55 protein-coding genes and 3 pseudogenes (1 of these 58 running past the window's edge) are annotated in these 53,789 nt (G+C 71.5%); 24 read left to right on the top strand and 34 right to left on the bottom strand.

What is annotated here, in order from left to right; genetic code table 11:
* Both ACIPYQ_RS39495 and ACIPYQ_RS39490 read right to left on the bottom strand, forming a co-directional pair.
* Nucleotides 1-505: the beginning of an SMI1/KNR4 family protein gene (locus ACIPYQ_RS39495; RefSeq protein WP_401259328.1), read on the bottom strand. It extends 695 nt beyond the left edge of the window; the window shows 505 of its 1,200 coding nt (coding positions 1-505); its start codon is at nucleotides 503-505; its stop codon lies beyond the left edge, outside the window.
* A gap of 424 nt (nucleotides 506-929) precedes the next feature.
* On the bottom strand, nucleotides 930-1,082 hold the full coding sequence (locus ACIPYQ_RS39490; protein WP_401259326.1) for a hypothetical protein: 153 nt from the start codon (nucleotides 1,080-1,082) through the stop codon (nucleotides 930-932).
* A gap of 315 nt (nucleotides 1,083-1,397) precedes the next feature.
* Here ACIPYQ_RS39490 and ACIPYQ_RS39485 point away from each other — a divergent pair, with 315 nt between their 5' ends.
* Entirely contained in the window at nucleotides 1,398-2,141 is a 744-nt protein-coding gene (locus ACIPYQ_RS39485; RefSeq protein ID WP_401259324.1) for a hypothetical protein, read from the top strand.
* A gap of 484 nt (nucleotides 2,142-2,625) precedes the next feature.
* Here ACIPYQ_RS39485 and ACIPYQ_RS39480 read toward each other — a convergent pair whose 3' ends face one another.
* The 4 genes from ACIPYQ_RS39480 to ACIPYQ_RS39465 all read right to left on the bottom strand — a co-directional run bounded on the left by ACIPYQ_RS39480 (nucleotide 2,626) and on the right by ACIPYQ_RS39465 (nucleotide 5,642).
* Nucleotides 2,626-3,042 carry a hypothetical protein gene (locus ACIPYQ_RS39480; RefSeq protein WP_401259322.1) on the bottom strand — a complete coding sequence of 139 codons (417 nt, stop codon included), beginning with the start codon at nucleotides 3,040-3,042 and terminating at the stop codon, nucleotides 2,626-2,628.
* 93 nt (nucleotides 3,043-3,135) lie between these two features.
* Complete coding sequence (locus tag ACIPYQ_RS39475) at nucleotides 3,136-3,459, bottom strand: hypothetical protein (RefSeq protein WP_401259320.1); 324 nt, start codon at nucleotides 3,457-3,459, stop codon at nucleotides 3,136-3,138.
* A gap of 303 nt (nucleotides 3,460-3,762) precedes the next feature.
* A complete protein-coding gene (locus ACIPYQ_RS39470) occupies nucleotides 3,763-4,548 on the bottom strand; it encodes an ATP-grasp domain-containing protein (protein WP_401259318.1) in 786 nt (261 codons plus the stop codon).
* Between the two features lie 521 nt (nucleotides 4,549-5,069).
* Nucleotides 5,070-5,642 (bottom strand): snapalysin family zinc-dependent metalloprotease, encoded by a 573-nt coding sequence (locus ACIPYQ_RS39465; RefSeq protein WP_351291252.1) that lies wholly within the window; start codon nucleotides 5,640-5,642, stop codon nucleotides 5,070-5,072.
* Nucleotides 5,643-6,217: 575 nt separating this feature from the next.
* On the opposite strand from ACIPYQ_RS39465, the gene ACIPYQ_RS39460 reads away from it, so the two are divergent.
* Nucleotides 6,218-7,060 (top strand): MerR family transcriptional regulator, encoded by an 843-nt coding sequence (locus ACIPYQ_RS39460; protein WP_401259316.1) that lies wholly within the window; start codon nucleotides 6,218-6,220, stop codon nucleotides 7,058-7,060.
* Nucleotides 7,061-7,672: 612 nt separating this feature from the next.
* On the opposite strand, the gene ACIPYQ_RS39455 is transcribed toward ACIPYQ_RS39460, so the two are convergent.
* Entirely contained in the window at nucleotides 7,673-7,939 is a 267-nt protein-coding gene (locus tag ACIPYQ_RS39455) for a metal-sensitive transcriptional regulator (RefSeq protein ID WP_383578045.1), read from the bottom strand.
* A gap of 371 nt (nucleotides 7,940-8,310) precedes the next feature.
* On the opposite strand from ACIPYQ_RS39455, the gene ACIPYQ_RS39450 reads away from it, so the two are divergent.
* The 3 genes from ACIPYQ_RS39450 (at nucleotide 8,311) to ACIPYQ_RS39440 (ending at nucleotide 11,475) form a co-directional block, all read left to right on the top strand.
* The gene (locus ACIPYQ_RS39450; RefSeq protein WP_401259314.1) at nucleotides 8,311-9,699 is read left to right on the top strand and encodes a rhodanese-like domain-containing protein; all 1,389 of its coding nucleotides are present in this window, start codon (nucleotides 8,311-8,313) and stop codon (nucleotides 9,697-9,699) included.
* Between the two features lie 127 nt (nucleotides 9,700-9,826).
* Nucleotides 9,827-10,414, top strand: a complete 588-nt coding sequence (locus ACIPYQ_RS39445) for a rhodanese-like domain-containing protein (protein ID WP_401259312.1) — start codon at nucleotides 9,827-9,829, stop codon at nucleotides 10,412-10,414.
* Nucleotides 10,411-11,475, top strand: coding sequence for a sulfite exporter TauE/SafE family protein (locus ACIPYQ_RS39440; protein ID WP_401259310.1), 1,065 nt, complete (start codon nucleotides 10,411-10,413; stop codon nucleotides 11,473-11,475). Before ACIPYQ_RS39445 ends, ACIPYQ_RS39440 begins: the two co-directional genes overlap by 4 nt.
* On the opposite strand, the gene ACIPYQ_RS39435 is transcribed toward ACIPYQ_RS39440, so the two are convergent.
* Together ACIPYQ_RS39435 and ACIPYQ_RS39430 are read right to left on the bottom strand one after the other, a co-directional pair.
* Nucleotides 11,365-11,775: a RidA family protein gene (locus ACIPYQ_RS39435; RefSeq protein WP_401259308.1), complete on the bottom strand. Its 411-nt coding sequence runs from the start codon at nucleotides 11,773-11,775 to the stop codon at nucleotides 11,365-11,367. The genes ACIPYQ_RS39440 and ACIPYQ_RS39435 overlap by 111 nt on opposite strands.
* Nucleotides 11,772-11,987, bottom strand: a pseudogene (locus ACIPYQ_RS39430) (hypothetical protein); the annotation flags it as partial. The gene ACIPYQ_RS39435 and the pseudogene ACIPYQ_RS39430, both read right to left, overlap by 4 nt.
* Before the next feature lie 182 nt (nucleotides 11,988-12,169).
* Here ACIPYQ_RS39430 and ACIPYQ_RS39425 point away from each other — a divergent pair.
* Nucleotides 12,170-12,385, top strand: a complete 216-nt coding sequence (locus tag ACIPYQ_RS39425) for a hypothetical protein (RefSeq protein ID WP_401259306.1) — start codon at nucleotides 12,170-12,172, stop codon at nucleotides 12,383-12,385.
* 142 nt (nucleotides 12,386-12,527) lie between these two features.
* Here ACIPYQ_RS39425 and ACIPYQ_RS39420 read toward each other — a convergent pair whose 3' ends face one another.
* The 3 genes from ACIPYQ_RS39420 to ACIPYQ_RS39410 form a co-directional block, all read right to left on the bottom strand.
* A complete protein-coding gene (locus ACIPYQ_RS39420; protein WP_401259304.1) occupies nucleotides 12,528-13,073 on the bottom strand; it encodes a hypothetical protein in 546 nt (181 codons plus the stop codon).
* A gap of 689 nt (nucleotides 13,074-13,762) precedes the next feature.
* Nucleotides 13,763-14,344 (bottom strand): hypothetical protein, encoded by a 582-nt coding sequence (locus ACIPYQ_RS39415; RefSeq protein WP_401259303.1) that lies wholly within the window; start codon nucleotides 14,342-14,344, stop codon nucleotides 13,763-13,765.
* 396 nt (nucleotides 14,345-14,740) lie between these two features.
* A complete protein-coding gene (locus ACIPYQ_RS39410) occupies nucleotides 14,741-15,208 on the bottom strand; it encodes a hypothetical protein (protein WP_401259301.1) in 468 nt (155 codons plus the stop codon).
* Nucleotides 15,209-15,424: 216 nt separating this feature from the next.
* Between ACIPYQ_RS39410 and ACIPYQ_RS39405 the strand changes: the two genes are divergently transcribed.
* Nucleotides 15,425-15,553 carry a hypothetical protein gene (locus ACIPYQ_RS39405; RefSeq protein ID WP_401259300.1) on the top strand — a complete coding sequence of 43 codons (129 nt, stop codon included), beginning with the start codon at nucleotides 15,425-15,427 and terminating at the stop codon, nucleotides 15,551-15,553.
* A gap of 242 nt (nucleotides 15,554-15,795) precedes the next feature.
* On the opposite strand, the gene ACIPYQ_RS39400 is transcribed toward ACIPYQ_RS39405, so the two are convergent.
* From ACIPYQ_RS39400 to ACIPYQ_RS39385, 4 genes are all read right to left on the bottom strand, one after another.
* Complete coding sequence (locus ACIPYQ_RS39400; RefSeq protein ID WP_401259299.1) at nucleotides 15,796-16,839, bottom strand: methyltransferase; 1,044 nt, start codon at nucleotides 16,837-16,839, stop codon at nucleotides 15,796-15,798.
* 61 nt (nucleotides 16,840-16,900) lie between these two features.
* Complete coding sequence (locus ACIPYQ_RS39395; RefSeq protein WP_401259297.1) at nucleotides 16,901-17,629, bottom strand: helix-turn-helix transcriptional regulator; 729 nt, start codon at nucleotides 17,627-17,629, stop codon at nucleotides 16,901-16,903.
* Nucleotides 17,563-18,516, bottom strand: a complete 954-nt coding sequence (locus ACIPYQ_RS39390; RefSeq protein WP_401259361.1) for a chorismate mutase — start codon at nucleotides 18,514-18,516, stop codon at nucleotides 17,563-17,565. The genes ACIPYQ_RS39395 and ACIPYQ_RS39390 overlap by 67 nt, the downstream gene beginning before the upstream one ends.
* A gap of 500 nt (nucleotides 18,517-19,016) precedes the next feature.
* A complete protein-coding gene (locus ACIPYQ_RS39385; RefSeq protein ID WP_401259296.1) occupies nucleotides 19,017-19,457 on the bottom strand; it encodes a hypothetical protein in 441 nt (146 codons plus the stop codon).
* Between the two features lie 1,007 nt (nucleotides 19,458-20,464).
* Here ACIPYQ_RS39385 and ACIPYQ_RS39380 point away from each other — a divergent pair.
* Nucleotides 20,465-22,054, top strand: a complete 1,590-nt coding sequence (locus tag ACIPYQ_RS39380) for an alpha/beta hydrolase (protein ID WP_401259295.1) — start codon at nucleotides 20,465-20,467, stop codon at nucleotides 22,052-22,054.
* 117 nt (nucleotides 22,055-22,171) lie between these two features.
* Here the strand turns inward: ACIPYQ_RS39380 and ACIPYQ_RS39375 are convergent, their stop codons facing one another.
* Nucleotides 22,172-23,413 (bottom strand): FAD-dependent oxidoreductase, encoded by a 1,242-nt coding sequence (locus tag ACIPYQ_RS39375; protein WP_401259293.1) that lies wholly within the window; start codon nucleotides 23,411-23,413, stop codon nucleotides 22,172-22,174.
* 99 nt (nucleotides 23,414-23,512) lie between these two features.
* Here ACIPYQ_RS39375 and ACIPYQ_RS39370 point away from each other — a divergent pair, with 99 nt between their 5' ends.
* Together ACIPYQ_RS39370 and ACIPYQ_RS39365 are read left to right on the top strand one after the other, a co-directional pair.
* A complete protein-coding gene (locus ACIPYQ_RS39370) occupies nucleotides 23,513-24,517 on the top strand; it encodes a helix-turn-helix transcriptional regulator (RefSeq protein ID WP_401259292.1) in 1,005 nt (334 codons plus the stop codon).
* Between the two features lie 335 nt (nucleotides 24,518-24,852).
* A complete protein-coding gene (locus ACIPYQ_RS39365; RefSeq protein WP_401259291.1) occupies nucleotides 24,853-25,209 on the top strand; it encodes a hypothetical protein in 357 nt (118 codons plus the stop codon).
* A 173-nt stretch (nucleotides 25,210-25,382) separates the two neighbouring features.
* On the opposite strand, the gene ACIPYQ_RS39360 is transcribed toward ACIPYQ_RS39365, so the two are convergent.
* Both ACIPYQ_RS39360 and ACIPYQ_RS39355 read right to left on the bottom strand, forming a co-directional pair.
* Complete coding sequence (locus ACIPYQ_RS39360) at nucleotides 25,383-26,678, bottom strand: SMI1/KNR4 family protein (protein ID WP_401259289.1); 1,296 nt, start codon at nucleotides 26,676-26,678, stop codon at nucleotides 25,383-25,385.
* Between the two features lie 364 nt (nucleotides 26,679-27,042).
* The gene (locus tag ACIPYQ_RS39355; RefSeq protein ID WP_401259288.1) at nucleotides 27,043-27,510 is read right to left on the bottom strand and encodes a VOC family protein; all 468 of its coding nucleotides are present in this window, start codon (nucleotides 27,508-27,510) and stop codon (nucleotides 27,043-27,045) included.
* A gap of 97 nt (nucleotides 27,511-27,607) precedes the next feature.
* Between ACIPYQ_RS39355 and ACIPYQ_RS39350 the strand changes: the two genes are divergently transcribed.
* Nucleotides 27,608-28,189, top strand: a complete 582-nt coding sequence (locus ACIPYQ_RS39350) for a TetR/AcrR family transcriptional regulator (RefSeq protein ID WP_401259360.1) — start codon at nucleotides 27,608-27,610, stop codon at nucleotides 28,187-28,189.
* 186 nt (nucleotides 28,190-28,375) lie between these two features.
* Here ACIPYQ_RS39350 and ACIPYQ_RS39345 read toward each other — a convergent pair whose 3' ends face one another.
* From ACIPYQ_RS39345 to ACIPYQ_RS39335, 3 genes are all read right to left on the bottom strand, one after another.
* Nucleotides 28,376-28,900: a GNAT family N-acetyltransferase gene (locus tag ACIPYQ_RS39345; protein ID WP_401259286.1), complete on the bottom strand. Its 525-nt coding sequence runs from the start codon at nucleotides 28,898-28,900 to the stop codon at nucleotides 28,376-28,378.
* A gap of 70 nt (nucleotides 28,901-28,970) precedes the next feature.
* Nucleotides 28,971-29,117, bottom strand: coding sequence for a hypothetical protein (locus ACIPYQ_RS39340; protein ID WP_401259285.1), 147 nt, complete (start codon nucleotides 29,115-29,117; stop codon nucleotides 28,971-28,973).
* Entirely contained in the window at nucleotides 29,114-29,758 is a 645-nt protein-coding gene (locus ACIPYQ_RS39335; RefSeq protein ID WP_401259284.1) for a TetR/AcrR family transcriptional regulator, read from the bottom strand. The genes ACIPYQ_RS39340 and ACIPYQ_RS39335 overlap by 4 nt, the downstream gene beginning before the upstream one ends.
* A 118-nt stretch (nucleotides 29,759-29,876) precedes the next feature.
* Here ACIPYQ_RS39335 and ACIPYQ_RS39330 point away from each other — a divergent pair, with 118 nt between their 5' ends.
* The 4 genes from ACIPYQ_RS39330 to ACIPYQ_RS39315 all read left to right on the top strand — a co-directional run bounded on the left by ACIPYQ_RS39330 (nucleotide 29,877) and on the right by ACIPYQ_RS39315 (nucleotide 33,621).
* The gene (locus ACIPYQ_RS39330; protein WP_401259282.1) at nucleotides 29,877-31,571 is read left to right on the top strand and encodes an ABC-F family ATP-binding cassette domain-containing protein; all 1,695 of its coding nucleotides are present in this window, start codon (nucleotides 29,877-29,879) and stop codon (nucleotides 31,569-31,571) included.
* Between the two features lie 59 nt (nucleotides 31,572-31,630).
* A complete protein-coding gene (locus ACIPYQ_RS39325) occupies nucleotides 31,631-32,548 on the top strand; it encodes a virginiamycin B lyase (RefSeq protein ID WP_401259281.1) in 918 nt (305 codons plus the stop codon).
* Nucleotides 32,549-32,692: 144 nt separating this feature from the next.
* Nucleotides 32,693-33,070 (top strand): PadR family transcriptional regulator, encoded by a 378-nt coding sequence (locus ACIPYQ_RS39320; RefSeq protein WP_401259280.1) that lies wholly within the window; start codon nucleotides 32,693-32,695, stop codon nucleotides 33,068-33,070.
* Entirely contained in the window at nucleotides 33,067-33,621 is a 555-nt protein-coding gene (locus ACIPYQ_RS39315) for a hypothetical protein (RefSeq protein ID WP_401259279.1), read from the top strand. Before ACIPYQ_RS39320 ends, ACIPYQ_RS39315 begins: the two co-directional genes overlap by 4 nt.
* Before the next feature lie 235 nt (nucleotides 33,622-33,856).
* Here the strand turns inward: ACIPYQ_RS39315 and ACIPYQ_RS39310 are convergent, their stop codons facing one another.
* Nucleotides 33,857-34,216, bottom strand: a complete 360-nt coding sequence (locus tag ACIPYQ_RS39310) for an SH3 domain-containing protein (RefSeq protein ID WP_401259277.1) — start codon at nucleotides 34,214-34,216, stop codon at nucleotides 33,857-33,859.
* A 571-nt stretch (nucleotides 34,217-34,787) separates the two neighbouring features.
* Here ACIPYQ_RS39310 and ACIPYQ_RS39305 point away from each other — a divergent pair.
* Complete coding sequence (locus ACIPYQ_RS39305) at nucleotides 34,788-35,234, top strand: hypothetical protein (protein ID WP_401259275.1); 447 nt, start codon at nucleotides 34,788-34,790, stop codon at nucleotides 35,232-35,234.
* A gap of 227 nt (nucleotides 35,235-35,461) precedes the next feature.
* Nucleotides 35,462-36,187, top strand: a complete 726-nt coding sequence (locus ACIPYQ_RS39300; RefSeq protein ID WP_401259273.1) for an alpha/beta fold hydrolase — start codon at nucleotides 35,462-35,464, stop codon at nucleotides 36,185-36,187.
* Between the two features lie 21 nt (nucleotides 36,188-36,208).
* Here ACIPYQ_RS39300 and ACIPYQ_RS39295 read toward each other — a convergent pair whose 3' ends face one another.
* From ACIPYQ_RS39295 to ACIPYQ_RS39275, 5 genes and pseudogenes are all read right to left on the bottom strand, one after another.
* Entirely contained in the window at nucleotides 36,209-37,057 is an 849-nt protein-coding gene (locus tag ACIPYQ_RS39295) for an alpha/beta hydrolase (RefSeq protein WP_401259358.1), read from the bottom strand.
* A gap of 26 nt (nucleotides 37,058-37,083) precedes the next feature.
* Nucleotides 37,084-37,830 carry an SAM-dependent methyltransferase gene (locus tag ACIPYQ_RS39290; RefSeq protein ID WP_401259356.1) on the bottom strand — a complete coding sequence of 249 codons (747 nt, stop codon included), beginning with the start codon at nucleotides 37,828-37,830 and terminating at the stop codon, nucleotides 37,084-37,086.
* Nucleotides 37,831-37,848: 18 nt separating this feature from the next.
* Nucleotides 37,849-39,039 (bottom strand): annotated as a pseudogene (locus tag ACIPYQ_RS39285) (glycosyltransferase); the annotation flags it as partial.
* Between the two features lie 26 nt (nucleotides 39,040-39,065).
* On the bottom strand, nucleotides 39,066-40,067 hold the full coding sequence (locus ACIPYQ_RS39280) for a GNAT family N-acetyltransferase (protein ID WP_401259271.1): 1,002 nt from the start codon (nucleotides 40,065-40,067) through the stop codon (nucleotides 39,066-39,068).
* Nucleotides 40,068-40,175: 108 nt separating this feature from the next.
* Nucleotides 40,176-40,817, bottom strand: a complete 642-nt coding sequence (locus tag ACIPYQ_RS39275) for a hemerythrin domain-containing protein (RefSeq protein ID WP_401259269.1) — start codon at nucleotides 40,815-40,817, stop codon at nucleotides 40,176-40,178.
* Between the two features lie 165 nt (nucleotides 40,818-40,982).
* Between ACIPYQ_RS39275 and ACIPYQ_RS39270 the strand changes: the two genes are divergently transcribed.
* Nucleotides 40,983-41,876 (top strand): LysR substrate-binding domain-containing protein, encoded by an 894-nt coding sequence (locus tag ACIPYQ_RS39270; RefSeq protein ID WP_401259267.1) that lies wholly within the window; start codon nucleotides 40,983-40,985, stop codon nucleotides 41,874-41,876.
* Nucleotides 41,877-41,933: 57 nt separating this feature from the next.
* Here ACIPYQ_RS39270 and ACIPYQ_RS39265 read toward each other — a convergent pair whose 3' ends face one another.
* Nucleotides 41,934-42,551, bottom strand: coding sequence for a helix-turn-helix domain-containing protein (locus tag ACIPYQ_RS39265; RefSeq protein WP_361766738.1), 618 nt, complete (start codon nucleotides 42,549-42,551; stop codon nucleotides 41,934-41,936).
* A gap of 154 nt (nucleotides 42,552-42,705) precedes the next feature.
* Here ACIPYQ_RS39265 and ACIPYQ_RS39260 point away from each other — a divergent pair, with 154 nt between their 5' ends.
* The 3 genes from ACIPYQ_RS39260 (at nucleotide 42,706) to tpg (ending at nucleotide 46,939) form a co-directional block, all read left to right on the top strand.
* Nucleotides 42,706-44,157 (top strand): amidase, encoded by a 1,452-nt coding sequence (locus ACIPYQ_RS39260; protein ID WP_401259266.1) that lies wholly within the window; start codon nucleotides 42,706-42,708, stop codon nucleotides 44,155-44,157.
* Nucleotides 44,158-44,295: 138 nt separating this feature from the next.
* On the top strand, nucleotides 44,296-46,380 hold the full coding sequence (gene tap / locus ACIPYQ_RS39255) for a telomere-associated protein Tap (protein ID WP_401259264.1): 2,085 nt from the start codon (nucleotides 44,296-44,298) through the stop codon (nucleotides 46,378-46,380).
* A 4-nt stretch (nucleotides 46,381-46,384) separates the two neighbouring features.
* On the top strand, nucleotides 46,385-46,939 hold the full coding sequence (gene tpg / locus ACIPYQ_RS39250; protein WP_401259263.1) for a telomere-protecting terminal protein Tpg: 555 nt from the start codon (nucleotides 46,385-46,387) through the stop codon (nucleotides 46,937-46,939).
* 129 nt (nucleotides 46,940-47,068) lie between these two features.
* Here the strand turns inward: tpg and ACIPYQ_RS39245 are convergent, their stop codons facing one another.
* A complete protein-coding gene (locus ACIPYQ_RS39245; protein ID WP_401259261.1) occupies nucleotides 47,069-47,689 on the bottom strand; it encodes a hypothetical protein in 621 nt (206 codons plus the stop codon).
* Nucleotides 47,690-47,943: 254 nt separating this feature from the next.
* Nucleotides 47,944-48,504 carry a TetR/AcrR family transcriptional regulator gene (locus tag ACIPYQ_RS39240; RefSeq protein WP_401259259.1) on the bottom strand — a complete coding sequence of 187 codons (561 nt, stop codon included), beginning with the start codon at nucleotides 48,502-48,504 and terminating at the stop codon, nucleotides 47,944-47,946.
* Between the two features lie 94 nt (nucleotides 48,505-48,598).
* Between ACIPYQ_RS39240 and ACIPYQ_RS39235 the strand changes: the two genes are divergently transcribed.
* The gene (locus ACIPYQ_RS39235) at nucleotides 48,599-49,201 is read left to right on the top strand and encodes a DUF2867 domain-containing protein (protein ID WP_401259257.1); all 603 of its coding nucleotides are present in this window, start codon (nucleotides 48,599-48,601) and stop codon (nucleotides 49,199-49,201) included.
* A 30-nt stretch (nucleotides 49,202-49,231) separates the two neighbouring features.
* Here ACIPYQ_RS39235 and ACIPYQ_RS39230 read toward each other — a convergent pair whose 3' ends face one another.
* Nucleotides 49,232-49,555, bottom strand: a complete 324-nt coding sequence (locus ACIPYQ_RS39230; RefSeq protein WP_401259255.1) for a hypothetical protein — start codon at nucleotides 49,553-49,555, stop codon at nucleotides 49,232-49,234.
* Between the two features lie 123 nt (nucleotides 49,556-49,678).
* Nucleotides 49,679-52,027, bottom strand: a complete 2,349-nt coding sequence (locus ACIPYQ_RS39225) for an ADP-ribosyltransferase domain-containing protein (protein ID WP_401259253.1) — start codon at nucleotides 52,025-52,027, stop codon at nucleotides 49,679-49,681.
* 445 nt (nucleotides 52,028-52,472) lie between these two features.
* On the opposite strand from ACIPYQ_RS39225, the gene ACIPYQ_RS39220 reads away from it, so the two are divergent.
* Nucleotides 52,473-52,772 (top strand): hypothetical protein, encoded by a 300-nt coding sequence (locus tag ACIPYQ_RS39220; RefSeq protein ID WP_362240481.1) that lies wholly within the window; start codon nucleotides 52,473-52,475, stop codon nucleotides 52,770-52,772.
* Nucleotides 52,773-52,813: 41 nt separating this feature from the next.
* Here the strand turns inward: ACIPYQ_RS39220 and ACIPYQ_RS39215 are convergent, their stop codons facing one another.
* The gene (locus ACIPYQ_RS39215) at nucleotides 52,814-53,437 is read right to left on the bottom strand and encodes an ABC transporter permease (protein WP_401259252.1); all 624 of its coding nucleotides are present in this window, start codon (nucleotides 53,435-53,437) and stop codon (nucleotides 52,814-52,816) included.
* Nucleotides 53,438-53,501: 64 nt separating this feature from the next.
* On the opposite strand from ACIPYQ_RS39215, the pseudogene ACIPYQ_RS39210 reads away from it, so the two are divergent.
* A pseudogene (locus ACIPYQ_RS39210) lies at nucleotides 53,502-53,789 on the top strand (glycerate kinase); the annotation flags it as partial.

Here is a 53,789-nt window from a genome sequence, read left to right as displayed (position 1 = left end):
GAGAGGGGAGCTCCCAGGTGTCACGGACGGTGTGTCGCAGGTAGTCGGTGAGCGTCAGGTCGTACCGGTGCCACCGGAGCAGGCCGCTGCCCGGCACCGCCCCCGAGTGCTGCACCACCACGGTCCACTTGTCGGGGTCGACGGAGGACGAGGTGTCCCAGAACAGTACGTCGCTGCCCCGCGTGCAGCCCCAGGCCAGCAGGCCGCCGGGCTCGGGGTGGAACACAGGCCGCTCGGCCTCGGGCAGCTTCCGCGCCTCGATCCGCGCCTCGCGGTGCGTCTCGCGCAGCCACTCGCCGTAGTCGAAGCGGCCCCGCTGGACGCAGGGCACGTGGATCCACACGTACTCACCGAAGTCCAGCGGCCCGTACCGGTCGGCGAGCCGCTTGTAGTCAGCCGGCAGCCGCAGTCCGAGCCGCTCCTCGACGGCCGCCCAGTCGATGGGTACAGAGGAGAACGGGCGCTCAGCGGAGGGGGTGGTAAACGCGCTTATGTCCGATGTCAATTGACGTCCTTCCAGCGTGCGCCACATGCTCGCCAGATTCTCCCTTCTCCGCAGGCCAGCCGGAAATCGGGTGGCGGCGGGTACACCTCGCGGGTCGGACCGGCGTGCCCAGGACTTGTCCGGCCGATCATGTGACTACTCCGTGCCCAAGTCTGGGCGTTGTGGCAGGTGGCGGGATCACCGGCGGGTGATCGATGGGATTGCGTTTCGATGACTTCACCGTCCTCCGCACACAGCTCCACCGCATCCGATGCACCGTCATCTTCCGTGCGGGCACCGGGTGGAGTGGAACGGGAGTGGAGGCCACCGTGGTGCGCATCCTGGTGCGCACCGCGGGGAGTGGAGAGTGCACGACATCCTCGGTGCGCGCAGACAAGTCTCCAGGGTCGGAGTGTCGTGAGCGGGATTCCACACAAGGGCCGCGCTATTGGTGCAGTCCGGGCCAGACGTCGGCGATGCGGCGGACTCCGGGATCGCGGGCTTGGCCGGTGCGCCAGTCGCATTCAAGGTATCGGCCGCCGCCGAAGAAGCGCGGGTTGCCATTGGCGCCGAGCAGGGCGGCATCCAGGGGCAGCATGTCCTTGGGCAGTCCCTTCCAGACCTCCCGAATCGTGCGGTCCGGACGGTGCGCTGCGGCGACCCACGGGCCGTCTCGGCCAAGCCACAGCGGCGGCCCTCTCCGCCTCCCCGGTGACCGGACGGCGGCCGGTCCTGTCCAGCGGGTCGACGACGACAGATTCACCCGCCGGGGGGACGTCCGCCGCTCACGGCGCCGTGAGTGACGGTGTGTGTCCGGTACCGCCGCTGTGCACGTTGTCGGGACGAGCGGTTAGGGTCGCCCCACTGGCCGCCGGGCATTCGGCCCACCGGTGACAACAGGGGGTACGGGACGATGCGTGCGGGCACGTTGCGGTTCCATGGTCGTGCGGCAGAACTCGCCGGGCTGGACCTGGAGATGTCCAAGGAGGCCGAGGCGGTACTGGACCACTTCGGGTCCGTGCACGGCCACGTTGTGCCCGCGTCGGTGCGCGAGTGGTTCGCACTGGCACAGGGCGCCGCCGTGCTGAGGAAGTTCAGCAACGACGACATGGTGTACGACGCCGAACGGCTGGGCCGGGCAGAGGTCTACTACTGGCCCGAGGACAACGGCGACTGGCCCGATGACGTGGAAGAACAGGAAGAACGGTCCTTCGACCCGGTCGGCTCCCTGGGTCTGCTGCCGTTCATGGTCGAGAACCAGGGCGTGTGGGTGATGGCCGTCCGCCTCGACGGCTCCGAGGACCCACCGGTGGTGATCTCCTTCGACGACGTGACGCCGTCCGCCGTATGGCAGCCGCAGGCCGACCGTTTTTCGGACTTCGTCCACGCCCGGATCTGGGACGCGCCGGTCCACCTTCACGGCAAGCAGCTCACTCTGGCCGGCGGAGGGGAGCCGTCGGCTCTGTTGGAGGTGCTCCGGCAGGACTTCACCCCCGGGCCGCCGACGGTCGATGGCACCCAGCGCCATTCCCGGGACGGCGACCGCCAGCGGGTGCTGCTGGAACGCTGGCGCGGCCAATGGCACGCCACCCTGTGGGCGGCCGACGAGGCCGGGCTGGCCGCGCTGACGGCAGCCGTGGATCCCACAACGGACTGAGTACGTGGGACCGCACGGCCGGCCCGGGCCGGCGGGCCCGTCCCCCTGTTCTCCCAGGGCAGCGAAGCCGCCACTCACGGCGAGAGGAGCATCAACGCACCGACCGACGACGCCCGCAACATGGTCAACAGGATCTCCCGGACACGACAGGACCTCCGCTGATTGGCCCCAGCCACGAGCCGGCCGACCCGGGCTGTACGGCGCGGGCCCGGTCGCCATGAGACAGGTGGACGGGGTCGCCTCTCGCCACCGCATCGTGGTGCCCATGTCACCGGTACACCGTTTGTGCCTGCGCCGGCCGTCGGGGCGTGGGGAGTAGTGCCGGCTAAGGGCGCGACCGGGCGGGTAGCCGTCGGATTGGGGATGTCCCAGCGGGCTGTGCAGCGGCGGGTGACACGGGGCAGGCAAGTAGCAGGCGGACCGGCGCCTGTCAGAGCAGGCGTGACAAGCTCGCCGTCCTCGCCACGCCCGGACTCGACTGAGCTCAGGTTGTGTCGCGTTTCCCGGCCGATGGCGAGGGTGGTTGCTCGTCGCGGCTCTCCGGGGTGAAGGCGTCGCGGCGGGCGAGGGTCACCGACAGAGGCAGGCCCAGCCGCTCGGCCGCGCGTCGCCGGACACGCACCTGCGCTTGGGTCCGGGGCCGGAACGAGGGGAGCCGCGAGCAGCCGCAGCCCGGGCGATGATCGTAGGTCAGTCCCTCTGCGAGCACGGCCGCAACGACGGACCATGCCTTAGTGTCGCGTCGTCGGGGCGCGGCGAAGTCGTAGCCGGCGAAGGCGAGCTGCTCACGACAGCTGGTACAGATACGCTTCCGGATCGGCCACGTGCTGCCCTTGAAGGCGAGGCGGCATGCGACGCACACGTAGTGCCGGAAGGCGCCGTTGAACGCGTGGTGGCACATGGCTCGACAGCGTACGCGTCGTCCGTGGGCGGTCCCTCACCCTGCAGCCGCAGCCGCCCCGCCCCTCCTTGTACGGAAACGGAGGGCGGGCGGCTACCAGCTCTGCCGCGTCGGGGCGGGGTAGCGGGGTGCGCGCCGCTTGCGGGCTTCGAGCGCGAGAAACGCGGCTCCCGAGGCGAGGGTCGCGAGGAACGACACCAACATGGCCAGCGGCAGCAGGACGCTGGCGGGTTCACCCAGTCCCAGCCACAGCGCCGCCGCACCCATCGCCAGGGCCACCAGCAACAAAACCCTCGCCGTGAGCGACAGCTTGCCGCTCACCGCGACGAAGGCGTACCCGACGAGCAGACCCGGCGCGACGGCCACTATCAAGCCCAGGGACAACAGGAACAAGAAAGCGAGCAAGGCGATGATCATGTCGTGCCGACCTCCGGATCTCATGGCCAACTCGTGCCGAAGGCAGACGGATCCACGTTCAGCCCCCGGCCTGGTGGGCCCTTCCGGACGCCATGCTGTCAGATTTTCTGAACACGTTCAACACGGCTCGTGGACGGTCCCCACGAAGGCGCAGATCCGGGCGGCGGGCGGCCGGTCGACGCGACACGCGGTCCGGGCCCGGACGGTCGGTCGGTCGGCTCTGCAGATCCTCCAGCAGCAATCGGCTGGACGGGGCCGATCAACCACGAGAACGACGTGGACCGCCTGTTCGCCGCTCTCCAATCACGGGAGGACCGCTTCCGGACGATCCGCGGAACTGCTCAGGTACCGTCGGTCCCGGTCCGCAACCGCGGCGATCGGGCCGGCGGCACGGAGCACTACATCGAGGACGCGGTCGGGTTCAGCGGTGTAACAGTGGGCGAACCATGCCATGTTGGCCTCGACCACCGCCCAGTCGCCGTCGGCGAGCCGACCGATGTCCAGGCACACCGCGCTGGGCAGGCCGGCGGCCGTGGCGTCGAGGACCGTGCGGGCGAAGGCGCGGCTCTCGGCGTCCAGCGGCGCCGGATCGAGGCGTCCGTGGACGGCGTAGCGACTGCCGGTGACGGCTTCGCCGTCAAGGACGAACAGCCGGTACTCCGTGGCGAACTCCACCACACCGCTCACCAGAACCGGTGTGGAGTTGTCGAGCCCGCCGGGCAGAGTGGCCCCGTCCTCGTGGACGGCGGCGGGCAGCAGGTCGATCTTGGCTGAGGGCGGCTTCACGAAAGCCCGCTCCCGCAGCTCCCGTGCCTGGCCGAGGGTGGTGAGCCGCACCCGCCGCCGCAGGAGGGGGTGCGGTAGGTGCGTCAACCAGTCGTCGGCCGGTTCGAGCAGCCCCAGGCCCAGCGGGCCGGCATGGCGTGCGGCCGCACGGGGGCCTCCGTACCAGTGCACCTTGCGGCCTTCGGCGCTGTCCGCCCGGTCGGTCACGTCGTAGCCGCGCCAGGCCGCCGCCCGCGCGATGAGTTCGGCGGTCGAAGTGCGGGCGGCGGACAGGAGAAGGACAGAGGCGGTACGGGCTTCCATTCCCGTGAGCCTAACGAACCCGCCGCCGACCGAACGAGCGCCCGAATACTCCAGCCCCGCGCAGCGCGGACGGACCATCCCCCGTGCGGGCGGGGGCGACCGCTTGACGCCAGACCGCGCCTTGGCAGGGGTCGGACCATCCCCGTAGGAGCGGGGTCGGGGCGGGGGTCGAGCAGGAACGGGCCGCCGTCGGGGAGACCCGGGGCCGGGAAGCGGCCGGCGCGCCCGGGCGGGGTGGTCGGGGAGGCGAGGGCCGCGTCCACGAGGGCGCCAGCCAGAGCTGTGCCCGTGGCCTGCCGTCAGGAGGAGTCGGCGGTCAGGCGGTTCAGGTGCCGGGCGACGGTGTGGCTGCCGTCTGCTCTCCCCGATCTGCTGCATGCGCGCGGCCAGCAGCAGCCAGTGCCGTCAGCCGATCAGCAGGCCCGCTTCCCGATGAAGGCGCGGCAGTGGACCGGCACGGCCGCCCTCCGGGAATCCCGTCCCAGCCAGGGCCCGCACCGGCCCACCCGCCGACCCGCCGGTCAGGGGGCGTCGATGAGTACCCGGCCGTCGGTCGGCACGGTTGCCGCGAGCCCGTTCGCGTACGCGTTCTGCACGCGGGACCGCTCCGTCGCGTTGGGCACGGCGTTGGTGCAGGCCGTCCCGGCGCTGGACCCGGACATCAGCTGGGAGCACGGCCCCGGCTTGGTGTCCGGGAGGCCCAGGCTGTGGCCCAGCTCGTGCGCAGCGATGCGCGTCTTGTCGTACCCCTGGCTCACGGCCTGCGCGCCGAGTTCAACTCGGACCTGTCGCCCCGGACGGACCGGACCGAGGGTGGCTTGCGGCCAGCCGGTGGTGGCCACGATGACGATCTCGGCCCGGGCCCCGGGCGCGGCCTCCACCAGCCGTACGTTACTGACGTTCGCGTTCCAGGAAGCGACCCCGGCCGCGATGGCCGCTTCCCAGCCACCGGCCCTGCTGTCGTCGTAACGGAGTGTCACTACCGCTGCGGTGGCGTCCGGTATGGGCGCGGGTGCCGCGGTCGCGGCGGTTGCCGCCGCGAGGACCAGCGCGGCGGCGGAGGTGCCGACTTTCAGCCAGGTGCCCAGAGACATGGTCGTCTTCCTTCACGCGTGGGGGGACCCGGCCCCTCGGCGGAGCCGGGGCACTGGAGACGCCGCCACCGCCCGCCTGTGGCCGGCGAGTTCGGACAGCCGCCCCTCCGGAGCCCTAAGAAGGTAGCCCCGCACCCCACCAACCCGTCATGCACCTGCCAGCCAATTCCCGCAGGCACTCCAGCCGATGCCCGGTCAGTGGGCGGCACCGTCCAGGGGCTCGCGCGACCGGCGCTCGGCGAGCGGGCTACGGACGGCCGCATCGGCGCAGCCATACGGCCACCGGACGGCCCGGCCGCAAAAACAAGGTGCGAACAGGCACGCCCAAGACAGCCGGCCACCCTGGCGATTGACGCCGGCCGGCAGCAGCTCAGGCAACCCGTGACAGCCATGACCACCACCGCTGCAGACCTGCTCGACGGACTCCCCACCCACTCCGGGCCCGTCCTGGGACGGGACACCCATGGCGAGGGACCGCCCGATACCCCGTCAGGGTCCGGGGGCGTGTAGTTGCACATGCCGTAGCGGCATGTGGTGTCGTCGAGGGCACCACAGCACGAAAGGCCCTGTCTGCGATGTACCCCTCCGCCACGCCTCCCCGCGAGGTCAAGATCGGCGATGCCGCCGCCTTCGCCGGAACCACCCCGCGCGCCATTCGTCACTACCACCAGATCGGTCTGCTGCCGGAGCCCGGGCGAGGCGGAGACGGACGCCGCCGCTACGGCTACGACGACATGATCCGCCTGCTGTGGATCCGCAAGATGTCCGAGGCCGGCATCAGCCTGGACGACATGCGGGTCGCCTTCGACGAGGCCCGGGACGTTGAGGACGTCCTGGGCCGGCTGGAGGAGACCCTGGCCGCCCAGGAGGCCGACATCAAGCGTCAGCGCGCGGCAGTCCAGCGCCTGCGGGTCGTGGGCAGCCCACTGGGCTTGCTCTCCCCGTTGGTCACGGACCGGCTCAGCCACCTGCCTTCTGGCGCACTGCGCCCCTCCGACCTGGACGCCCTGCTGGTCACGGAACGGATCTTCGGGCCGCTGGGAGCCGCAATTCAGGCCAGCGTGTTCATCACCCTGGCGACCCATCCCGGCCTACGGGCCGAGGCAGACCGCCTCGACGCGGCCGACGCCGCCCTCGATGACACCGTCGACCCCCACGACCCGCAGGTCGAGGAACTCGCCGCGCAGCACTGCGCCCACCACAAGGCCCTGCTCCAGGCCATTGAAGCCGCCGGACTGGACGTGGCCGAGGAGAAGCTCTTCGAGATCTACGACGCCGAGGAGAGCGGCGAGGAGGACGCCCAGATGAGTGCTTTCGAAGCGGTAACCAAGATGCCCTATGGCTTCTCCGCGGCCCGGACGCGGTGCATGGAACTCACGGCACGGCTCCTTGACGGGGACCTCTCCGCAGGCAGCTGATCGCTGGTGTGGCCGTGCGTGAGGATCCCGGATTGGCCGCCGACACGAAGCCAGCGTCTCGACGTCTTGACACGGCCCGCACACTCCACGAGCGGGAAATCCCTCGCTCTCGCCGACCTGCTGCCTGCGGGCGGCGAGCAGGGGCCAGTGGCGTGAGCCGATCAGGAGGCCCGCTTCCCGCTCCGGCAGGACCTCCCGCATCATCGACACCATCCGGGAGTGCGCGGCCGGCTGCACTTTCAGCTGCTTCAGGACGCGCGGCCGGTTGCCGAGGTCGAGGTCGCGGGGAACCGTCAAGGCCCTCGGTCAACGGGTCCCAGGCGCGCTTCACGTCCGTACTCGCGGGCGCAGCCCACGGATCGGCGGTGTCCCCCACCACGGCACAGCAGCGAGCGTGGCGGTGCGGGGGTGGTGGCCTGTGCGGGGCCGAGCGCCAGGTTGTTGTAGGTGAGCGCGCTCCGCACCAGCAGGCCGGTCAACAGGGAGTCGCCCAGACGACGGCGGCGAGGACCCGGGCGCCGGGATGGACGGACCTTTGCGGCCCCGGGGCGCGGACTGAACGACCACGGCCCGGCCCCTTGAAAGGGGCCGGGCCGTCTTGGCTGAGGGATGTCAGGCGAGGGCGAGGAAGAGCTTTTCGAGTTCTTCCTCGGTCATGGGGGCCTGGTTGTCGTCGGCGTTGGCCATGCACTGGCGCATACCGCTGGCCACGATCTTGAATCCGGCGCGGTCCAGGGCCCTGGAGACGGCGGCGAGCTGGGTGACGACGTCCTTGCAGTCGCGTCCGGCTTCGATCATGGCGATGACGCCCGCGAGCTGCCCCTGGGCGCGGCGTAGGCGGTTGAGGACTGCGTTGACTGCGTCGTCGTCGACTTTCACCGGTGCCTCCTGGATTCGTGCGCTGCCTTCCGATGGTACCCCAGGGGGTATCCGGCCGGGTGGGGGTCGGCAGCCACGAAGAACGCCGGCGACCCGCGCCGTCGGCTGCGCCTGCCTCTCATCCCTGCGGGACGGAATACCCCTGGGGGTATTTGACAGGGCGCGAGAGCGCCTTTACCGTCGAGAACGTAATACCCAGGGGGGTATCCGGTCCCGGTGTGTGCCGAGTGTCCTTCGGGGTCGGCTCGCCCGCCCGTCCCTCCGTCCTCTGGGGGTTCCGGGCTTCCCCCTCCGCACGTGCCGGCCTGCGCCGCACTGTGCCGTCCCACATACCCCGGTGGGTATGTTCTCGCTTCTGCTGGAGGTCTCTCGTGTTCTTCGCCCAGTACTACCTCGACTGTCTTTCCCAGGCGTCCTACATGATCGCGGACGAGTCGACGGGCCAGGCTGTGGTCGTGGACCCGCGCCGGGACGTCTCGGAGTACCTCGTCGACGCCGAGGCCCGCGGGTTCCGGGTGATCGGCGTCATCAACACCCACTTCCACGCCGACTTCGTCGCGGGCCACCTGGAGGTGGCGGCGCGTACCGGGGCATGGATCGGCTACGGCCGGCGGGCCGAGACGGAGTACGCGATCCGCAAGCTCCTCGACGGCGAGACGATCAGCCTGGGCGGTACCACCCTGGAGATCATGGAGACGCCGGGGCACACTCCGGAGTCGATCAGCGTGCTGGTGTACGAGAACGGCGGGGACCGCGTTCCGTACGGGGTGCTGACCGGGGACGCGCTGTTCATCGGAGATGTGGGCCGGCCCGACCTGCTCGCCTCGGTCGGTGTGACGGCCGACGAGCTCGGCGCGATGCTGCACGACAGCGTGCAGAACAAGTTGATGGGCCTGCCCGATGAGGTGAGGGTCTTCCCCGCGCACGGCGCGGGTTCTGCCTGCGGCAAGAACCTCTCCACGGACAAGCAGTCCACGATCGGCGAACAGCGGGCCACGAACTACGCCTGTGCGCCGATGAGCGAGGCCGAGTTCGTCGCCCTGGTCACCACCGGGCAGTCCGCGGCTCCCGGCTACTTCGCCTACGATGCCGACCTCAACCGGCGTGAGCGCGGCCTGTACGACCCGGCCGTAGCACCCCGCCCGCTGACCGCGGCCGAGTTCGCCGAGCGCCGCGAGGCCGGCGCGATCGTCGTCGACGCCCGCGACCCCCAGGAGTTCGCGGCCGGACATCTGCGCGGCTCGGTGAACGTGCCCGCCGACGGCCGGTTCGCCGAGCAGGCCGGCACCGTGCTGGGCCCCGGGAGGGAGCTGCTGGTCGTCGCCCCGCAGAACCGTGAGGAGGAGGTCGTCACCCGTCTGGCGCGCATCGGTTTCGACCGCGTCGCCGGCTACCTGCGCGGCCCCGACGACGCCCTGACCGCGATGGCCGAGGCGGTCACCCCGGCCAGCCGGCTGACCGCCGCCCAGCTGCGCACCGCACTCGCGGGCGACCGGCCGCCCCTGGTCATCGACGTCCGCAACTGCGGTGAACGCGGCGAGAACGGCTTCATCGACGGTGCGCTGCACATCTCCCTGGGCGAGCTGGCGCGCCGCTTGGACGAGATCCCGGCCGGCCGGCCGCTGGTCCTGCACTGCGCGGGCGGCCACCGCTCCTCCATCGCCGCCAGCCTGCTGCGCCACCACGGCTTCACCGACGTCTCCGACGTCCTCGGCGGATACGCCGCCTGGGCGCTGCTGAACCCGCCCGCCGCCGTCTGAGCCCCACCCCCACGAACTGCCGGCCGTCCCGGAACGCCCCGTCCGCCTGACCAGGCGCCGGGGCCGCCGGCCCCTGCCCGAACGCGCGGGCGCCCGCCCGCCCTTCCTGCTGATGGAGCACCCCTTCATGGCCCACGACAACCCCACCCGTACCGCCGCCCTCACCCCTGCCGCCCTCGCGGGCCTGTTGGCGCAGGGCACCGGACCGCGCGTGCTGGACGTACGCACCCCGGGAGAGTTCCGCGCCTCCCACATCCCCGGCTCCTGCAACGTCCCCCTCGACACGCTGCGCGAGCACCGCGCCGAGTTGCTGACCCACCTCGACGAGGACGTGGTCCTCGTCTGCCGCTCCGGCGCCCGCGCCGCCCAGGCCGAGCAGGCCCTTGCCGAGGCCGGCCTGCCCAACCTGCCGGTCCTGGACGGCGGCATGATGGCCTGGGAGGCCGCCGGGGCCCCGGTCGACCGGGGTGAGGCCCGCTGGGACCTGGAGCGCCAGGTCCGCCTGATCGCCGGATCCATCGTGCTGGTCACCGGCGTCGTCGGTGTGTTCGTGCCCGGGGCGCACCTGATCGGCACCGCCATCGGCGCCGGGCTGACCTTCGCCGCGCTCAGCAATACGTGCGCGATGGGCATGCTGTTGTCGAAGCTGCCCTACAACCGCGGCCCGCGCACCGACATCCGCACCGTCCTCGCCTCCCTGCGGGAACAGGCGTGATTGCCCTCGTCCTGGCGGCCTCGGTCCTGATCGGCATCAGCCTGGGCATCCTCGGCGGCGGCGGGTCCATCCTGACCGTGCCGATCCTGGTCTACCTCGCCGGAATGGACACCAAGGCGGCCATCGCCACCTCGCTGTTCGTCGTCGGCGTCACCAGCGCCGTCGGGCTCGTCCCGCACGCCCGCGCGGGCCGGGTCCGCTGGCGCACCGGACTGCTCTTCGGCACGGTCAGCATGGTCGGCGCCTACGGCGGCGGACGCCTGGCCGAGTACGTGCCGGGCACCGTCCTGCTCGTGGCGTTCGCGCTGATGATGTTGGCCACCGCCGCCGCCATGCTCCGCACGTCCGGCGAACCGAAGGCGGCCAGGCCCGCCCACACCGAGCGGCCCGTCAAGTACGTGATAGCCGAGGGACTCGTCGTCGGCGCGGTCACCGGCCTGGTCGGCTCCGGCGGCGGATTCCTCGTCGTCCCCGCCCTCGCCCTGCTCGGCGGCCTCCCCATGAGCGTCGCCGTCGGCACCTCCCTGCTGGTCATCGCCATGAAATCCTTCTCCGGACTCGCCGGCCACCTGTCCGGCGTCCAGATCGACTGGGGCCTCGCACTGATGGTGACCGCAGCCGCGGTCGCCGGCAGCCTGATCGGAAGCCGCTTCACCGGCCGCATCCCCCAGGACACCCTGCGCAAGGCGTTCGGCTGGTTCGTGGTCGTCATGGGCATCTTCGTCCTGAGCCAGCAGCTCCCGCACGCCCTCCTGGCCAGCCCTCTGACCTGGGCCGCCCTGGGAATCACCATGGCTACCGCCGCCGCGTGGGCCGCGGTACGGGCACGCCGCAGCCCATCTGACACCCACGCGACACCCCGCCACTCCCACGTCCGGCGAATCCCCAGGCGAGCCACCCCGTTCGAGACGACGTTCGAGACGACGTTCGACACCTGGAGACGAAGAGGCTCAGTCGGGCAGCGCCACGGTGAGGTCCACTTCAACGAGCTGCCCCGTGAACCCGAGTTGCGCAACACCCAACAGCGTGCTGGCGGTGGTGAACGCCGGCCCGAGAGCTGAGTCGGTGAGCCGACGCCAAGCGACGCCCAGAACGTCTCTGTCGTCGCTCCGCACATAGATCACCGAGCGCACCACATGCTTCGGCTCGGCATCAACCGCAGCCAAGGCAGCGAGTGCGTTCACGACAACCTGGTCGACTTGCACCTCAAGCGAACCGGAACCGACGAGGGAACCACTCCGATCGAGAGGGCACTGCCCCGCCAGGTAGGCCGTACGACCGGCCTCCACCACGGTGATGTGGTGATAGCCGGGCGTCTCATGCAGCTGCTCGGGGTTGATACGAGTGATCTTCGCAGTCATGCCCGCGAGTCTGACCGGCTTACTGCCGGTGCGCATCGCAATTTGTTCCACCAAGCAAGCTGCAGGGTGTTGCAGAAGCTCCGTCTCGGGCAGGCCTGGAGGCTGTCGCCGCTCTGGCGGCAGTCGCGGAGGATCTTCCAGTCCTGCATGCGGGCGAAGGCGTGCTCGACCCGGGCCCGCACCCGGCGGTGTTCCACGTTGTCCTCCTCCTGCCCCCCGCAGGAGGGGACAGCCGGCCCTTCTTGCGGCGGCGCGCGGTGCGGTCCAGGGGCGACATCGGGGTGAGGCCCCAGCCGGCCTCGAAGGCACGGGCGGCGGCGTGCATCGCCGGGATGTCGCCGCGCAGCCGGGGGTGGCGGCCGTCCTGCCGGGCCGACGTAGCGAGGATGAGGATGTGGATGTGGTCATCCGCGTGCAGTACGGCGATCCACCGGCAGGCCTGCTCATCACCGCGCTCGGCGATCCCAGCGGCGTGCACCATCGCGGCGGCGACCTCCGCCCACTGGCCGTCGAACAGGACCGGGTCGTCTGGGCGGTTGCGGACCGCCAGGCATCGAGCTACAGCCCGGATCGTGGTACCTGGCAGTCGGCAACACGATTAGGGGTTTGATGGTCCAGGCGCAGGACGGCCGGCGTGGAATCTGCAGAACACCGACGGTATCCAGTGGTCGATGCCTGTGCTTCCTGAACCCGAACTTGGGCTCCCCCACCAGGACGCGCTGGACGGGCTCCCCGATCAAAATGGCTCTTGCCTAGCCGCGGCGCAGCCGGGAATCGAGGACCGCGCCGAGGAGTTCGGCGTCGGGTGCGGTCAGCAGTCGTTTGGGCAGGACCATCACCCAGGTCCTGAGGCCGGTCCTGCCCACAACGACGTAGAGGCTCGCGGTCTCGTGATACCGCGTCATCGCATCCCAGCCCAGGCGCTTGATGTCCGCGCCGTCGCGGACGGCCGCGATGCCCGTGCCGTCGACGACGCAGTCCGCGCCCTCGTGGGCCTGCTGGGCCCGGAGGGCATGTGTGACGATCTGCCGGGGGGCGAGCAGGGCGAACACGGTCGCGTAGACGGCGGCCGCGGCCACAAAGCCGATGTTGACCGAGCCGCCCTCGGCGTCGACGCGCACTCCCAGGAGCGCGATGAACAACGCGCCTGCGGCAGCGAGCCAACGCAGTGGCCGAAACGTTCCCGCAGCCTTCAGCCCCTCACGGAGTTCGCTCTTCTCGACACTGCCCGTGAACCGCAGGACGACGTCGCCCGTTACCTGGGCCTGCTGCGACTGTCGTATGTTGATGTCTTCCACAGGCGCGGAGCATAACGCTCCGCCGGAGACCCCCGGTCAGCCGTCTCCTCATCGCACTGCAGGTCGGCCCGACCGCGGCCAACCGTGCGGCGGGACAGGTCGGTGCATCGGACCGGGCCGCCGGGGTGCACTCCAGAACCGGCTCTACCGTGTCGCCGTGCTTGGTACCGGGAGACGAGGACCACGCCGCCGCAGTCGTGCCGCACGCATACGCAGTCCCCGCCCTGGCGGATAGAGCGGCGGCCACCGCCAGGAGATCGCCGAGAGCGGCCGCGGTGCGGAGGGTGCGCTGCAGGGACTCCCGGGCGGTCTCATCGAGGCCGCAGGGGGCCGCCTTCTCCGCCTCCCCAATGAGCGGGCGGCCGCGCCCCGACCCGTGACCCGGAGCCGGACGCAGGCGTTGAGCGGTACGGCGTGGACCCCCGGCCCATCTTCCGGGGCGGCCCGCGCGAGACCGCCAAGCTCCGTCGCCCGGAGGCAGGGTCGCCTCCACTCCCCCGGCAGCCCTGGCGCCGTCATCGGTCACCCCGCAGCCGCGGCCGGGCCCCTGCCGACAAGCCGCCCCGGACCGGCGCCTGGTTCACGCGCGCGGGTGGCCGTGGCCCGGCGGCGGGTACTGGCGGCCCGGGAGTCCGGCCACCCCATGGAGGACGATCCGCTCGAACTCTGACCACTCCCCCGGTGAGGGGTCAGCCGATGCGGACGGTGCTCTCGGGGAGGGGTATGCCGGAAAGGTTCAGCTGGAGCCCGGCCAGGGTCAGGTAGGTCTGCGAGTCGGTCAAGGCGGAGGTGGTGGACGGCGCCTGGGTCTTCCCGCGCGTGCTCACCAGGAGGTGCCAGCCCCCGCGCTTGTAGCTGCGGGAGGCGTCGGGGCGGTCGCCGTTCGGGTTCAGCGTCCAGCCCTGGCGCTCCAGGTCGGCGCAGATCGCGTTCATCTCCGACTGTGCGGCGGTCTTCTCGCGGACGGCCGTCCAGCCCGTCCTGTCCGAGTTGGCGCCGGCCGCGCCGATCGGGCGGCCCTGCGCCGGGTCGAGGCCCGCGGCGCTGAGCGCGGTCCGGATCGTCTCGTCCACGGCGTCCCGTGTGAGGGGTGGTGACGTGGGCTCCGGTGTGGGCGCCGCCGTGTATGGGGACGGCGTGGGTGCGGGCGCGCCCAGGTGAATGCGCCCGTCGTCGTTTATCTGGATGTGGTCCGGCAGGGCCACGGCGGCCAGACTCACGATCAAGGTCGCGGCCAGCCCGATCCACACCCTCTTCAACAGCGCGTTCAACGCGAAACTCCCCCCGAGTGATCATTCAGAGGGAGTCTCACACATACTGCTCGGCGCCCTGCAGCCCCGAGGGGGCGGGGCGGGCTCCTCGGGCGTGTGCTCGCCGTTCACCGTGCTTCGGTGGCGGGAGCGGTCCCCTCATCCGATGTCGGTGGTGTCCAGCAGGCGGGTGAGGAACCTTCGCAGCAGGTCCCTCACCCGGCGCCGGACAGACCCTGCGGCATGACACCCGGCTCGGCTCATGCCAACGACCCGCCCACCGCATCTCCCGGGATGACCGACCGACGTTCTGGTGTCGATGCTGCAACGCGCTGCCCCCGAGCACGGCGTGCGGCATGGCACGCATCCGGACAAAGCCGCGCTCGCCCAGCCGTTCCACGGGGCCCAGCGGCTGGGCTATCCCATGACCGCTCGGGCCGCGTCGAGGAACGCCAGCCGGTTGTCCTCCAGGTAGTCCCGCACGCTCTCGCCGTCGGGCAAGCCTTCCCACACCGTCCGGTTGAGGTCCAGGAAGTACGCCCGGGCCGCGTCATGTACGGGCAGGGGGAACTGAATGCGGATGAGCCGCTCTGCGACCCACAGCCTGTTCATGACGCCCTGCGTCGTGAGGTACCAGGCATGGGAATCGTCCCACTCGGAAGGCCGGCTGAACGCGGAGCGTTCGGCCTCGGCCGCCACTTCTATGAACCGCTCCAGCAGCGCCAGCCGTTCCGCGCGCCGAGACTCTGACAACGCGCTCTGCTGCCGCTGCTGTTCAGCGCGTTCCGCTGACGACTGAGTCCTGTGCTGGACGAGGTAGGACAGCATGCCACCGAGGACAACTCCGCCCACGGATATGAGGGATACCCAGACCTGACCTGACATGATCGCTATGGTCCCATGCACTGCGACTGGTGTGATCACGGCGTCGGGGCCATCCTGGATGGGCCCGTTCGAGCGTCGAACCCGCGAACCACCGGGCACAAGCCGCCGTCCTCACGGGCACCGGGCAACGCGACCGCATACCCGCCGAGCACGCCGTCGTCACCCAGGCGCTCACGTACGCGCACCCCGGCGTCACGGAGCCGCTCCAGGAAATCCGTGTCGCCGTCGGCGAGCGCGGCCGCGGCGATCCAGCAGCAGCGCCCGCGCGACCGGGCCGCGCAGCCCTTGCCGCTGCTCGTCGTCCTCGGCCGCGTCGGCCGCAGTCGGGTCGCGCAGGGATCGTAGGACGCCACTGGCCGGTGTGGAGGCGCGGAAGCTGCGGCGGTCGAGCACGTTGAGGTTGGCGTAGCGCAGTGCGGGGAGCCGGCCGACGTCATCGTTGAGGACGCCGTGCTCGCGGCTGCGGGTAGGGCCCGCAGCGTGGTGACGGCGGGATACGACAAGCCGGCCGTCCGGTACGAAGCGACCGTACCGGTCGCCGGACCAGCCGAGCGGGGGGCTGAAAGTGCTCGGCGTGCGGTCTGTGGTCAGTCGGCCACGGCCTCGATCAGGGAGTACGGGGCGGCGTCCGCGAGCGGGGTGACCGATGTGACGCGCAGGGCCGCCTGGCGGCATACCTCCTCGAAGTCCGCGCGGGTGCGTTCCCTGCCGCCGACGTTCACCATCATGTTGAGGTCGCTCAGGTAGGTGCCCTCGTCCTCGGCACCGACGACCTCGGGAAGCACGGGCTCCACGATCAGAACCACGCCACCAGGCGGCAGCACCTGGCGGCAGTGGCGCAGGATCGTGACCGCCTGGGCGTCCGTCCAGTCGTGCAGGATGCTCTTCACGAGGTACACGTCCGAGCCCTGCGGGACCGACTGGAAGAAGTCCCCGGCCATGAGGGAGCAGCGCTCCTCCAGCCCGTGCCGCGCCAGTGTCTTCGCAGCGTCTGCGAGTCCGTCGGCGGTATCGAAGACCACGCCGGCGAGAGCCGGGTGCGCTTCGAGGACGGCGGCCAGGAGGGTGCCACTGCCTCCACCGACGTCCGTGACCGAGGCGAACCGGCTGAAGTCGAAGGAGTGCGGCAGGACGGCGGCAGTCTCGGAGGTGGCCTGGCTCATGGCCGCGTTGAAGTCCGTGGAGAGCTCGGGGTGTCGGGCGAGATGGCTGAAGAAGTCCGTACCGAAGACGGAATCGAATGCGATCTCTCCCGTACGGACACTGCTCTCCAGGTGTTCCCAGGCGCGCACGATCGCCGGATCGGTGAACATGCGGACGAACGACGCGAGGGAGTCGGGGTGACCGGGGCCGAGGAGCGCGCCCGCCGGGGTCACCGAGAACGTGTCGGGGGCGTGTTCCGCGAGCAGGCCGAGGGCGGTCAGGGCACGCAGCAGGCGTGTCATGGGCTGGTGCGCGGTCCCGGCTGAGACGGCCACCTCGGCAGCTGTGCGCGGCCCGTCGCCGATCAGTTCCACGACCTCCAGGCGGACCGCCGCGCGCAGGGTGTGCGCGGCCATGCTCCCGAACGCGAGCCGGACGACGAGCTCCCGGCCTGCCGCCGTCTGTGCTGCTCGGACCTCGGTGTTCATCACAGGCCTTGCTTCCTTCCTTCGAGTCGACCGATCGCCGATCGGTCTGGATACGGGCGAGTCAGGGCTCGGTGGACGCGGTCAGGCCGGCCAGTGCACCGGGTGTGCAGCCGGCGAGGGCCTGGACGTCGCGGTGAAGATGGGGCTGGTCGGCGTATCCGCACGCCACGGCGACGTCGCCGGCGCGCTCGCCGGCGAGGAGCGCCCGGGCGGCGTGGTCGAAGCGGACCAGCATGGCGGCGCGCTTGGGGGTCAGGCCGACCTGGGAGCTGAACCTGGCCCAGAGCCGCTTGCGGCTCCATCCGCAGGCCGCGGCAAGGTCACCGACCCGCACGCGGCCGCGGCCGGCCACGATGGCCTCCCAGGCGGCGGCGACCTCGGCCGCCATGGGCTGGGCCCCGGCGGCCCTCCGTCTGAGGAATCCGTCCGTGAGCGCGAGGCGTTCCTGCCAGGATGCGGTGTCGGCCAACTGCTCGCGCAGCAGCCGGGCGTGCCGCCCCCAGAGGTCCTCGAGGCCGGTGATGGAGCCGTCCAGTTCGAGCGGGGAAACGCCCAGCAGGGCGTAGGCGGCCCGGGGGGACAGCGCCACCTCGACGCATTCGACGCCCTCGCCGCGGATGCGGGCCGGACCTGGCGACAGGGAGGCGACGAGCCCCCTCAGTGGCCGGTGCCCGGAGGCGCTCTCCACCATGACCGGCCCGGCCCCGAGCCCGATGACGAGGATCACGGCGGGCTGCGGCAGCACCCGCATGTCCAGCCCGCTGCCCATACGGTCCCGGAACCCGGCCATCCGTACGCCGTCGAGAGAGGTTCCGCCCAGGGGGCGGGCGACCTCCCAGCGGTCGTGAGCAGTGCGCTCCGGGGGCGTGTCCCCCACGTCGTCTCTGGGCATGCCTCCAGGCTCGCTGAAACCGCAGGCCCTTGTCTTGGACAAAAATTCCGTACCGTTGCGCGGTTCTGCCGGGTACGGGGCGGATCGGGCGCGGGTAGCCGTGACCCGGCGGCGGGTACTCCCGGTCCGGCAGCTCGGCGACGCCGTAGAGCACGATCCGCTCGAACTCCGGCAGCTCCGCCAGCGGCTGTCATCGGGCCGGGCAGGTGTGGGCGAGGGCTTGGTCGAGGCCGCTGCGGTGGATGGCGTCCAGACTCATGGCCTGGACGGTCGTCGCCTTCCCCCGCTCGATCAGAGCATCGCAGTCGGGGCGGGACAACAGGGGCTGGGCCTGTTGGATGGCCGTGAGCAGCTGGTTGTCGACGCGGTCCAGGACCGGGCGGACCTGGGTAGCGAGGTCGGGGCGACGGGTCGGTTGGTCTGCGGGGTGTTCCTGCCACTGTGCGTGGAGCGCGTTGGACGTCCTTGTTCGCGGCGATCTGGTCCTTGAAGATCCGCTGGACGGTGGCCCGGTCGATCCGGAGTTTCGCGGCCTGGGAAGCCGCACTGGCCAGGACGGTCTTCTCACGGGACGGGTCGTCGATGGGTCGGCTGGTGCCCCATTTCGCCGCGGCTACCGTATCCGCGGTCATCACACGCTCAGCGGCGAGCCGCACGATCGTTCCCAGTGTCTGCTCGGCCGACGGGCCGCTTGACCGGGCCGGGCCGGTGCCTGTCTGGGAGGAGCCGCAGGCCACGAGGGCGGCTGCTCCGGCACCGGTCAGGGCCAGCAAGGCGGCCCGCATTCGGATAGTGCTCACGACAGCCACTATCCGCATTCGTCGGCCATGGCGCAGTCCCCAACAAGAGTGTCGCCGTCACCCCTCTCCATGACCGTGCAGAGAGCCGTCTCACACGCGGGTCTCCCGACCTGCTGCATGCGCGCGGCCAGCAGCGGCCACCGGCGCGAGCCGCCCAGGACCCGCTTTCCGCTCCGGCAGGACCTCCCGCACCATCGGCACCATCCGGGAATGCGCGGCCGGCTGCACCTTCAACTGCTTCGACGCGCGAGGCTGGTTGCCGACGTCGAGGTCACGGGGAACGTCCAGGCCCTCGGTCGACGGACCCCACGCGCTTCGCGTCCAGGGTCGCGCGCGCAGCCCACGGACCGGCGGCCTCCCGCACCCACGGCGCAGCAGCGGGGGCTGCGGCGGCCGGGGCGAGGCCGGCGGGAGAGGAAGCGGCGGGGTGCGGTGGCGGTCGGATGACCACCATCTCGATGCGAGTGTGTGGGGGTGATCCCCGATCAGCGGCGGCCGGTGGCCAGGATGACGAGGAACTGGCCGCCGCCCGCCTGGATGTCGGCGGTCACCGGCATCCCCGGTACCAGTCGGGAGAACCGGTCCACCAGCCAATCCGCCGCCTCTTGGGCGTCCTTCCTGGTCGGACAACGGCCCACCATCTCGCGGCCGCCCTTGCGCTCCAGCCTCTCGGCGACGGCGATCAGCGGTGCGGGTTCGACTACGTACAGGCGCTCCGGCCAGGCGACGACCACCTTGACCGCACCCTTGCGGGAGTTGCACCCGCGGTGCGCGAGCCGCTCGGCCACCTTGGCCTTCCGGTCGGCGGTCCGGCTGTCGACACTGGGCCCCCGCGGGTCGTTCACCGACTCGTCGGGGTCGACCGATTCGTCACACACCCAGCACCGCCAGCCGTCACGCTCGGCCACATCATCAAGGAGACTCATCCGAGCAAACTAGCCTGCCCGGCCGCCACCCGCGCACCAGGGCCCTGGCAAGGTCTCAAACACCGGCCAGCCCCCGCCGACCGCTCACCCGGCAGCCTCAGCCGGCCCGTCCCCTCCTTGTGCAGAACGGCAGGGCGCGCCCGGGACGGCATGCGCCCCAGGACCTTCAACGACCAAGCACGCCACCGGTTCCGCCGGGCTGCCAGGTCGCTCAGAGGTACTTGACGGTGAGGGTTGACTCCAGGCCGGCATCGGCCAGGCTCTCCGCCGAGATCGTCAAAGACGTCGGCTGCACGTTCGTACCGTTTTCGTTGGCCATAGCGGCATGATCCCCCTTCGGAGACGCGGAGGACGTACGACAACGGGAACAGGTCAGCCCTCCAGCCACCCGACGGAGTGACTCCCGAACTCCGGTCGTAGATCAGGCCGGTGCCGCACGGTCCCGGGTGATGCGCCCGGGACGGGGTCCGAGGTCGGTGCAGCGGATCCCGCCTTCGGGGTGCCGCTCCAGTACGGTTCCACGGCGTCGCCGTGCTCCTGGCACCAGGAGACGGGGACCACGCCGCCGCAGTCGTGGCGCCTGCGCACGCGCCCTTCGCCCGACCCGGCATAAGCGACGCCGTGGCGCACCGGCTCGCCTCGTGCACCTGCGGCGGCGGTGCCGCGCTGGCCGGCCGGCCAGGCGAGCGTCAGGCGCAGGCCTCTCGAGGGGCGGCGTCCCGGGTGCGGCCAGGGGCTTGACGGTCAGTCCGAACGTGCCGGCGGACAGGGCGGCGAGGGTGTCGGCGTCTTCGTCGGTGGGCCAGCCGGGCAGGCCGGTCCTCTGTCGGGCTGGCGCGGTCCGGCCGACGCGTCGTCAGGCCCACTGCCGCGTGTCGGCCAGCTGGCCGGATATCGCGTGGTACGTGAGTTGTACAAGGAGTGGCCCTTACGGGGGATTCGTCCCGCCCGCCGATGCAACACGGTGGGGCAGGCACGCAATCTCCGAAAGAGGGGGCACCGCACGTATGAAGCGCCTCGCACCGCTGTTGGCGACCGCCGGACTTATCGCAACCACCCTGTCCCAGCTGGCCGTTCCCCAGGCATCCGCTGCCCAGTCCACCCCCGAGTACATGAGCCAGAAGCCCGCCTGGCACCGCTGCAGCGCAGACAAACCGGCGGCCTACGAGTGCGCGGTCCTCAAGGTCCCGCTCGACTACGAGCGCCCCCAAGGCCCCACGATCGACCTCGCGATATCCCGGGTGAAGAGCGAGAACCCGGCCAAGCGGCACGGCGTCATGCTCCTCAACCCGGGCGGACCCGGCACCACCGGACTCCACCGGTCGATGCGGATGAGCACGGAGATGCCCAAGGACGTACGGGATCGCTACGACCTCATCGGCTTCGACCCGCGCGGTGTCGGGGCCAGCAGCCCGATCACCTGCGGGCTGGGCCAGACCGAGAAGGGCATCGGCGGGGCGTACCGGCCCGAGCGCTTCGCCTCGGACGTGGCGTGGGCGCGCAGCGTCGCGGACAAGTGCCGTGAGAAGGCCGGTGACGTGCTCCCGTACATCACCACCCGCAACACGGCCCGCGACATGGACGTGATCCGCGCCGCGCTGGGCGAGCGCAGGATCTCGTACCTGGGCTACTCGTACGGGACCTACCTCGGCGCGGTGTATTCCCAGATGTTCCCGCAGCGGACGGACCGCTTCGTGCTGGACAGCGCAGTGGACCCGCACCGCGTCTGGCGCGGCATGTTCCAGGTGTGGGCGACCAGCTCCGGGCCGGCCTTCGAGCGGTGGACGCGCTGGGCGGCGGAGCGTTCGGCCGAATACGGCCTCGGCGCGACCCCCGAGGCGGTGTCCGACACGTTCTGGGCACTGGTGGCGCGCGCCGACCGGGAACCGATCGACTACTTCGGGCAGAAGATCACGGGTGACGACATCCGGGACCCGGGAGTGTTCTACTCCCCGGTTGAGGCCTCGGTCATCACGAGGTCCCTCAAGGCCGCGGCCGAGCGGACACCCCTGCCGGCGGACGCCGGGGTGCCGGACGTGAAGAGGCTCCTCGCCGGCGGCCGGGGGGCCACCGGGCCGGATACCGACACGGCGGCCGCCCCGGCGCCGGGCGACGGGCCCGCCCCGGCGGACGCCCCCGGTGACAACGCCACCGCCGTCTACTGGTCCGTGGTGTGCGGGGACACGGAGAACTGGCCGCGCGACCCCGAGCAGTACGCGCGGGACGCGGTCCAGGACAAGGTGAAGTACCCGCTGTACGGGGACTTCGCGTCGAACATCAAGCCCTGCGCCTTCTGGCAGCGGCCGTTGGAGGCCGCGACGCCCATGACGCACCAGGCGAAGGTGCTGACCGTGCAGAACGAGTGGGATCCGATGACCCCGCTCAGCAGCGGTCAGGGCCTGCACCGTGCCCTGAAGGGCTCGCGGATGGTGTTGGCGAAGGGCGGGCAGGGCCACGGCGTGTACCTCATCGACCCCACCTCCTGCGCCAACGGCCCCGTCAACACCTACCTCACCACGGGCCGGCTCCCCGCGAGGGACGTGACCTGTCAGAGTCCGCTCCGCGACCAGGAGCCGAAGGGGTCGCCAGCGCCGTGAGCCCTGCCGTCGTCCAGGCGCAGCCGCTGGAAGCGGGGACGTGGCCCGGCGCGGTGGAGCCGGACGGCGATGACGGCGGACGCGAGGGCTGAGCCGCGCGGCTTGCGCCGATATGGATCATCGATGACGCAGCCGGGCTGCAGCGGCCAGGATCGGGGTGGTCACGGTGGTGGCGGCGGCGCCGAGTGTGGTGTCGGTGGCCAGGATCAAACGGACCGTTCTCATGGCGAGGGTGAGGATCTCGCTGCCGCGCCGGCGCATGCCCGCCTCGAATTGGTTCACGGCCTCGGCCGTCGTCGTATCGCCGTCAGTGACGCGGCCCAGGTGCTGGAGCAGGGCGGCGGCATCGCGTATGGCCGCGCCGGCTCCCATTCCGGCGGTGGGCGGTGTCGCGTGGACGGCGTCGCCGAGCGCGGTGATACGGCCCGTAGGCCATGGCGCGAGCTCGGTGGCACGGGTCGAGGCGGCATTGAAGCGGTACGCGGCCACGCTGTGCGGGTCGGCGCGGGCGATGACTTCAAGGGTGTGCTCGGCCCAGCCCTGCTGCCGGAACCGTCCCAGCAGCGCGGCCTGCAGCTCGCCGTCGCGTAATGCGCGCAGGGAGTCGGTCGCGTGGGATTCGGGGAACATGGCGCCCCAGATATAGGTGGGACCGGTGGTGACGGACATCCGCAGCTCGGGGGCGTCGAGTACCGCGTTGCCGACCGGGTCGAGGAAGCCGACGTACAGCGCTGCACCCCGTGGGCCGATCGCCAGCCCTGATCGTGGTCCGAGCCGTTGCTGTTCACCGGGACTCAGGTCAGTGCGGAGGGTACGGCCGGAAAATCCGATGATGCCTGCCGGGCTGTTGGTCCGGCCTCCCGCCAGGTGTTGGGCAACCAAGGAGTGGGTGCCGTCCGCGCCCACCACCAGATCCGCCGGGACAGGTGCGGCGTCGGTGAACAGTACGCGGGGTGCGCCGTCGTCGCCCTGGCCGACGTCGGACACCGCCCGCCCCAGGTGCAGGTCGTCGCCGACCTCCTCGGCCAGCAGTGTGCGCAGGGTGATGCGGTCGACGTCGATGCTGGGATCGCCGCTGAGATCCGGCCCGTGGCCGAGGAGTCGGCCGCGACGGTCCCAGAACGCGTCGCGGTCGCGCAGCCGCAGCGCCGAGGCCGATGCCAGCAGCCGCCGCATGGTCTCCGGCGCCACCAGCTCCCGCAGTGCCGACTGGGCCCGCTCGTCCAGGGTGATGTGGTAACCGCCTGTCGCCGCCACGTCGGTGTCGCGGTCGAACACCGCCACCTCGAACCCCCTGCGGCGCAACCCCGCCCCCAGTGCGAGTCCACCGATCCCGCCACCGACCACGACAACACGCATACCTGACCGTCCTTTTCCACCACTGCTTTGCCTGCACGGGCACTCCACGGTGACACCGGTAGTGGACACCGAGTGGCCACTACCGGGCATGATGGGACGATGGCGAGCACCTCACGACGGGCATTGCGGCTCCTGTCCCTGTTCGGATCGCGCCGCCTGTGGCCCCTGCGCGAGCTCGCCACCGCGCTCGGGGTCAGTGAGCGCACCGTCCGGCGTGACATCGAGACCCTGCGCCAGCTCGGATATCCGATCACCACCGTCCACGGGCCCGATGGCGGTTACCGGCTCGGCGCAGGGCACACCCTCCCTCCGCTGGTGTTCGACCACGATCAGGCCCTTGCGGTCGCGGTGGCCCTGCAAACCGCGCCCAGTACGGTGTTCGGCCTGAGGGACGACGCGGCGCGGGCGCTGGTCACCCTGGAACAGGCCATGCCCGCTGCGCTGCGGGAATCGATGAAATCCCTACGCCTGACCAAGTTGCGGAACTACTGGGAGTTCCCGGCGCCCCCCATCGACTCGACCGTGCTCACCGCCGTGGGGGCCGCGGTGCGCCACCGCCACGCACTCGTGACCGAGACGCTGCGCGCCGACGGCTCACGCCCCGAAACCGGCGACGACGACTTCCTGCCCGCCCGCCGCATCGAGCCCCACCATCTGGTCGTCTGGGCCGGCCGGTGGTACCTGGTCGCCTACGACCTTGGAGACCACCAGTGGCGAGTACACCGTGTCGACCGGCTCCGCACCCGCCCCACGACACACCGCTTCGGTCCGCGCCGGCTCCCCCATGACGACCTCGCTCACTTCGTCATGAGCAGTCACGAGCGCGGCGATGCCCCCGCCGCCTGGGAGTGCACCGGCAGTGCCCGGCTCAACTTGCCGGCCGGCGTCGTCGCCCGCTGGGCACCGAGCGGCTCCGTCGTTGAACACCTCGACACCGAGCACTGCCGGCTCACCCTCGGCGCCTGGTCCTGGGCCGGCATCGCCGGGATCCTCGCCACCTTCGATACCGAACTCACCGACCTCCACCCGCCCGAACTCGCACAGGCATGCCACCGACTTGCCTGCCGATTGGCCGTCGTCGCGGACACCGAAAAAAGGCCGTAGTCATCTCTCATGGTCCTTTCGCTGCCATCGCGCCCGTACACGGAGCGGCGCGCTCTCCTGGAGCAGCTGCCACCTGGACGCTCTGCCCGATGACCACCGACCACCGACCTGGCCAAGGCGCGGGAATGGCTTCAGGCCCGGACGGATGTGTCTGGGGTGGAGGGCATCGTGGGAGGGAACACGCCGGTCCACGCATGGACAACGGGGATCGGCCGTCCCCGGCGGTGTCAAGTCCCGAAATCCCGGTGCATGACCCCGCGGGGGTGGCTCCGGCCTACTGGAACCGAGGCCAAGGGCGTCGTATGGGAGCCCTTCACTACCAGCGGGAGAAATCCATGGCTCGCAAGATCCGGAAGAACTCCGTGCGCCTGAAGGTCGCGACGATCGCGGCGGCGGCCGTGGCGGTCACGGGAGGCGTCGTCCTTCCCGCCACGACGGCGATGGCGGACCCGACGACCGAGGAGATCACCGTCTCGTTCGAGCCGGACCCCCCAGCGGACCCGGTGGTGACCTGGGGATACACCCCTCCGGCGGAGCCGCTGGACATCCCGGAGAAGGCCCCGCCGAACCCTTACGAGGAGCCGGAGGCCCCCGTGACCTGGGGGTACACCCCTCCGGCGGAGCCGCTGGACGTTCCGGACAAGGCCCCGCCGAACCCTTACGAGGAGCCGGAGGGCCCCCCGGCGGAATGAGCCGCTGAACATTCCGTACGCGAAGCCGACGGGTTCGCAGCGCTGCCGTGCGGTGACCATCGCACGGCAGACCTGTCACGCTCAGTGCCGACCGCATCTGTGACTTGGCGCTGTAGTTGGCTCCTCTGGCCAACTACAGCGTTCAGCTCTCCTAGGGCGTGCGTCCCCGCTGGCTAGATCGGAGGTCCGAGGTCTCCCGCGAGGAGCGTTTGTGTGATCTTGGGTCGGTCCCAGAGGGCCAGGATCTCGTTCGCGAGGGCTGCAACGGGCAGGTGGTTCTGGTCCCGCACCTTGATGGCTGCCGCCTTCAGAGTGCGCGGGACGGCTCCGGCGTCCAGGAGGACGCGCCATTCCTGGGCGCCGATTTCCAGGAACTCCAGTCCGGTGAGCTGAGCGATCTCCAGGGGGTCGGCCAGTGTGCCGGGCATGGCAGTCAGGGTGCGTAGGCGGGGCAGTCCGACGACGGGCGCAAGGCTGAAGGGTATGCCGTCCCAGGCTCGGATGGACAGGACTTCCAAGGCGGGATGGGCGGCAGCTTGGATGGTCTCAAGGCATCCGATGCCGACTTCGGCCTCGGCGGGAAGCTTGTCTCCGCGGCGGCCACGGGGTTCTTCCCGCATCCGGCCCAGGACGAAATCGGTGAGGGAATCGGCCACCAGGCAGGCACCGAGGCTCTGCTCGTGGTCGACCAGAATGACCTGCCCGAAGTAGCCGGCGGGGCCGGGGGTCAGGTCGACGGCGAATTCGTCGCCGCCGTTGCTCCCGAAGCCGATCCAGCCAGGCGATCCGGCCAGGCCCTGCACCGCGACGTCGGGCGCGATGCCGACCGTACGCGTAGCGCCGTGATCCCAGCCGGGGTGACGCACTGCTGCGTCGACGCTGTACAGGTGCCCCAGGCCGGAGAGCTCGCAGCCGACCGCCTCGCCAGCACGCTCCGCCTCCTCGAAATCGAACTCGTCGTCGTCGCCGTACACCTGTGTCACCCGGTACAGCACCTTGAGCTCATCGGACAACGTGACGCCAAGGCGCGTCTCCGCCGCGGCGATCTCCTCCTCCGTCGCTCCGACCGCGCTGGGCAAACGCTCGCGCAGCGTCCGCTCCAGCAATTCCGGATCCGCCGATGGCGCCGGCACCGCTCCGGGCGTCGGATCGGGATGGCGAAGCCACGGCTCGGCAAAAGAGCCTTCTACCAGGACCAGCACCCCCAGGTCCGGGTAACCGAGAGCCGGCTCCACGACCGGGCTCGGCCAGACCAGGCCGAGCGTGGTCTGACCATCCGGCTGGGCTTCCGCGCTGAACGCGATCTCCTGAACTCCGCCGCGCGCGAGCGCCCGCTGAATGTCCTCCACCGCGGTCCGCGATGTCGGCGACATGGATCCCCGGTACGCAAGGCTCGTGCCGTATTGGCTGATGCGCCCTGCGACACGCGCCGGCCGGGCGGCACGCCGATCCGTGTCGTCGTCCAGCATGAGCCGGAGAACAGGCTCCCAGGTGGCGAAGTTGGATACCGATGACAAGGGGGGTCTCTGATCAAGCATGCGCAGACCGTACGCGGGCCCGCTGACATCAGGAGGCACCGGAGCCCACACGCCGGGGGGACAGCCACGCCCCTGAGCCGTACGTGCCAACAAGCGTGCACACGCCGGGCCGACTACGGTGCTCAGGGGCCAACTGTCGTGCTCAGTCACAGCACCTACGGCCGATGACCGGAGCGTGGCGCTCGCAAAGGAAATCGAGCATGCGTTTCATTGGGGGTGCGAGACCGCCGTTCCGCTTCCCCGAGGACCTGATCACGCTGCGCCCGGTGGTCTGTTGACCGCACTGACTGATGGATCAGGTCGACACGGGGAATGAGGCGTCGGTGTACCGGGCGGCGTACTCCTCGCTGGGCGGGACGACGGTGATGACGTCGATCAGGACACCGTCGGGGGCGGCGATGATGAAGTGGCGCTGGCCGAACTCCTCCGTACGCAGTGGCAGTACCTCGGGAAGGCCGGCCTCCGCCACGAGCCGCTGGTGCTCGGAATCCACGTCGTCGACCTCGAAGTTCAGCAGCAGGCCGCCCCGGAGCGCGACCCGGTGGCCCTCGGGGACGGTCGGGTGGGCGTGGTCGAGGAGCGCCAGCTCGTACTGCGGGGCGTCGGGGCGGCGCAGACTGACGTACCAGTCCGCCTCGAAGGTCACCTCGAACCCGAGGTGGTGGGTGTAGAAGTCGCGGGAGGCTGCCACGTCCCGGGTGGCGAGCACCGGGTAGAAGCCGCCGAGCTTGGTCGTGGGCGTGGTCGTGGGTTCGTCCGTCATGACAGAGGTCCTTCAGCTCCATTTCCCATACCCAGGGTATGTGAACCGTGGCGTTAGCATACCCCCGGTATGCGAAATGGAAAGGGCGGTGCGCGCGATGGCGGTGAACCGGGCGGAGCAGCGGGCGGCCACGCGGCAGGCGCTGCTGGCCGAAGGGCGGCGCCGGTTCGCCGCCGACGGGTACCACCAGGTGGTGCTGGCCGAGGTGGCGCGGGCTGCCGGGGTGACCAAGGGGGCCGCCTACCACCACTTCGACAGCAAAGCGGGGCTCTTCAGGGCCGTCGTCGCCAAGGTCCAGCAGGAACTGGGCGAGCGGGTCGCGTCCGCAGCCGAGCGGTACGAGGACCCCTGGGAGCAGCTCCGGGCCGGCTGCCGGACCTTCCTGGCCGCGGGGACCGACCCGGCGGTGCGACAGATCCTGCTGGTCGACGCGCCGACCGTGCTGGGCTGGGACGAGTGGCGGGAACTGGACGAGGAGTCCTCCGCCCGGCACCTCGCGGAGGCCCTGACGGCACTCGCCGCAGCCGGGATCATCGCCGATCAGCCGGTGGAGCCCCTGGCCCGGCTGCTCTCGGGGGCGATGAACGAGGCCGCGCTCTGGATCGCGCGAGGCGGAGACCCGCAGGCCACGGAGCAGGCACTCGACCGGCTCCTGGCGGGACTGCGCACCCCGGCCTAACCTCTCGCGCAGACGCTCAGTGCCTTTTCGAGTGGGTGCAGAGAAGCCACGCCTCCACATGCCGCTGCGGGGTGGTCGGGGGTGGACTCCACGCCGGCCGCCGCAGCTGGCCGCCATGCCCCACAGCCGGTCCCGCTCCACCTCGTCCACGCCGAGGCCTCATCCGGTTGGCGGGGCTGAGACCGTTCACACCCAGGTCTGGAGCAGCTGCCCCGGCCAGAGCGAGCCGTCCGACCGCAGTTGCTCGAACTCAACGGTCGCGGTGAAGCCCAACTCTTCGTATTCGCGCACGCGGCGGCCGTCCTCACTGGTCCAGCAGTGCGTCCGCAGCAGCCGTGCGCCCCGCTGGGCGGCCTCGGCGCGGGCGTCCGCGACCAGGGCCGCCATGGTGAAGGGTCGATACCTCACCCGGGTGACAAGGAAATGCAGGTAGAGCTCGGGCTCTTCGGCTTCCGGAGCGAACTCCGGAGCCGTCTCGGTGAGCACGGAGCCGCCCGTGACGCGGGTCAGCACGTCCCAGCAGATTCTCATCTGTCCGGCCCGGGCGTGGCGCAGCACCTGCTCGACGATCGGCGGAGGGTCCTCCCGGTCCGTTTCTTCCCACAGGTAGTGGTCTCGCTTCGGGACCAACCAGGAGCTGTGCTCGTGCAACATCGCGAGGAAGTCCCGAACCTCATCGGGGCCGCCCTCGGAGACCTTCATATCGATCATGGTGCCTCCGACCGGATCCTCCAGCAGCAGAAGATCATCCTATTGCCGCGGCCCGCACCTGCCTCAACAGCTACCTCCACGCTCGGATCTGGCAGGGCCGCGACACCCCGAAGAAGGCGGTGGCGCGGCGGTGCAGGTCCGGCAGCCGTGGGCCGATCGCGGTGGCGACCGCCTCGTCGCCGGGGCGGCCGGCTGCGGGCGCCGTGTCCAGGGTCATGGCGGCGTGCCGAAGGTGCCGGCGCGAGCCGCCGCGGTGGTGGCCCGGGCGGCGCGGTGCGGGAGGGTCGGGTCGGGGGCGGCCCGGATCAGCAGCAGCTCGTGATAGAGCGGGGCGGTCGCCGCGACGAGCAGGGCCCGGCTGTCGGCGGGGCCGGGCAGTTCGCCCCGGTCGGCTGCCCGGGTGACGACCACCGCGCACCGTGCGTAGCGGTCCTCCCAGAAGCGTGACAGCGCCGCCGCCGCCTCCGGCGAGCGGAATCCGGCGGCGATCAGAGCCGTGGTCAGGTTCGGCCCGCCACCCGCCAGTGCCTCGTACACCTCCTGGTTGAGGACGGTCAGGTCGCCTTCCAACGACCCGGTGTCCGGTGGGGTCCACGTGTCGTCGGAGGCGGTGTCGAGTACGTCGGCCAGCAGGTGTCCGACGTCGCGCCAGCGCCGGTAGACGGTCGTGCGGTGGACGCCGGCGCGTGCGGCGACCGCGTCGACCGTCAGCCCGTCGTACCCGGCCTCCAGGAGCAGGGCGCTCACCGACTCGAGCACCTGGGTGCGGACGCGGGCGCTCCGGCCGCCCGTCCGGCGCCGCTTCGTGGCCGTTTCCTGTCGGCCGGAATCTTCGCTTGCCTGCGTGGGGGAATCCATGTCAGCATTTTAACGCAACATTCGTCGCCTTAAAGGAGAAGTCCCGTGGTCATCCACCGCGTTGCCGCCCACCACACCGCCGCCGTGACCCCCGCCCCCGAACCCCTGGAGCCGCCCTGTGACCGCACAGCTCACCGCCTCTGACCTCACCAAGTCCTACGAAGGCCGCCTGGTCCTCGACTCCGTCGACTGCTCCGTCCCCGCCGGTGAACGCCTCGGCATCGTCGGCGAGAACGGCTCGGGCAAGTCCACCCTGCTCCGGCTGCTGGCCGGAGCCGAGCGCCCCGACCGCGGCGAGGTCGTCCTGCACGCCGAAGGCGGCGTCGGCTACCTCGCGCAAGAGGAAAGCCTCCCCCCGCACCTGACCGTCCAGCAGGTGGTCGACCGCGCCCTCGCCGAGCTGCGGGCCCTGGAGCGGGAGCTGCGCCGGCTGGAGGCCCGCATGGCCGGCGGCGACGCCACCGCCGCGACCCTCACGGCGTACGCCGAAACCCTCACCGCCTTCGAACTGCGCGGCGGGTACGACGCGGACGCCCGCGTGGAGCGTTCCCTGTACGGCCTCGGTCTGCCGGGCCTGCCCCGCGAGCGCACCGTCGGCAGCCTGTCCGGCGGCGAGGCCGTACGCCTGCGCCTGGCCGTACTGCTCGCCGCCGCCCCGGAGGTGCTGCTCCTCGACGAGCCCACCAACCACCTCGACGGCGCCGCCCTGACCTGGCTGGAGGACCACCTGCGGGCCCGGCGCGGCATCACGGTCGCCGTCTCCCACGACCGGGCGTTCCTGGAACGCGTCGCCACCTCCCTATTGGAGGTCGACGGTGACCTGCACAGGACCGTGCGGTACGGCAACGGCTACGCCGGCTACCTCGCGGAGCGCACCGCCGAGCGGCGGCGCCGCGCCGAGGCCCACACCGCCTGGCGGGCCGAGGCGGCCCGGCTGCGCGAGGCCGCCGCCGTCACCGCCCGCCGGGTGGCGCCCGGCCGGGCCATGAAGGACGGCAACAAGATGGCGTACGACCGCGCTGCCGGCCGGGTCCAGCAGTCCCTCGCGAGCCGGGTCCGCAACGCCGAGGAACGGCTCGCCCGGCTGCTGGCCCGGCCGGTGCCCGCACCCGCGGACCCCCTGCGGTTCACCGCCGTGCCGCGCACCGCCACCGCCACCACCGCGGCCGGGCCCGGGGCGCCCGCCGGGCCTGCCGGGCCTGCCGGGGTCGGCGACGCGCGACGGGTGCTACTGGCCGCGGCGGGCGTCGCGGTCCAGGGGCGGCTCGCGCCGGTGGACGTGACCGTGCCGGCCGATGGCCGGCTGCTGGTCACGGGCCCGAACGGGGTAGGCAAGAGCACCCTGCTGCACGTTCTGGCCGGCGCCCTGGACCCTGACCTCGGGCAGATCGTCCGCCACGGCCGAACCGGGCTGCTGGCCCAGCACACAGACGCCGGCACAGGCCGCGGGACGCTGCTCGCCGCCTACGCCGAGGGCCGCCCCGGGACTCCCGAGGAGCACGCCGAACGGCTCCTGTCGCTGGGCCTGTTCGCCCGCGACCGGCTGTCCGCTCCGGTCGCCTCCCTGTCCGTCGGGCAGCGGCAGCGGCTGGCCCTGGCCCGCCTGGTCACCGAACCGGCCGACATCCTGCTGCTGGACGAGCCCACGAACCACCTCTCCCCCGCGCTGGCGGAGGAACTGGAGGAGGCGCTGGCCCGGTTCGCCGGCGCCGTGGCCGTCGTCAGCCACGACCGGCGGCTGTGCGCCCGCTGGCCGGGCGACCGGCTCACCCTGCGCGCCCCGGCGCCCGCCGCAGCCGGAGCCCGCCCGTGACAGCCGGCAGGCCGCTCCTCCCCACCCCACCCCTCCTCTCCCTCGAAGGGACGCCCCGCTTGACCACCTCCGTAAGCCCGCTCGGCACCCTCACCCCGCCCACCGCCGGCTCCGGCCCGTACGCGCTCACCGTCGGGCCGGACGGCCATCTGTGGTGCACCCTCGTCCACGCCGGGCGCATTGCCCGCCTCACCCCGTCGGCCGGCCGCGTCGAGGAGTTCGCACTGGACTCCCCCGACTGCGGCCCCACCCTGGTCGCCTCCGGACCGGACGGCGCGCTGTGGTTCACCCGGTACCGCGACCACCGGATCGGCCGGATCACAGTCGACGGCGAGACCCGCTCGTACGCGCTTCCCGGCGGCGCGGGCGGGCCCTACGGGATCGCGGCCGGGCCCGACGGCGCCGTGTGGTTCACCCTGACGAACACCGACCGCATCGGCCGGATCGGCCCGGACGGCGAGGTCCGCGAGTTCCCTCTGCCGTGCGAGGGGGGATTCCCGTCCTCCCTCACGGCGGGACCCGACGGAGCCCTGTGGTTCACCCTCAACCAGGCGAACGCGATCGGCCGGATCACCGTCTCCGGCGAGGTCCGCCTCCACCCCCTGCCCACACCCGGCGCCGCCCCGGTCGGGATCGCGGCCGGCCCGGACGGGAGCCTGTGGTTCGCCGAGATCGGCGCCGGACGGATCGGACGGCTCACGACCAGCAGGACAGGCGTGGAGATCACCGGGTTCACGCTGCCCGAAGCCGACTGCCGCCCCCACGCCGTCGCGGTCGCCCCGGACGGGACCTGCTGGTTCACCGAGTGGGCCACCGGCCGGATCGGCTCCGTCACCCCGAACGGGACGATCACCGAGCACCCCCTCACGCACCGAGACAGCGAACCCCACGGACTCGCCTTCGGCCCGGACGGCACGCTGTACGTCGCAGAAGAGCACGGCGGCATCTCCAGGTGGGAGGTACACCACACCGCCTGAACCTGCCGTTTACGTCCCGCCTGAACTCTCTCAGTACGAGTCGTCATTTCCGGGACTGCGGCTGATGCGGCGGGTCCTGCCCGGAGTTCCTGGCGTTCCCGATTCTCTTGTGGTGCAAGGTACTTGCTGATTATCTTGTACCGCATGACAAAGGAACTGTCCGCGGCCGGTGACCAGCGGCGCAGTCAGCTCCTGCGCGGCGTGCTCGACCTGTGTCTTCTCTCGCTGATCGCCGAACGGCCCAGGTACGGCTTCGAGTTCGCCGAGGCGCTCGGCGCCGGCGGGCTGGAGCTGGTCAGCGACGGCAGCATCTACCCGCTGCTCGCCCGCATGGAGCGGGCCGGGCTCATCTCCTCGTACCGCGCCCCGTCCCCCAGCGGCGGCGCCCCGCGCAAGTACTACCGCCTGACCGAGGCGGGGCACGCCGAACTGAGCAGCGGCCGCGCCGGCTGGCACGCCTTCGCCGGGCCGGTGGGCCGCATCCTGACCGCCACGGAACCCACGGGGGGAACCACACCATGACCAACGCGCAGATCCTCTCCGCCTGCCGCACCAACTGGGAGTACCGGGGGATCGACGAGGCGTCCGTGAGGGAGATGCTCGACGAGCTCTCCGCGCACCTGGAGGACGCGCAGACAGCCGGCCGCACGGGGCAGGACGTCGTCGGGGGCGACGTCCGTGCTTTCGCCGCCGCATGGGCGCGGGCACGCGCCCCGCTCCCGCGCCGGGTGCTGCGCGCCGCGTCCCTGGGGTGCTTCGTCACCGGCGGCGTCCTGCTGCTCTCGTACCTGACCCGGTGGACCACCAGCCTGGAAATGACCCCCGGCTACATCGCCTTCTGGGCGGTACTCGGCACGGCCACCGTCGTCTGGAAGCTGCGGCGCGGCAGCCTCGGCATACGCCGCAGCTGGGCCGTCGCCCTCGCCGCCGCCCTGCCCGCGGCGCTCCTCACCCGGCTGGCCGGCGACGCGGTGCTGTTCGAACTGCCGCTGTGGGCGGCACCGCTCCTGCTGCTGCCCGGGGTGCCGTACGCCGCCGCCGACGTACGGGCCAGGAAGCGCAGCCGAGCCTGAGCACCGGGGCCGGCCGCGGTGCCCCTCCGTGCCGGCCCGCGCAACGTCTTCCGCTCGTGCTCGACCGCCGAGATCGACAACGTGATGACGGTTACGACAGGGAGCAACCCCCGGCAAGGACACCGGTGGCGGCCCGAGCCAGAAGCGGTGCTGAACCACCGCCACCGCCACCGCCTTTGGCGGTGGCGGTCAGGTCCGGAGGGCCTCGGTAGGCAGCGTCCAGTGCTGGTGGTTGTCAGTCGAGCTGCATGGGCACGTTGATGTACTGCGCGGCGACCCACCCCTTCTTGCCCTTGTGGGCGCCGGACTTCACCGTGACGTAGCCCCAGGCGCCCGGCTTGTCATTGCGGCCCTTGTTGCACTGCCAGTACACATCGGTGCCCTTGGCGAGCAGGCCGGTGGCCGTGTAGCCGGTGCCCGGACCGGTGCGGAAGTTCACCGCCGTGTACACGTCAGTGTTGATCTTGATCTGGTGGGTACAGGCTCCGCTGCCGATGGTGGCGGCACTGGCAGCAGAGGCGGTGGCGACCGAACCGCCCAGCAGCAGCGCGCCGGCGGTCGCCACGGTCGCAAGGCGGCGAGTAAGCATGTTCATGTGCAAGTTCCTCCTGATGCCGTCGGACCGAACTCGTTCGCGGAAACCTACCTTCGCCCCGTAGCGATACGCCGAGGGGAAGAGGGTGAAGGAGGTCAGAAGCGCGACAGGTTCGCCGTGATTCAGCAAATGATCTTACGTGAACGCTGGGGAGTTGACGACCAGCCGGGTACGGTGACGGCAGCCGAGAGGGCCCCGCACTCCATCGGATACGTTCATCCTGGGTGAGGGTTCCGTGCGTGTGGCCGCCCACCGCCAGGGGCTCACCGACTTGGTTCCGTTCGCAAAGTCACCGTGCTCCGAGGGAAGCGGTGACGGGTCTCGAGCAGGAAGTGGAACGCGAATGGGGCCGCATCACTCTCTGCTCCCCCGCCGAGGGCGTCGGCCGGGCCCCTGCCGACATGCCGCCCCGGACCGGCGCCTGGTTCACGCGTGCGGGTAGCCGTGGCCCGGCGGCCGGGCGCAGCGTCTGCCTTGCGGTGGCTGCCGCTTTGACGATCTCGTCGCCGGCCGCTACCTTCCCTTCTTTTCGACTGTCGCCCCAAATGGGGTGAAGATACGGGGGAGTTCCATGCCCAAGGTCCTGAGAAGCCTTGTCGTCCTGATGTCCGCTCTGACGCTCGCCTTCGTTGCGGCGGGTCCTGCCTCGGCCGCGTCTTGGGGCAGCCCCAATCTCTCGGGCAGCCGGGCGTGCAGCGCGAAGCAGTCCCACCGTGGGACCTCTACGGTGGTGATGTACGCCTGCTACGTCCTGGTACCCAACTCAAAGACCCAGGTCGTGATGATCGTCGGCAACAGCGGAGGCCGAGCTGTCTCGATCGGCGGCGAGATCACCACCATGGACGGTTCGCACGACACCTGCCCCAACACCTCTCTCAGCGCGAGGAAGAGCACCGCGTGTTATGCCCGGACCACCGAACTCAACTGCAACTACCTGCAGGGCACGGTGACGCTGCGGGTCAACGGTGTTTCCCACACGATGCGCACCCCCAAGTTCAATGCCGGGGACGGTTGCTGACGGTCAGCGAAGCGGCCGGGCGGCTGCAAGCCCGGCTTGGAGCACAGCGGCTTACATCGCGGGCGCGGCCCTGACCATTTCACGACAGCGCGGGCCGCCAGCAGGTGCCGGCGGCTCGCGCTGGTGACGTCAGAGGCGGTGCCGCGTGCGGGGTGGTGCTGGGCGAGGTGGCGTGGGTTTCTATGATCGCGGGTGTGCGTCATTCCTTCCTTCGTCACGGCCGTCGTTTGTCCTACCTCGATTTCGGTGGGCCCGGCCGGCCCGTGATGGCTCTGCACGGGCACTACAACGAGGCCGCCGCGTTCGCCCCGTTGGCCGCCGCGCTCTCTCCGGAGTGGCGGGTGCTGGCGCTGGATCAGCGCGGGCACGGGGAGTCCGATCGCGCCGACTCCTACGGCCGGGAGGACTACGTCGAGGACGTGGCCGCCTTCCACGGCCACCTCGGGCTCGGCCCGCTGGCGGTGGTGGGGCACTCCCTCGGCGGGGTCAACGCCTACCAGTACGCCGCCCGCCACCCCGGGCACGTCGCCGCCCTGGTCGTCGAGGACATCGGCGCCGTCGTCGACGTCGACACCACGTTCACCCGCCGCCTGCCCGGACCACAGCCCACCCGTGAAGCCCTGGCCCAGGCACTGGGAACCGCCGCGCCCTACCTGGAGTGCTCCTTCCGCGAGAAGGACGACGGGTGGGGGTTCTCGTTCGGCATCGACGACACCATCGCCTCCCAACAGGCCCTCACCGGCGACCACTGGGCCGACTGGACCGCGGTGGCCTGTCCGACCCTCCTCGTCCACGGAACCCGCAGCGACGAGATCACCCCCGGCCACGCCCGCGAGATGCACGCCCGCCATCGGGGCCCCGTCCACCGTGTTGAACTCGCGGCCGGGCACGTCGTCCACCACGACGCACCCGAGGACTTCGCGAACGCCCTCCGCTCCTTCCTCACCCCCTGACGGCAGCGCACAGCACGACGGTCAGTCGATTGCGAGTTCGCTCAAGGTGCGGGCCGCCGGGGCCGGGTCGACCAGCCACTTCAGGTGGCTGCCCGCCAGCGTACGGACGTCGTACGGGTTGTCCGGGGTCAGCTCGTTGCCCTCGCGGATCAGCCGGTCCTGCAGGGCGAGGGGCAGGCTCGCGTCGTCGGCGAGGCGGATGTAGGTCTTCGGGATACGGCCCCAGGTGGCGGCCTGGGCCCGGTCGGCGGAGGTGCCGACGTCCAGGTTCTCGTCGGGCTGGAAGGTGTTCAGGAAGGTGAGGAACTGCTCGTCGGTGCCGTCGGCGAAGAACGCCGTCTTGAACGCCGTGAGCGAGTCCGGGTTCGCGGTGCGGAAGTTGACGCGGAGCAGGCCGAGGTCGGCGGGGTTCGCGGCCAGCGCCGAGGCGAAGGCTGCGGGGTCGACCCCGGCCATCTCCGGCTCGGCGTAGTAGTCGCCGACGTCGAGACGGACCGGGCACCAGGCCGAGACGTAGACGATGCGGTCGATCAGGTCCGGGCGTGCGTTGGCCGCGGCCGTGGCCGTGATGCCGCCGCGGCTGTGGGAGACGAGGACCACGGGGCCGTTGCGCTTGGCCCGTTCCAGGATCCCGATCAGGTGCGCGGCGTTGTCGGCGAGGGTGACGCCCTTGATCGAGCCTGGCGCGGTGGCGAGGCCTTCGGGGTCCTGCGGCGTCTGGTAGGCGCGGGTGAAGGTCGCCTGGAAGCCGTGGCCGGGCAGGTCGACGGCGACCGATCGGTGGCCGAGGAGGCCGAGTTCGGCTTGGAGGGGTGCGAAGGAGAAGGAGTTCGCGAAGGCTCCGTGCACCAGGACGAACGTCGGTTGCATCTGCTGCATCTGTTCCATCTGTGTACTCACTTTCCGGCCCGCTCTGTCCGGCGCAGGACCAGGCAGAGGAAGCCGAAGCTGTCCCGGTACCCGCGCAGCCACTCCGAACGCGCGGTGGTGGCCGTCTCCAGTGCCTGTGCGCCGGCCGGATCGTCTGGGTGGTCCAGTGCCCAGGAGGCCAGTGAGCCCCAGCAGGCCCACTCGTAGGCGTCCAGTTCACCGCGGGTGCTGACGTGGCCGTGGACCGGGGTCCATCCGTCGGCGACGACGTGGTCCACCGTGGTCGCCAGGTCGGCGAGGTCGCCGAACATCTCGACGGCCTCCGGTGAAGGGGTGCGGTCCCAGAAGGACTCGCCGATCAGTACGCGGCCACCGGGAGCCAGGTGCTTGCGGGCCGCCGCGAGGGTGGGGAGGAGACCGCCGAAGGCGTGCGTGGCGCCGATGCTGATGACCAGGTCGAACGGCTGGGCGGAGTCGAAGTCCGCGGCTTCCTGCCGGTGGAGGACCAGGCGGTCGCCGACTCCGCGTTCGCCCGCTGCCCGGCGGGCCTGCGTCAGGGCGGCTTCGGAGACGTCGACGCCCTCGGTGTGCAGGTGCGGGCGGGTCGCCAGGGCGCGCAGGAGCCATTCCGCCGTGCCGCATCCGAGGTCGAGCACGCGCTCGTCGCCGCGCGGGAGGCCGTGTTCGAGCAGCCGGCTGACCGAGTCGTCGTCGAGCGGAGACTTTATCGGGTGGCCGGCGTGGGCGATCATGGAGATCTGGTCGCGGCTCAACGGCGCGGCATTTCCCGTCTCGAGGAGCAGCCGGGCGGCCACCTCCGTGCCGTCGGTGCGGATCGTGGCGGCGACGGCCTTCGCCCGTGCTGCGGTCTCGGGGGTCAGGGCGGTCCTGAGTGCGGCCGACAGGGACTCGAGGGTGGGGGTCGGGCCGTCGTGTGCCGCGCCGATGCCCAGGTCGGCGACGCGGGCGGCCCAGTGCGGCTGGTCCACGAACTGGGGTACCACCACCTGGGGTGCGCCGGCCAGGGCGGCGGTGGTCGTGGTGCCGGCGCCGCCGTGGTGTACGACGGCGGCGACGCGGCGGAACAGGGCCTGGTGGTTGACGTCGCCGACGGCGAAGCAGTCGTCCGGGTCGTCGGCCAGGGCCAGGTCTGCCCAGCCGCGGGAGACGAGCACGCGGCGGCCCTGCGCGCGGGCGGCTTCGAGGGTCGTCCGGGCGATGTCGGTGGCCGTGTTCATGGGCATGCTGCCGAACCCGACGTAGACCGGTGGGGTGCCGGCGTTCAGGAACGCTTCCAGGTCGGCGGGCAGGGGGCGTTCGTCGGGGAGGATCCATGCGCCGGTCTGTACGGGGTCGAGGTCCGTCAGTTGCTGCCACGGGCCGAGGACCGGGTCCACTGCGAGCCAGGGCCGTTCGGTGAGGACGTGGTCGCGGACGTTGTCCACCGGTGCGAGGCCGATCGCCGCGCGGTGGGTGTTGAGGGGCTGGAGGTAGAGGGCGTTGACCTTCTGGGCGTCCAGGTCCCACAGGGCCTGGTGGTCGGTCGTTTCGGGGGGAGCCGGCGGGCCGGGCCGCGGGGAGGGCCGGTAGTGGGCGGAGGGCATCTCGAACGGGTGGAAGGCCGCGTACACGTAGCGGATGCCCAGCTTCTCGGCGACCGAGCGGGCTCCGGCCGGCATCAGTCCGCTGGCCACGAGCACGTCGCAGTCCTCGGCCGCCTTGCCGACCGTGTCGAAGTGGGCGGCGACCAGCTCGGCCGCGAACGCGGCCGCGTCCGAGGGGGGCGCGCCCGTCCGCAGGGCGCGTACGTCCCGGCCGAAGGGCACCAGTTCGGCGCCGACTCCGGCCAGCAGTTGCGCGAACTCCTCGTCCGGTGGTGCGCATACGCGTACCTCCGCGCCGAGTTTGCGCAACTGGGCGGCCAGTCCGGCCAGCGGCGCGATGTCACCGCGCGATCCGTACGCCATCAGCAGCACACGCATGTCGTTTCTCGTTTCCGTGGTTGGGGTCAGGTCGTGGGCAGGTCGAGCTGGAACTCGCGGGTGCGCCGGTAGGAGCGGAATCCCAGTTGGTGGTTGACGGCCAGCATGTGGACGTTGTCGTCGGCGTTGTCCGTTTCGATCTCGACGACGTCGGGGTGCCCGGTACGCAGGCGCCGCACCATGGCGGCCTTGATCCACAGGCCGAGGCCGTGGCCGCGGTGCGCGGGCACGACGGCCGTGTCGTACTGCTGGGCGCGCGGCCCGCGGCCCTGGGGAAGCAGGATCTCGGTGTAGCCGGCCATGGTGCCGTCGTCGTGGACTGCCGCGGTGGTGAGCAGGGTGTCGCCGCGGTCGGCGATCACCTTGGCCATGGCGCGGACGCGGTCGGCGTTCCAGGTGATGCTGCCGTAGTCGAGGTCGCCGACGGGCATGTCGTTCATCGCGTTCTTGGCCGAGGCGAAGGCGTCGGCGAGTGCGTCGGGAACGGTGCCGGTCCAGTGGGCCGGCCGGTAGCCGCTGGGCGCGGTGCCGGTGATCCGTGGCAGGTCGGGCCCGGATGGTTCGTCGAGGCGCAGGAGGAGGTGATCGAGGGTGAGTGCCGGTCGGAAGCCCCGCTGTTGGCTGAAGGCTTCGCCGGGGCTGCCGGGGGCGGCGGCTGCGATGAGGCTGCGCCGGTTCTCGGTGCGGCAGGCCGCCACGGCCGCGGACAGGAGGAGGGAGCCGGCTCCCAGGCGCCGGTGTGCGGGGTCGACGTGCAGTTCCAGTTCGGACAGGTGGTCCTGGCCCGGGGAGGTGAACAGCCGCAGGGCGGCGACGCCGAGGGGGACTCCGTCCGCTGTGGTGGCCAGCCAGGTCAGGCGGCGGCTGCCCAGAGGGGGCTGGGTGAGCTGGGCGTGGATCTGGGCGGGGTCGGGGGTGGGTACTGCGGGCAGGTCGTGGGCCATCGAGGCCGCGACGATCCGATGCCAGGCGGCGGCCTCGGCGGTCGAGACGCGCTGGAGCGCAGTGATGTCGACGGGTGTGGGCAAGGTGGTGGCTTTCGTGGTCGGGGCGGTCGTGTGCGGGGTGGTCGTGAGGGGTGCTCGCGTCGGTCGAGGGGGCGGCGGGCCGTCGGGGCGGAGGCTGGTGAGGGTACGTCAGGCCGGGGTGGCCGGGCTCCAGCGGTCGAGGGCGGCGTATGCCGGGATCCAGTGGGCGGTGCAGGCGGCGTAGGCGGGTGCGGGCAGCCGGGCGAGGAGCCTGTGCGCGGTCGGTTCGTCGGCGCCGTCCAGCAGCCAGGGCAGCAGCAGCGGTGCGTCCCGGTGGATGTACTGGTCCTGGATCCGGCTGAAGTGGTCCCACTGTTCGGCCGTCAGCGCCCGCCGGACGAGGGGGTGCGCCGCGTCCTCCTCGTGCTTGAGGTGGCCGGCCAGGCCGCGGGTGAGTGCGTCGGTGAGCTGGCCCAGCCGCAGCGAGCCGGGGTCGGGGTCGGTGAGCGCGGCGTCGATGGCCCGGATCACCGGGGTGATGGCGGCGTGTTCGACCTCCATGACCTCCAGCAGCGCCAGGTCCTTCGGGCGGCCGGCCAGGTTCTGACGCAGCGGCGGCCACAGTGCGTCGTCCTCGGCCGTGTGGTGGGCGTGGAGGGCCTTCTTGAACAGGGTCCAGCCGGCAGCGGTGGCCAGCACCTGCCGCGGGTCACGGTCCGCGGCGGTGGAGATCCGGTCCAGATGGGCCAGTTCGCGGCGCAGGGCGTCATGCATCGCGTACGTCACGGCCAGGTCGACGGCGTCGCTCATGGGCGGTTCGGAGACGTTCCGGGGTGCCCGGCGGCCGGCCGGGAGTGGGGGTTTCGTGCACGTGACTGCATGCCTTAAACGATCTTGTGGTTCGTGCGTAAGATCAAGGAACACTTGTGCGCGGTTCGATAACCGCTGGGTTATCGACGAAGGGCCGGGGGGCCGGTGGAGCTGCGGGACATCGAGATCTTCCTGGTGCTGGCCGAGGAGTTGCACTTCGGCCGGGCCGCACAGCGGCTGCACGTCTCCCAGGCGCGGGTCAGCCAGGCCATCAAGAAGCAGGAACGGCGCATCGGCGCCGAGCTGTTCACCCGCACCAGCCGTTCGGTGCGCCTGACGGAGGTCGGCCGCCAGTTCCGCGACGATCTGCAGCCGGTCTACGCGGGTCTGCACGAATCCCTGGAGCGGGCCCAGTTGGCGGCCCGCGGCATCACCGCGCAGCTGCGCGTCAGCCTGATGCCCTTCAACGTCGCCGATCTGCACCCTTATTGGAAGGCGTTCCGCGCACGGTACCCGCAGTGGGGGCTCCAGATCCGCCAGGCGACCTTCACCGATGTGTTCGGCCAACTCCGCAGCGGTGCCATGGACGTCATCGTCGCCTGGCTGCCGGTGGAGGAACCGGACTTCACCGTCGGGCCGGTCCTGTGCACCGACTCGCGGATCCTCGCCGTGGCCTCCGACCACCGGCTCGCGGAACGGGACTCGGTGCCACTGGAGCTGCTGGCCGACTTCCCGCACGGCACGGCCCACGGCCTGCCGGACTACTGGGAGGACAGCTACCTGCCCTTCCACACCCCGCGGGGCCGGCCGATCGAGCGCATCGCGTCGGCGGCAGCGGACAACGCCGATGAGCTGATCAGCCACGTCGGCATGGGCGAGATCATCCACGCTTTCCCCGGCCATGTCACCAGGTACTGGGGCATGTCGAACATCCGGTGGCTTCCCCTGCCCGACATGGCGACCATGCGCTTCGCTCTGGTCTGGCGGGCCGAAGCCGAGAACGACCTCGTCCGAGCGCTGGCCGACACGGTGCGGGACCTCGGCGTGTTCCGCTTCTGACCAGACCGCCACCGCCCCCGCCCCCGGGATCCCGCGTCTCCCCCGCGCCTGTGCGGCTTATCGCTCCCGGACCGCCGTCCCTCTGTCCAGGGTTGCCGAGACCGCGGCCACGAGCCTGTCTCCCGCGCGGTCGACGCTGCCGTTCTGCGCGCTGATCTGGGCGCCTTCCAGGAGGAAGGTGATCTCCGCGGAGACGTCATCGGGCACGTGCGCGCCGGCCCGCTCGCACATGGCCGTGAGGCGGCGCCGCTGATCGGCCTTGTGGTTCTCGATCAGGCGACGGGCCGGGTGGCCGGGGTCGGGCAGGCCGGCGATGGAGTTGACGAAGGGACAGCCCCTTCGGGCGATGTCCGGCAGCCCTTCGGCGATGAAGCGTGCCACACCGAGGACTTGGGCCCGGCCGTCGTGCGGATGCTCGGCTTCCACGTGGTCGAAGGCGGTCGCGTACCCCGCCGCGACGATCCTCAGCCACTCCTCGATCAGCGCGTCCTTGGTGGCGAAGTGGCGGTAGAGGGCCATCTTCGTGGTCTTCGCCTGCTCGGCGATGGCCTGGACTCCGACGGCCCTGACGCCCTCGCGGAGGAAGAGTTCCTCGGCCGCGTCGAGGATGCGCTCGCGCGGGGGGAGGCGGGCGACCCGCGAGTCCCGGCCCGGCCTCGGGGGGCTGCTCGTCATGGTGTGCCTCGCTTCGGTCGTGTGGGCCGCTGTCTCGCGTTGGCCGGGGTCTCGTGTTGGCCGGGGTCTTTCGGGCCATGTTACGTTACCGACCACCCCCAAACGATACCGCTCGGTATCACATGGGACCGATCGGAAACACAGGTGGAACGTCGTGGAGCTGCACGAATACACCCAGTACGACGCCGTGGGACTGGCCGGGCTCGTGGCGCGGGGCGAGGTGAGCGCGGCGGAGCTCGCCAGCGCGGCCCGGGCCGCGATGGCGGCCGTGAATCCGCGGATCAACGCCGTCGTGGAGAGCTGGCCCGCCGAGGACGACCCGGTCCCGGGCAGCACCCCGCTCGCGGGCGTGCCGTTCCTCATCAAGGACCTGGCCGTGTCCATGGCCGGCAAGCGCGTCGAGTGGGGCAGTCGCCTCGCCGCCGGCAACGTGGCAGCGCAGGACTCCTTCCTGATGCGGCGGCTGCGCCGGGCCGGTCTGGTGACGCTGGGCCGCACGGCCACGCCCGAATTCGCCTACAGCACCACCACGGAGCCGGTCCTGTACGGAGCCACCCGCAACCCCTGGGATCCCACCCGGACGGCGGGTGGCTCCAGCGGCGGGTCGGCCGCGGCCGTCGCCGCCGGCATCACCCCCCTCGCGCACGCCACCGATGCGGCCGGATCGATCCGGGTGCCGGCCGCGAGCACCGGGCTGTTCGGGCTCAAGCCCACCCGCGGCCGCATCTCCCTGGGGCCGGACGCCGACGAGGTCTTCAACGGCCTCGCGGTGCACGGCGGGCTCAGCCGGACCGTGCGGGACAGCGCCGCCCTTCTCGACCTGATCCAGGGCCCGGAGACCGGCGACCCCTACTTCGCCGAGCGCCCCCGCCGCCCGTACGGCGAAGAGATCACCAGGGAACCCGGCCGCCTGCGCATCGGCCTGCTCACCACCCCCTGGAGCGGGCGCGTGGTGGAACCGGCCGTGCGCGAGGCCACCCTGGCTGCCGGCCGGCTGCTGGAATCACTCGGCCACCGGGTCGACGTCACCGTCGTGGATCTCGGCGTGAGCTGGGAGGAGTTCGTCCTCGCCAACGCCCGCCTGTGGTCCGCGAACCTGGTGAGGTGGATCGACGGCCTCGCCGGGGCGTCCGGCCGCCCCGTGGACGAGTCCACCGTCGAGCCCGAGATGCTCGCGAGCTACGCGTGGGGGCTCAAGGTGAGCGGCGCGGAGTTCGTGCACGCCCTCGACGTACGCAACCGGGTCGCCCGCTCGATCGGCGCCCATTTCGAGGCCCAGGACCTGCTCCTGACGCCCACCCTGCCCGAGGTGCCGGTGCCCCTGGGCACCTACGGGCGGGGCGCGGAGCACGTGGACGGGCTGGGCTGGCTGGAGCACCTGTTCCACCGCTCGCCGTTCACCGCCGCCTTCAACGTGGCCGGCACGCCCGCGATGTCGGTGCCGCTCGCGTCCGACCCGGCCACCGGCCTGCCGATCGGTGTCCAGTTCGCCGCGGGCTACGGCCGCGAGGACGTGCTGTTCCGGCTCGCCGCGCAACTGGAGAAGGCCGCGCCCTGGGCGGAGCGCAGGCCTACCGTGTGGGCGGGCGCAGCCCGGCCCGCCTGATCCCCGCGGGCCGGCCTACGGGGTCACGCCGCGGCCCAGCGCCCCGCATCGCATCGCATCAGATTCATCCGTAGAGGTTAAATTCGGAGGCAAATTCAAGGCTAAATTCTGCTAGCGTCGGGGGGTGGAGGTGCAGTGATGCCGAGTCAGGAAGAGCTGTTCGAGGCGGTGGACGCGCTGCTGGAGGGCGAGCCGGCGTTGCCGGCGCCGGCGGAGCGGGCCCGGCTGCGGGAGGCCGCCGGCGTCTCACAGGCGAAGCTGGCCCAGGCGCTGAAGTCGACGCCTCAGACGGTGAAGAACTGGGAGAACGGCCGCTCCGAGCCGAGGCCGCCGCGCCTGCAGGCGTACCTGCGGCTGCTGGAGGGCTGGGCCGAGCGGTACCCGGCGACCGTGGCGGCGCCGGTACCGGCGCCGCAGACCTTCACCGGCACCACCCGGCCGGCCCCGGCCCGGGCCGTCGCGGCCACCGTCGCGGAGCCGGAGCCTGAGCCGGAGCCGACGCCCGCGGCCAGGCCCGCGGCGACGTCGCGCCGCCCGGTGCGGAAAGCCGCCCCGCAGGCGCCCGTCGACCCGAGGTTCCCGCACGGCCCGCTCGCGGTCCTGGACGGCGACGGCACCGCGTACGGCGTGGACGGCATCGTGCTGGACTGCCCGGCCACCACCGTTGCGCAGCTGGTGGAGTGGATGCTGAAGGAGTCCGGGCTCGGCGCCGCGCAGCTGAACCGCAACGGGAAGGACTCGGACCCGCTGGTCGTCCTGACCGAGGCGGCCGCCGTGAAGCTGGGACTGCCCGAGCGGCTGGAGGGGCCGGAGGCCCGCCGGAATCTGCGGCTGCCCGACGACCACCCCGTCGTCAGGCAGCTCGCGAAGGCGAAGTGGAAGTTGACGCAGCGCGGCTTCGGGCCGTGGCCGCGGATCTACCGGCCCGCCGCGGCCGGGCAGCGCCAGTGCGTGCAGCTCGCGGTCCTGTCCTGGGACGCCCTCGACGAGCGGTCCTGGCCCGGCGTCACCGCCATGGAGCCGGCCGGCATCGCCCGCGTCCTGGGTACGTACGCGGCCCGGGTGCTGACCCCGCGCGGCTCGACCGCCGTCTCCGGGCTGGAGCTGATGACCGCGCTGCGCCCGCCGACCCGCGCCGTCGAGAACGACCGGGGCGTATGGGAGTCCGGCTACAACCCGGGCAGTCTCGGCGCCGAGCCGATGGATCCGGCGCCGCCGGAGGCCACCGCCGAACACCCCGTCGCCCGCGGCTGGACCGGTGGCTTCCTCGACGAGGAGGCGTACCAGTGGGTGCGCGAGGTGGACCTGCTGTCGGATGAGGAGTGCCTGCTCCCGTACGCGGTCGGGCTGGACATCAACACCGCGTTCCTCGCCGCCTCCGCGCGCCTGGTCGTCGGCCTGTCCGGCCCCGACCACTTCCACGCGCCGAAGTTCAACAAGAAGATCCCCGGGTCCTGGCTGGTGGACCTGTCCGGGATCGAGCTGGACCCGCGGCTGCCTTCGCCGTTCACCCCGAGCGGGCGGCGACCGACCGGGCCGGCCTGGTACCAGACGCACACCCTCGCCTACGCCCAGGAACTCGGCTACGAGGTGCGGCCGGTGGAGGCGTACCTGCGCAGGGAGACCGGCGCCTACCTGGACCCGTGGCACGACCGCCTCAAGAGCGCCTACGTGGACACGCTCGCCGACCTGGGTGTGAGTGCCGAGCTGGACGACCGGCAGTTCCTCGCCGCGATGGAGCAGCACAAGCAGGCCGACCCTGGTCTGGCGGCCGTGCTCGCCGCGGTCAAGGCGACCGTCAAGGGCGGGGTCGGCAAGCTCCGCGAGCGCCCGCAGGGGCGGCACTACCGTGACGGCGAGCGGTGGCCGGCGCTGGACCGCCCGACCTGGCGCCCCGACATCCGGGCCGCGGTCATCTCCAAGGCGCGGGTCAACATGCACCGCAAGATGGCCAACGTCGCGAAGGCGACGGGCCGGTACCCGCTCGGCGTGCTCTCCGACTGCGTCGTCTACGCCAGCCCCGGGCCCTCCCCGCTCGACTTCCTGCCCTACACCACCTCCGGGAAGCCGCTGCCCGGCTCCTTCCGGCTCGGGCCCACCCCGGGCGCGGCCAAGGTGGAAGGCGTACAGGAGATGGCGTGGGCGGTGGACCTGATGGAGAAGGGCCTCAACCCGGCCCGTCACATCAAGGGTGGCGACGCCGTCCTGGACGAAGGGGAGTAGAACGGTGGGGGACATCGACGCCGCCCTGGAGCGCGCGGACCGGGAGGCGTTCACCCGCCAGCCGCCCAAGGGCCTGAAGGCCCGCATCAACTTCCTGATGGGCAGGCTGAAGACGACCAGGGCCGTCGCGGCCGAGCTCGGGGTCAGCCAGCGGTCGGTGGAGCGCTACCGCACGGGCGAACGCAAGAGCCCTCCGAAGGCGATCGCCGACCGGATCGACGCCGCGGTACGCGCCCGCTGGCAGCCCAGGGTCCGCGGACGCCGGCGCCGGCAGGCAGCCACCGCCACCGGGATCACGGTCGAGACCCGCGCCCGGTTCGGGTACACCGCACCCATCGGCACCACCGACGACGGCCGCATGCGCCGCCTCACCGTCCATCTCCCACCCGCCTACGCACAGCGCCTGTTCGACGCCCGGCAGCAGGGCGCCGCCGACCGGGAACTGCGCGCGATCGTCGCCGAAGGCCTCCAGGAGATCTACTTCAAGGACGGTGGCACGCGCGCCGACCAGCTCGAAGTCGAACTCACCGACATCGACTACATCGACGTCTCCTTCTGACGCACGGGCCGGCCCGACGGCATGCCGAAGCCCCTGGGACCGAAGGGTCCCAGGGGCTGATCGACTGCCTCACGGCTTCACCGTGTGAACCGGTACCGGTACGGGGGGCTACGTCGCGGGGTCCCCGCTTCAGCCGGCAGCGCCCGGGCCTGCTTCCGCAGGGGCCTCACCGGTCTCCATGGCCGGGGTCTCCGTCTCCTGAGCCGGGGTCTCCGTCTCCTGAGCCGGGGTTTCCGTCTCCGTGGTCGGAGTCTCCGTCTTGGGGGTTTCCGTCTCCGTGGTCGGAGTCTCCGTCTTGGGGGTTTCCGTCTCGGTGGTCGGGGTCTCCGTCTTGGGGGTTTCCGTCTCGGTGGTCGGGGTCTCCGTCTTGGGGGTTTCCGTGGTCGGGGTTTCTGTGGTCGGGGCGGGCTTTTCGGGCTTGTGCTCGCAGTACACGGTGCCCTGGTAGAACTTGCAGCCCGGCATGTTCTTGACGTCCTTGATCTTGCCGTGCTTCTTGCCCTTGCCCTGGTCCTTCTTGCCGTGCTTCTTGCCCTTGTGGCCCCGGCTGTCCTTCTTGCCCTTGCTCTCATGACCGCTCTTCGCATGGTCGACATGACCGGCGACCAGCGTGGCCGCCTCACCGACCTGCGGCGCGGCCGGCGCAGCGAAGGCACTGGTGGGCAGCAGCACGCCTCCCCCGACCATCACGGCCGAGACGGCCGAGACGGCGAACATCGAACAACGCTGCTTCCGAGAAGTGCGAGCCATGAGAATTACTCCAGTAAAGGGGGGTGGGGGGATTCGAAGAACAGTGCCGAAATGTCTGCTTTGTCCTTCTGCTAAAAGACTGACTCCCGGACTTCACGACACTGTCCGCCGACTGTCACAGGCGCGTGACAGGCCCCCCACACCGACGGCGCCACGCTTACGACCCGGCTGCCACACCCGCTCTGACCTGGTGCGATGCTCCGGTCGGGCACCCCACGCCCCCCTCCCGGCCCGCCGCCCCGGAGCCCGGCGCGCTACTCCAGCAGCCGCCGGCCGATCAGCTCCATCACTTCTGCGCGGCTGCGCCTGCCGTTGTCGGCGGCGTTGAAGTGGTTGCCGATGCGGACCGAGACGGCGAGCAGGCAGCGGACCTCGACCTCCTCCTCGTCGGGGCAGAAGGAGGAGAACAGGGAGCGCAGGTAGTCCATGCGGCGGTTGTCGACGCGGCGCAGGCGCTCGGCGACGGCCGTGTCGCGGCGGGCCCAGTCACGGATCGCGATGTCGGCGGTGACGCCCCGTACCGGCCCGTCGGTGCTGTCGTCGACGATGTCGAACAGCCGCTTCAGTCTGGCCCTGCCCTCTCCCCCGCCGCTCTCCACCTGTTCGATGACGCTTTCGGCGACCTCGTACTCCCAGGTGTCGAGCATCTCGGTGAGCAGTGCGTCCCGGTTGCGGAAGTAGCCGTAGAAGCCGCCCTTGCTGACGCCGAGCGCCTGGGCCAGCGCCTCGATCCGGACGGCTTCGGGGCCGCCGGCGACGAGTGCCCGCAGGCCTTCCTCGATCCACTTTTCGCGGGGTGTGCGGGTTACGCCCATCGTGTGTGCCTCCTCACGTCCTGCCGAGTATACGAGGGCGTATAGATGTGCCTACACTCGATCTATACGCCACCGTATAGACAGGGGTTCGACCATGCGACTTCCCCGAACCGACCACACCGACCGCCCGTGGCGGATCCACGAGATCGCCGGCGACTTCACGGTCGAGGACGTGTGGGCGCTGCCCACCCCCGGCGGCCCCGACGACCTCGCGCTGCTGGTGCGCCAGTTCGCCGAGAGCCTCGAGGAGGGGGTGGAGGGAGACGGTTTCGTCTCCCGGGTGCTCTTCGCCGTCCGCTGGAAGCTCGGAGCGCTGCTCGGCTGGGACAAGCCGGATTCCGGCACCGGTGGCCTGCGGCCCGGCCTGCTTGACCGGTTGCCGGCGGACCTTCGCGACGGTCCCCGGGGCCCCGACCTCGGCTCGTCCCCGTTCACCTCGCTCTACCAGCGGGAGGACGAGTGGGCCGCCGAGATGGCCAACAAGACCGTGCAGGCGGTGATGCACATCGGCTGGGTGCCGGACGGGACCGGCGGCTACCGCGGCCAGATGACCGTCCTGGTGAAGCCGAACGGACTGCTCGGCTCCCTCTACATGGCCGCCATCAAGCCCTTCCGGTACCTCGGGGTGTACCCGGCGCTGATCCGCTCCATCGGCCGCGAGTGGGAGGCGGGCGCCGCCCGGCGCGGCGCGAGGTGACCGGAGGTCCCGGGAGCGCACCCCGTTCGGTCAGTGGCTCACGGCCTGGTCCACCAGGTACCACAGGACCATCAGGGCCGCCCAGCCCAGGACTCCCAGCGAGCCCAGTGCGATCCCCGTGACGGAGGCGATCCGCCCGGACGGTGCGGCCGCGCCGCGGCGCAGCGCGCGGACGCCGCAGGCGACGGCGGCGATACCGAGGGGCAGGGCGAGAAGGACGAAGTACGGCAGGGCCGGCAGGGTGCCGAGCGCCAGGAAGGCGCCGGCACCCAGCGCGAGGGATGCGATGCCGGTCTCGTGTCCGCCTGGCGCATGGTCGAGCAGGTCGGTGAAGGCCGGCTGGTCGGTGTTCATGGCGCCCACGGTAGGCCCGGCGCCGTGACCGCGGCATGGGCGCAGGTACTCGCCTGTCCCTGAGTAGCCGGCCGGGTCGCGGCCGGCCACTGCGCCGGGTCGGTGAGCGCCCTGAGGTGGTGGTCAGGACACCACGGGGGCGGCGTCGACTTCGGTCAGCTTGACCGTGTACAGCCCGCTGCGCTCGCTCTTCACGTCGGTCACCTTGAGCTGCGTGCCGGGTGTGAGGATGTACTCCTCCTCGCCGGTGAAGGCGGAGAAGCTCCTGATCCCGACCGCCTGGGCGGGCGTCACCTCGAAGAGCGTCCGCTTGCCGCGGCTGCCCAGGAAGGAGCGGGCCACGTTCAGCTCGGAGGTGCACGAGGAGACGCCCCACCAGGTGACCGTCCGGCCCACCGGGTACTGCGCCCGCAGGTCCAGCGACACACCGCGCCACAGCGGCTTGGTGTGTGCGGGCAGTCCTGAGACCGCCGAGAACAGCAGCCGCAGGTACGGCAGGTAGGGGGTGACCCTGGTGCGGTCCGGGGAGCGCAGGACGGCGTTGATCTCGCGGTAGAAGGCGGACTCGCAGGTGTAGAGGTGGAGTGCGGAGATCTCGTCGGCGGACAGGCCGGTGGGCGTCTCGTCCGCCCGCCGCTTGCCGAAGTCGCGTGAGCGGTCGATGTGTCCGGCGAGCCCGGACAGCGTCGCGGCGACCGGTGCGACGGCGTCCTGGAAGTCCATCAGCGGGGTGGCGAAGACGCCGGTGATCGCGGGGAGGACCAGGCCCTCGTCCTTGACGCTGGTGAGGCGCTCCAGGTACAGCTGGTGCAGGTTCATGGTCGACTCGATGAAGGCGCCCATGCGTGCCGCGACAGCCCCGTCCGCGCCGGCCGCGGCCTCGTTCCACCCCTTGCTCGGCAGCCAGTCGATGGTGTCGGCGCCCAGTGACGCGAGAGCCTCGTTCACCAGGGCGAAGTGGTCGCCCTCGCAGAAGATGTCGCCCTGCGCCGCCGGGTTGGCGTGGTCGATGTGGCGGACCTCGACGTCCGGGTACTTCTCCTGGAGTCGCAGGACGATCCGCTTCAGGCTGCGGGCGTGCGCCCCCCACCAGGCGAACACGATCCCGCGGTCCTCCTCGGCGGCGTCCTGCTTGGCCTTGAGGATCTCCTCGACGATCCGTTCGGCGACGGGCCGCCAGAACGCCGTGTGCCGGTCGGCGCCCATCGCCGCGTCGCCGCTGGCGGTGAGTGAGGCGTTCAGCAGCAGCACGCCCTGGGTGAGCATCGCCTGGAACCATTCCGGCGGCTGGACGGTGTCCCGTTCCTTCAGCAGGGCGCGGACGTCGGCGATGGGTGTCTTCTTGGCGATGCCGTACTTCCACATGGCCGCCGCCTTGATGATGCAGCGGATGCTGACGACCCTGCCGAACTGGCTGTCCTTCCAGTCGCTGAAGGTGTTGTCGAACATGGCTATGCCGGTCGCGCTCTCCGGCCGCGGGTAGGGGTTCTGGCCGAAGGCGACGACCTTCCACTTGTGCGGCGGGTTGGGCTTGAGGGCCTGGAAGGTCAGTTCGCGGACCGGGACGACCTCGGGGCTGCGGCCCTTCCCGATGAAGTGGGCGGCGTCCGGCTGCGCCTCGATGACCGGCTTCAGGAGCGGAAGCCAGGGCTCGCCGCCGCCGTCGAAGAGTTCGGTCAGGGCCAGGGGGTCGTGCGCGTCGGGCTGGGCCGGCGCCGCGCCGTTGATCGCATCGGTCATGGGGGAAGGGCTCTCGGTCGTCGTGGCGGGATGGGCGTGGCCGGCCGGATGGCCGGCGGGGACGGGTTCGGCGGCCTTCGGCGGCACGATGCGTACGCGCTCCTCGGCGGGGGCGTTCTCGATGCCGTTCAGCTGCGTGATGATCGTGGTGCGCAGCTCGTCGTCGTCCTCGAACCAGTGGTCGTGGAAGAGCGTGTAGCCGGTCCACATGAGGTTGGCGCACACCCTGGCCGGGACCCGGCCGGTCTGCGCGCCCATCCCGACCAGCGCCACGGAGCGGATGCTGCCCGGTACCCGCCGGTTCTGGCGGTGAACGGCCTGGAAGGCGGCGGCGCAGGCCAGCGCCACGTTCAGCGTGGCACTCACGTTCTGCGAGGACTGCACCATGGTCGGCGTCGATATCAGGTACCGGGGGGTGGCGGCCCCCGAGGGGACGCAGACCGCGCTGCCCACCGGGAGGGCTCCGGCGAACCGGTCGCGGATCGCGCGCTGCACGCGCAGCTGGATGCCGGATCCGAGGTGGCGCTTGATGGCGGCGTCGACCCCGCCGTCCATCCGGCCCCGGGAGTTCGTCGGGGTGACCCAGGCGTCGACGTCCTCTTCGAGGATCGAGCCCCTGCGGATCTCGATGCCGGGGGTGTCCGCGAACGCCGCCCGCCACGCCTCCACCACGCGCTCGTTCACGTCCGTCAGCACCACCCTCAGCGTGGGCTGAACACTGCTCTCGGTCATCGTCCTCCTGTCGGGAAACGCCCTTGCAACACCTCGAACGTATCCGTCGGCACTGACAACGGCGCTCCGGTGAGCGGCTGATGACCAGCCGTCACAGGTGGTGTGGTCCGTGGGGCGCCGGCTCGGGCGGGAGGAGGGCGAACGCCTTCCCGGCGCCTCCCGGCGTCTTCTTCGCCGCCCTCGGCGCCGGGCCGGGGCCGGGGCCTGGCCGGGGCCGGCGGCATCGGCGGGCCGCTGGTCTTCGCCGGGCCGCAGGGCCTCCCGGGGGGCGGCTGTGGGCTTCATGGACGCCGGTCGGGATCGGGCAGGCATGCGGCACAGGCCGCGACCGGCCTCAGGTTTGGGCAGGTCAGAGGGGTGCGGCCGGACGGTCCTGCGGCCTGAGGGGCGCGGGAGGGCCGGCGCGTTCACACTGGCAGGGCGACGAGTACCGCAGGGAGGCCGGATGAGCTGGGCATCATGGACCACGCGCGGGGTCTTCGCCGGCCGGGACGGGGTGGAGACCGGCGAGAAGGGCCACGTCCTCACGGGTGAGCTCGACGTTCACACCACCTGGACCGAGGTCGACGGGATGGCGCACGTCACGGTGCAGTACAGCGGGGCGTCCGACTGGCTCCCCCTGGCCGGAAGCCCCGTCCCGTGCCCCAGCGAGGAGGCGAGCCGCGCCCTGCACGACGCGGTCATCCAATCCATCCGCACCGGAGCGGTCCTCCCCCTGAGCGCCGGACGTCCCTGGGCCGCATGAACCCCCGCCCCTGCTACGCGGTCTTGGGGCCGCAGGGGCCGTCAGTGCTGCGAGGGTCCTGCGAGGGAGCGCAGGCGGCGGTGTTCGAGCGCGGTGGCGAGGGTGTAGGCGCCGCCGCCTGCGACGGCGAGGACCCCGTACAGGCCGGGGGCGTCGAGCGAGAGCGCCGCGGCGGAGGTCAGGGCGAGCCAGACACCGAGGCCGTAGTGCAGCACGTTGCGGCGTACGGCTCCTTCGGCGAGGTAGAGCAGGCCGACGACGATGCCGGATCCGGCGGGCCACAGGACGGACTGGAGTTCCGGTGCGCCGAGGACGGATGTCAGGCCGGTGATGGCGAGGGCCAGGGCGGTGAAGGCCGCGATCCAGGCGGCGGCGAGCAGCCGGCCGGAGAGGAGCTCCGGCGCGGTGGCCCCGCGCTGGGCCCGCACCGCGGCCAGGGTGGCCAGGACGATGCCGGTCGTGAGCCCGGTCCCGAGGAGCGTCACGGGCAGCCAGCCGGGGAGGCCGAGCAGCGGGGTGTCACCGTGGGAGGCTGCGGCGGCGCCGTGGCCCAGGACGTAGGCGAGTGCGAAGCCGGCGTAGGCCGCACGGTTGTCGACCTCCCCCGGCCTACGGGTCGCAGGGGCGCCGGCGCCGGCCGGCGGGAGGGTGGCGGTACTGGTCACGGTGGACATCTCCGGGGTGAGGAGCGGATGTGCGTGCAGGCTCGGGACGGGCCGCGGGGGGGGCCCCCCCGCCGTGGCCCACCTCACCCCGCGGGGCGCGGGCGGCGCGGCCACCGCCGAGGCCCTGGCCGAGGCGGCGGGCGGCCGGCTCCTGCCGCGCACCGCCACCGGTCCTATGGGCACCCCGGTGCCGACCCACCTCGCCCTGCTCCCCGACTCCTCGGCGGTGGTGGAGATGGCCGCCGTCGCGGGCCTCGCCCTGGTTCCCCGCACCGCCCGCGACCCCGGCCGCACCACCACCCGCGGCGTCGGCGAACTGATCACCGCCGCCCTCGACGCGGGCGCCACCCGC

It is taken from the genome of Streptomyces sp. NPDC090045 (assembly GCF_044747975.1).
GTDB lineage: Bacteria > Actinomycetota > Actinomycetes > Streptomycetales > Streptomycetaceae > Streptomyces.
Note: the sequence above shows the minus strand (reverse complement) of the source record. Positions and strands in the feature narration are given on the sequence as shown.

Excerpts from the sequence above, each read along its gene's own strand:
- ACIPYQ_RS39490 (WP_401259326.1), bottom strand. The coding sequence starts at position 1,082 with ATGCTGCCCCTGGATGCCGCCCTGCTCGGCGCCAATGGCAACCCGCGC.
- ACIPYQ_RS39485 (WP_401259324.1), top strand. The coding sequence starts at position 1,398 with ATGCGTGCGGGCACGTTGCGGTTCCATGGTCGTGCGGCAGAACTCGCC.
- ACIPYQ_RS39480 (WP_401259322.1), bottom strand. The coding sequence starts at position 3,042 with ATGTGCCACCACGCGTTCAACGGCGCCTTCCGGCACTACGTGTGCGTC.
- ACIPYQ_RS39475 (WP_401259320.1), bottom strand. The coding sequence starts at position 3,459 with ATGATCATCGCCTTGCTCGCTTTCTTGTTCCTGTTGTCCCTGGGCTTG.
- ACIPYQ_RS39470 (WP_401259318.1), bottom strand. The coding sequence starts at position 4,548 with ATGGAAGCCCGTACCGCCTCTGTCCTTCTCCTGTCCGCCGCCCGCACT.
- ACIPYQ_RS39465 (WP_351291252.1), bottom strand. The coding sequence starts at position 5,642 with ATGTCTCTGGGCACCTGGCTGAAAGTCGGCACCTCCGCCGCCGCGCTG.
- ACIPYQ_RS39460 (WP_401259316.1), top strand. The coding sequence starts at position 6,218 with ATGTACCCCTCCGCCACGCCTCCCCGCGAGGTCAAGATCGGCGATGCC.
- ACIPYQ_RS39445 (WP_401259312.1), top strand. The coding sequence starts at position 9,827 with ATGGCCCACGACAACCCCACCCGTACCGCCGCCCTCACCCCTGCCGCC.
- ACIPYQ_RS39435 (WP_401259308.1), bottom strand. The coding sequence starts at position 11,775 with ATGACTGCGAAGATCACTCGTATCAACCCCGAGCAGCTGCATGAGACG.
- ACIPYQ_RS39410 (WP_401259301.1), bottom strand. The coding sequence starts at position 15,208 with ATGTCAGGTCAGGTCTGGGTATCCCTCATATCCGTGGGCGGAGTTGTC.
- ACIPYQ_RS39400 (WP_401259299.1), bottom strand. The coding sequence starts at position 16,839 with ATGAACACCGAGGTCCGAGCAGCACAGACGGCGGCAGGCCGGGAGCTC.
- ACIPYQ_RS39395 (WP_401259297.1), bottom strand. The coding sequence starts at position 17,629 with ATGGCCGGGTTCCGGGACCGTATGGGCAGCGGGCTGGACATGCGGGTG.
- ACIPYQ_RS39390 (WP_401259361.1), bottom strand. The coding sequence starts at position 18,516 with ATGCGGGCCGCCTTGCTGGCCCTGACCGGTGCCGGAGCAGCCGCCCTC.
- ACIPYQ_RS39385 (WP_401259296.1), bottom strand. The coding sequence starts at position 19,457 with ATGAGTCTCCTTGATGATGTGGCCGAGCGTGACGGCTGGCGGTGCTGG.
- ACIPYQ_RS39380 (WP_401259295.1), top strand. The coding sequence starts at position 20,465 with ATGAAGCGCCTCGCACCGCTGTTGGCGACCGCCGGACTTATCGCAACC.
- ACIPYQ_RS39375 (WP_401259293.1), bottom strand. The coding sequence starts at position 23,413 with ATGCGTGTTGTCGTGGTCGGTGGCGGGATCGGTGGACTCGCACTGGGG.
- ACIPYQ_RS39370 (WP_401259292.1), top strand. The coding sequence starts at position 23,513 with ATGGCGAGCACCTCACGACGGGCATTGCGGCTCCTGTCCCTGTTCGGA.
- ACIPYQ_RS39365 (WP_401259291.1), top strand. The coding sequence starts at position 24,853 with ATGGCTCGCAAGATCCGGAAGAACTCCGTGCGCCTGAAGGTCGCGACG.
- ACIPYQ_RS39360 (WP_401259289.1), bottom strand. The coding sequence starts at position 26,678 with ATGCTGGACGACGACACGGATCGGCGTGCCGCCCGGCCGGCGCGTGTC.
- ACIPYQ_RS39355 (WP_401259288.1), bottom strand. The coding sequence starts at position 27,510 with ATGACGGACGAACCCACGACCACGCCCACGACCAAGCTCGGCGGCTTC.
- ACIPYQ_RS39350 (WP_401259360.1), top strand. The coding sequence starts at position 27,608 with ATGGCGGTGAACCGGGCGGAGCAGCGGGCGGCCACGCGGCAGGCGCTG.
- ACIPYQ_RS39345 (WP_401259286.1), bottom strand. The coding sequence starts at position 28,900 with ATGATCGATATGAAGGTCTCCGAGGGCGGCCCCGATGAGGTTCGGGAC.
- ACIPYQ_RS39340 (WP_401259285.1), bottom strand. The coding sequence starts at position 29,117 with ATGACCCTGGACACGGCGCCCGCAGCCGGCCGCCCCGGCGACGAGGCG.
- ACIPYQ_RS39335 (WP_401259284.1), bottom strand. The coding sequence starts at position 29,758 with ATGGATTCCCCCACGCAGGCAAGCGAAGATTCCGGCCGACAGGAAACG.
- ACIPYQ_RS39320 (WP_401259280.1), top strand. The coding sequence starts at position 32,693 with ATGACAAAGGAACTGTCCGCGGCCGGTGACCAGCGGCGCAGTCAGCTC.
- ACIPYQ_RS39315 (WP_401259279.1), top strand. The coding sequence starts at position 33,067 with ATGACCAACGCGCAGATCCTCTCCGCCTGCCGCACCAACTGGGAGTAC.
- ACIPYQ_RS39310 (WP_401259277.1), bottom strand. The coding sequence starts at position 34,216 with ATGAACATGCTTACTCGCCGCCTTGCGACCGTGGCGACCGCCGGCGCG.
- ACIPYQ_RS39305 (WP_401259275.1), top strand. The coding sequence starts at position 34,788 with ATGCCCAAGGTCCTGAGAAGCCTTGTCGTCCTGATGTCCGCTCTGACG.
- ACIPYQ_RS39295 (WP_401259358.1), bottom strand. The coding sequence starts at position 37,057 with ATGCAACCGACGTTCGTCCTGGTGCACGGAGCCTTCGCGAACTCCTTC.
- ACIPYQ_RS39275 (WP_401259269.1), bottom strand. The coding sequence starts at position 40,817 with ATGAGCGACGCCGTCGACCTGGCCGTGACGTACGCGATGCATGACGCC.
- ACIPYQ_RS39265 (WP_361766738.1), bottom strand. The coding sequence starts at position 42,551 with ATGACGAGCAGCCCCCCGAGGCCGGGCCGGGACTCGCGGGTCGCCCGC.
- tap (WP_401259264.1), top strand. The coding sequence starts at position 44,296 with ATGCCGAGTCAGGAAGAGCTGTTCGAGGCGGTGGACGCGCTGCTGGAG.
- ACIPYQ_RS39245 (WP_401259261.1), bottom strand. The coding sequence starts at position 47,689 with ATGGCTCGCACTTCTCGGAAGCAGCGTTGTTCGATGTTCGCCGTCTCG.
- ACIPYQ_RS39240 (WP_401259259.1), bottom strand. The coding sequence starts at position 48,504 with ATGGGCGTAACCCGCACACCCCGCGAAAAGTGGATCGAGGAAGGCCTG.
- ACIPYQ_RS39235 (WP_401259257.1), top strand. The coding sequence starts at position 48,599 with ATGCGACTTCCCCGAACCGACCACACCGACCGCCCGTGGCGGATCCAC.
- ACIPYQ_RS39230 (WP_401259255.1), bottom strand. The coding sequence starts at position 49,555 with ATGAACACCGACCAGCCGGCCTTCACCGACCTGCTCGACCATGCGCCA.
- ACIPYQ_RS39225 (WP_401259253.1), bottom strand. The coding sequence starts at position 52,027 with ATGACCGAGAGCAGTGTTCAGCCCACGCTGAGGGTGGTGCTGACGGAC.
- ACIPYQ_RS39220 (WP_362240481.1), top strand. The coding sequence starts at position 52,473 with ATGAGCTGGGCATCATGGACCACGCGCGGGGTCTTCGCCGGCCGGGAC.